General features: G+C 69.7%; 52 protein-coding genes (2 of these 52 cut by a window edge). 26 read left to right on the top strand and 26 right to left on the bottom strand.

The genetic code is table 11. From position 1 onward, the window contains the following. On the top strand, positions 1-493 hold the end of the coding sequence (locus ACQPY0_RS35710; protein ID WP_432970795.1) for an ABC transporter ATP-binding protein. Its footprint begins 1,223 nt before the window's first position; the window shows 493 of its 1,716 coding nt (coding positions 1,224-1,716); its start codon lies off the left edge, out of view; the stop codon is at positions 491-493. 86 nt (positions 494-579) lie between these two features. Here the strand turns inward: ACQPY0_RS35710 and ACQPY0_RS35705 are convergent, their stop codons facing one another. Then, on the bottom strand, positions 580-1,248 hold the full coding sequence (locus ACQPY0_RS35705) for a TetR/AcrR family transcriptional regulator (protein ID WP_432970792.1): 669 nt from the start codon (positions 1,246-1,248) through the stop codon (positions 580-582). Between the two features lie 289 nt (positions 1,249-1,537). Here ACQPY0_RS35705 and ACQPY0_RS35700 point away from each other — a divergent pair, with 289 nt between their 5' ends. Continuing rightward, positions 1,538-2,353: an SDR family NAD(P)-dependent oxidoreductase gene (locus tag ACQPY0_RS35700; protein WP_432970789.1), complete on the top strand. Its 816-nt coding sequence runs from the start codon at positions 1,538-1,540 to the stop codon at positions 2,351-2,353. Positions 2,354-2,363: 10 nt separating this feature from the next. Here ACQPY0_RS35700 and ACQPY0_RS35695 read toward each other — a convergent pair whose 3' ends face one another. The 5 genes from ACQPY0_RS35695 to ACQPY0_RS35675 all read right to left on the bottom strand — a co-directional run bounded on the left by ACQPY0_RS35695 (position 2,364) and on the right by ACQPY0_RS35675 (position 8,172). Further along, positions 2,364-4,466, bottom strand: coding sequence for a prolyl oligopeptidase family serine peptidase (locus tag ACQPY0_RS35695; protein ID WP_432970786.1), 2,103 nt, complete (start codon positions 4,464-4,466; stop codon positions 2,364-2,366). A gap of 5 nt (positions 4,467-4,471) precedes the next feature. Then, a complete protein-coding gene (locus ACQPY0_RS35690) occupies positions 4,472-4,927 on the bottom strand; it encodes a thioesterase family protein (RefSeq protein ID WP_432970784.1) in 456 nt (151 codons plus the stop codon). Continuing rightward, a complete protein-coding gene (locus tag ACQPY0_RS35685) occupies positions 4,920-6,542 on the bottom strand; it encodes an AMP-binding protein (protein ID WP_432970781.1) in 1,623 nt (540 codons plus the stop codon). Before ACQPY0_RS35685 ends, ACQPY0_RS35690 begins: the two co-directional genes overlap by 8 nt. Continuing rightward, positions 6,539-7,318, bottom strand: a complete 780-nt coding sequence (locus ACQPY0_RS35680) for an enoyl-CoA hydratase/isomerase family protein (RefSeq protein WP_432970778.1) — start codon at positions 7,316-7,318, stop codon at positions 6,539-6,541. The genes ACQPY0_RS35685 and ACQPY0_RS35680 overlap by 4 nt, the downstream gene beginning before the upstream one ends. Positions 7,319-7,521: 203 nt before the next feature. After that, positions 7,522-8,172, bottom strand: coding sequence for a TetR family transcriptional regulator (locus ACQPY0_RS35675; protein ID WP_432970775.1), 651 nt, complete (start codon positions 8,170-8,172; stop codon positions 7,522-7,524). Between the two features lie 397 nt (positions 8,173-8,569). On the opposite strand from ACQPY0_RS35675, the gene ACQPY0_RS35670 reads away from it, so the two are divergent. The 8 genes from ACQPY0_RS35670 to ACQPY0_RS35635 all read left to right on the top strand — a co-directional run bounded on the left by ACQPY0_RS35670 (position 8,570) and on the right by ACQPY0_RS35635 (position 18,918). Further along, on the top strand, positions 8,570-10,330 hold the full coding sequence (locus tag ACQPY0_RS35670; RefSeq protein ID WP_432970772.1) for an ABC transporter substrate-binding protein: 1,761 nt from the start codon (positions 8,570-8,572) through the stop codon (positions 10,328-10,330). Positions 10,331-10,392: 62 nt separating this feature from the next. Next, complete coding sequence (locus ACQPY0_RS35665) at positions 10,393-11,355, top strand: ABC transporter permease (protein ID WP_432970769.1); 963 nt, start codon at positions 10,393-10,395, stop codon at positions 11,353-11,355. Next, on the top strand, positions 11,352-12,266 hold the full coding sequence (locus ACQPY0_RS35660) for an ABC transporter permease (protein ID WP_432970766.1): 915 nt from the start codon (positions 11,352-11,354) through the stop codon (positions 12,264-12,266). Before ACQPY0_RS35665 ends, ACQPY0_RS35660 begins: the two co-directional genes overlap by 4 nt. Continuing rightward, complete coding sequence (locus ACQPY0_RS35655; protein ID WP_432970763.1) at positions 12,263-13,324, top strand: ABC transporter ATP-binding protein; 1,062 nt, start codon at positions 12,263-12,265, stop codon at positions 13,322-13,324. The genes ACQPY0_RS35660 and ACQPY0_RS35655 overlap by 4 nt, the downstream gene beginning before the upstream one ends. Next, positions 13,317-14,375, top strand: coding sequence for an oligopeptide/dipeptide ABC transporter ATP-binding protein (locus ACQPY0_RS35650; protein ID WP_432970760.1), 1,059 nt, complete (start codon positions 13,317-13,319; stop codon positions 14,373-14,375). The genes ACQPY0_RS35655 and ACQPY0_RS35650 overlap by 8 nt, the downstream gene beginning before the upstream one ends. Continuing rightward, positions 14,372-16,303 carry a CocE/NonD family hydrolase gene (locus ACQPY0_RS35645; protein WP_432970757.1) on the top strand — a complete coding sequence of 644 codons (1,932 nt, stop codon included), beginning with the start codon at positions 14,372-14,374 and terminating at the stop codon, positions 16,301-16,303. Before ACQPY0_RS35650 ends, ACQPY0_RS35645 begins: the two co-directional genes overlap by 4 nt. 154 nt (positions 16,304-16,457) lie before the next feature. Then, a complete protein-coding gene (locus ACQPY0_RS35640; RefSeq protein WP_432970754.1) occupies positions 16,458-17,423 on the top strand; it encodes a methyl-accepting chemotaxis protein in 966 nt (321 codons plus the stop codon). Positions 17,424-17,553: 130 nt separating this feature from the next. Next, positions 17,554-18,918 (top strand): glutamine synthetase, encoded by a 1,365-nt coding sequence (locus ACQPY0_RS35635; RefSeq protein ID WP_432970751.1) that lies wholly within the window; start codon positions 17,554-17,556, stop codon positions 18,916-18,918. An 88-nt stretch (positions 18,919-19,006) separates the two neighbouring features. On the opposite strand, the gene ACQPY0_RS35630 is transcribed toward ACQPY0_RS35635, so the two are convergent. Beyond that, positions 19,007-24,577, bottom strand: coding sequence for a GH92 family glycosyl hydrolase (locus ACQPY0_RS35630; RefSeq protein WP_432970748.1), 5,571 nt, complete (start codon positions 24,575-24,577; stop codon positions 19,007-19,009). Between the two features lie 303 nt (positions 24,578-24,880). Between ACQPY0_RS35630 and ACQPY0_RS35625 the strand changes: the two genes are divergently transcribed. Next, a complete protein-coding gene (locus ACQPY0_RS35625; RefSeq protein WP_432970745.1) occupies positions 24,881-25,120 on the top strand; it encodes a DUF6289 family protein in 240 nt (79 codons plus the stop codon). A gap of 11 nt (positions 25,121-25,131) precedes the next feature. Here the strand turns inward: ACQPY0_RS35625 and ACQPY0_RS35620 are convergent, their stop codons facing one another. After that, complete coding sequence (locus ACQPY0_RS35620) at positions 25,132-25,920, bottom strand: ABC transporter permease (RefSeq protein ID WP_432970742.1); 789 nt, start codon at positions 25,918-25,920, stop codon at positions 25,132-25,134. Then, on the bottom strand, positions 25,917-26,648 hold the full coding sequence (locus tag ACQPY0_RS35615) for an ABC transporter ATP-binding protein (protein WP_432970739.1): 732 nt from the start codon (positions 26,646-26,648) through the stop codon (positions 25,917-25,919). Before ACQPY0_RS35615 ends, ACQPY0_RS35620 begins: the two co-directional genes overlap by 4 nt. A 124-nt stretch (positions 26,649-26,772) precedes the next feature. Between ACQPY0_RS35615 and ACQPY0_RS35610 the strand changes: the two genes are divergently transcribed. Together ACQPY0_RS35610 and ACQPY0_RS35605 are read left to right on the top strand one after the other, a co-directional pair. Beyond that, entirely contained in the window at positions 26,773-27,906 is a 1,134-nt protein-coding gene (locus tag ACQPY0_RS35610) for a sensor histidine kinase (RefSeq protein ID WP_432970736.1), read from the top strand. Further along, the gene (locus tag ACQPY0_RS35605) at positions 27,903-28,568 is read left to right on the top strand and encodes a response regulator (RefSeq protein WP_432970733.1); all 666 of its coding nucleotides are present in this window, start codon (positions 27,903-27,905) and stop codon (positions 28,566-28,568) included. The genes ACQPY0_RS35610 and ACQPY0_RS35605 overlap by 4 nt, the downstream gene beginning before the upstream one ends. Before the next feature lie 59 nt (positions 28,569-28,627). On the opposite strand, the gene ACQPY0_RS35600 is transcribed toward ACQPY0_RS35605, so the two are convergent. From ACQPY0_RS35600 to ACQPY0_RS35580, 5 genes are all read right to left on the bottom strand, one after another. Then, positions 28,628-29,434, bottom strand: a complete 807-nt coding sequence (locus tag ACQPY0_RS35600; protein ID WP_432970730.1) for an alpha/beta fold hydrolase — start codon at positions 29,432-29,434, stop codon at positions 28,628-28,630. Beyond that, on the bottom strand, positions 29,431-29,763 hold the full coding sequence (locus ACQPY0_RS35595) for a DUF1048 domain-containing protein (RefSeq protein ID WP_432970727.1): 333 nt from the start codon (positions 29,761-29,763) through the stop codon (positions 29,431-29,433). The genes ACQPY0_RS35600 and ACQPY0_RS35595 overlap by 4 nt, the downstream gene beginning before the upstream one ends. A gap of 1 nt (position 29,764) precedes the next feature. Beyond that, complete coding sequence (locus ACQPY0_RS35590) at positions 29,765-30,121, bottom strand: DUF1048 domain-containing protein (RefSeq protein WP_432970724.1); 357 nt, start codon at positions 30,119-30,121, stop codon at positions 29,765-29,767. Beyond that, positions 30,118-30,444, bottom strand: coding sequence for a PadR family transcriptional regulator (locus tag ACQPY0_RS35585; protein WP_432970721.1), 327 nt, complete (start codon positions 30,442-30,444; stop codon positions 30,118-30,120). The genes ACQPY0_RS35590 and ACQPY0_RS35585 overlap by 4 nt, the downstream gene beginning before the upstream one ends. A gap of 130 nt (positions 30,445-30,574) precedes the next feature. Beyond that, entirely contained in the window at positions 30,575-31,789 is a 1,215-nt protein-coding gene (locus ACQPY0_RS35580; protein ID WP_432970718.1) for an SGNH/GDSL hydrolase family protein, read from the bottom strand. Positions 31,790-32,127: 338 nt separating this feature from the next. Here ACQPY0_RS35580 and ACQPY0_RS35575 point away from each other — a divergent pair, with 338 nt between their 5' ends. After that, positions 32,128-32,718, top strand: coding sequence for a TetR/AcrR family transcriptional regulator (locus ACQPY0_RS35575; RefSeq protein WP_432970715.1), 591 nt, complete (start codon positions 32,128-32,130; stop codon positions 32,716-32,718). A gap of 201 nt (positions 32,719-32,919) precedes the next feature. Here the strand turns inward: ACQPY0_RS35575 and ACQPY0_RS35570 are convergent, their stop codons facing one another. Both ACQPY0_RS35570 and ACQPY0_RS35565 read right to left on the bottom strand, forming a co-directional pair. Then, on the bottom strand, positions 32,920-34,443 hold the full coding sequence (locus ACQPY0_RS35570; protein ID WP_432970712.1) for an FAD-dependent monooxygenase: 1,524 nt from the start codon (positions 34,441-34,443) through the stop codon (positions 32,920-32,922). A 52-nt stretch (positions 34,444-34,495) separates the two neighbouring features. Next, the gene (locus ACQPY0_RS35565; protein WP_432970709.1) at positions 34,496-35,188 is read right to left on the bottom strand and encodes a TetR/AcrR family transcriptional regulator; all 693 of its coding nucleotides are present in this window, start codon (positions 35,186-35,188) and stop codon (positions 34,496-34,498) included. 191 nt (positions 35,189-35,379) lie between these two features. Between ACQPY0_RS35565 and ACQPY0_RS35560 the strand changes: the two genes are divergently transcribed. The 8 genes from ACQPY0_RS35560 (at position 35,380) to ACQPY0_RS35525 (ending at position 41,269) form a co-directional block, all read left to right on the top strand. After that, positions 35,380-35,931 (top strand): RNA polymerase sigma factor, encoded by a 552-nt coding sequence (locus tag ACQPY0_RS35560; RefSeq protein WP_432970706.1) that lies wholly within the window; start codon positions 35,380-35,382, stop codon positions 35,929-35,931. Further along, entirely contained in the window at positions 35,928-36,725 is a 798-nt protein-coding gene (locus ACQPY0_RS35555) for a zf-HC2 domain-containing protein (protein ID WP_432970703.1), read from the top strand. Before ACQPY0_RS35560 ends, ACQPY0_RS35555 begins: the two co-directional genes overlap by 4 nt. Then, entirely contained in the window at positions 36,725-37,528 is an 804-nt protein-coding gene (locus ACQPY0_RS35550; protein ID WP_432995510.1) for an ABC transporter ATP-binding protein, read from the top strand. The genes ACQPY0_RS35555 and ACQPY0_RS35550 overlap by 1 nt, the downstream gene beginning before the upstream one ends. Then, positions 37,525-38,895, top strand: a complete 1,371-nt coding sequence (locus ACQPY0_RS35545; protein WP_432970700.1) for a hypothetical protein — start codon at positions 37,525-37,527, stop codon at positions 38,893-38,895. Before ACQPY0_RS35550 ends, ACQPY0_RS35545 begins: the two co-directional genes overlap by 4 nt. Next, complete coding sequence (locus ACQPY0_RS35540) at positions 38,892-39,485, top strand: hypothetical protein (protein ID WP_432970698.1); 594 nt, start codon at positions 38,892-38,894, stop codon at positions 39,483-39,485. The genes ACQPY0_RS35545 and ACQPY0_RS35540 overlap by 4 nt, the downstream gene beginning before the upstream one ends. A gap of 24 nt (positions 39,486-39,509) precedes the next feature. Next, a complete protein-coding gene (locus ACQPY0_RS35535; RefSeq protein WP_432970695.1) occupies positions 39,510-39,938 on the top strand; it encodes a nuclear transport factor 2 family protein in 429 nt (142 codons plus the stop codon). 168 nt (positions 39,939-40,106) lie between these two features. Further along, on the top strand, positions 40,107-40,421 hold the full coding sequence (locus tag ACQPY0_RS35530; RefSeq protein WP_432970692.1) for a PadR family transcriptional regulator: 315 nt from the start codon (positions 40,107-40,109) through the stop codon (positions 40,419-40,421). Next, complete coding sequence (locus ACQPY0_RS35525; RefSeq protein ID WP_432970689.1) at positions 40,418-41,269, top strand: hypothetical protein; 852 nt, start codon at positions 40,418-40,420, stop codon at positions 41,267-41,269. Before ACQPY0_RS35530 ends, ACQPY0_RS35525 begins: the two co-directional genes overlap by 4 nt. A 65-nt stretch (positions 41,270-41,334) precedes the next feature. On the opposite strand, the gene ACQPY0_RS35520 is transcribed toward ACQPY0_RS35525, so the two are convergent. Next, positions 41,335-41,619, bottom strand: a complete 285-nt coding sequence (locus ACQPY0_RS35520) for a hypothetical protein (protein ID WP_432970686.1) — start codon at positions 41,617-41,619, stop codon at positions 41,335-41,337. Then, positions 41,616-42,494, bottom strand: a complete 879-nt coding sequence (locus ACQPY0_RS35515) for an alpha/beta fold hydrolase (RefSeq protein WP_432970683.1) — start codon at positions 42,492-42,494, stop codon at positions 41,616-41,618. The genes ACQPY0_RS35520 and ACQPY0_RS35515 overlap by 4 nt, the downstream gene beginning before the upstream one ends. 66 nt (positions 42,495-42,560) lie before the next feature. On the opposite strand from ACQPY0_RS35515, the gene ACQPY0_RS35510 reads away from it, so the two are divergent. Next, positions 42,561-43,061, top strand: coding sequence for a helix-turn-helix domain-containing protein (locus tag ACQPY0_RS35510; RefSeq protein WP_432970680.1), 501 nt, complete (start codon positions 42,561-42,563; stop codon positions 43,059-43,061). 52 nt (positions 43,062-43,113) lie between these two features. Here the strand turns inward: ACQPY0_RS35510 and ACQPY0_RS35505 are convergent, their stop codons facing one another. Next, complete coding sequence (locus tag ACQPY0_RS35505; RefSeq protein WP_432970677.1) at positions 43,114-43,566, bottom strand: hypothetical protein; 453 nt, start codon at positions 43,564-43,566, stop codon at positions 43,114-43,116. Positions 43,567-43,625: 59 nt separating this feature from the next. On the opposite strand from ACQPY0_RS35505, the gene ACQPY0_RS35500 reads away from it, so the two are divergent. Continuing rightward, positions 43,626-45,011 (top strand): IS1380 family transposase, encoded by a 1,386-nt coding sequence (locus ACQPY0_RS35500; RefSeq protein WP_432970674.1) that lies wholly within the window; start codon positions 43,626-43,628, stop codon positions 45,009-45,011. A 122-nt stretch (positions 45,012-45,133) separates the two neighbouring features. Here ACQPY0_RS35500 and ACQPY0_RS35495 read toward each other — a convergent pair whose 3' ends face one another. From ACQPY0_RS35495 to ACQPY0_RS35465, 7 genes are all read right to left on the bottom strand, one after another. After that, a complete protein-coding gene (locus tag ACQPY0_RS35495) occupies positions 45,134-45,757 on the bottom strand; it encodes an LLM class flavin-dependent oxidoreductase (protein WP_432970671.1) in 624 nt (207 codons plus the stop codon). Positions 45,758-45,810: 53 nt separating this feature from the next. Then, a complete protein-coding gene (locus ACQPY0_RS35490) occupies positions 45,811-46,464 on the bottom strand; it encodes an HAD family hydrolase (protein WP_432970668.1) in 654 nt (217 codons plus the stop codon). Beyond that, the gene (locus ACQPY0_RS35485; protein WP_432970665.1) at positions 46,461-47,216 is read right to left on the bottom strand and encodes a DeoR/GlpR family DNA-binding transcription regulator; all 756 of its coding nucleotides are present in this window, start codon (positions 47,214-47,216) and stop codon (positions 46,461-46,463) included. Before ACQPY0_RS35485 ends, ACQPY0_RS35490 begins: the two co-directional genes overlap by 4 nt. A gap of 362 nt (positions 47,217-47,578) precedes the next feature. After that, positions 47,579-48,574 carry a hypothetical protein gene (locus ACQPY0_RS35480; protein ID WP_432970662.1) on the bottom strand — a complete coding sequence of 332 codons (996 nt, stop codon included), beginning with the start codon at positions 48,572-48,574 and terminating at the stop codon, positions 47,579-47,581. Positions 48,575-48,725: 151 nt separating this feature from the next. Then, positions 48,726-50,636 carry a serine hydrolase domain-containing protein gene (locus tag ACQPY0_RS35475; protein ID WP_432970659.1) on the bottom strand — a complete coding sequence of 637 codons (1,911 nt, stop codon included), beginning with the start codon at positions 50,634-50,636 and terminating at the stop codon, positions 48,726-48,728. A gap of 156 nt (positions 50,637-50,792) precedes the next feature. After that, entirely contained in the window at positions 50,793-53,243 is a 2,451-nt protein-coding gene (locus ACQPY0_RS35470; RefSeq protein WP_432970656.1) for a hypothetical protein, read from the bottom strand. A 101-nt stretch (positions 53,244-53,344) separates the two neighbouring features. Next, entirely contained in the window at positions 53,345-54,136 is a 792-nt protein-coding gene (locus ACQPY0_RS35465; RefSeq protein WP_432970653.1) for a FadR/GntR family transcriptional regulator, read from the bottom strand. Between the two features lie 112 nt (positions 54,137-54,248). Here ACQPY0_RS35465 and ACQPY0_RS35460 point away from each other — a divergent pair, with 112 nt between their 5' ends. Continuing rightward, complete coding sequence (locus ACQPY0_RS35460) at positions 54,249-55,424, top strand: mandelate racemase/muconate lactonizing enzyme family protein (protein WP_432970650.1); 1,176 nt, start codon at positions 54,249-54,251, stop codon at positions 55,422-55,424. Next, a protein-coding gene (locus ACQPY0_RS35455) for an N-acyl-D-amino-acid deacylase family protein (protein WP_432970647.1) crosses the window boundary here: on the top strand, positions 55,421-56,820 show its 5' portion. 262 nt of this gene lie beyond the right edge of the window; 1,400 of the gene's 1,662 nt are visible here — the first part of the coding sequence; its start codon is at positions 55,421-55,423; its stop codon lies off the right edge, out of view. Before ACQPY0_RS35460 ends, ACQPY0_RS35455 begins: the two co-directional genes overlap by 4 nt.

Below are 56,820 nucleotides of genomic sequence, written 5' to 3'. Positions count from 1 at the left end.
GCGCGTCTCGGTAGTACCGCAGGAGTCCGTGCTGTTCGACGGCTCGATCTGGGACAACGTCACCTACGGCCAGCGGGACCTGACCGAGGAGACGGTCACGCAGGCCCTGCGGGACGCGAACGCGCTGGAGTTCGTCGAGCGGCTGCCGCACAGCTGGGACACCCTCGTCGGTGAGCGTGGCGCGCTGCTGTCCGGCGGCCAGCGGCAGCGGCTGGCGATCGCCCGGGCGCTCGTGCGCGACCCGAAGGTCCTACTGTTGGACGAGGCGACATCGGCGCTCGACAGCGAGTCGGAGGCCCTCGTCCAGCAGGCGCTCACCCGGTTGATGCGCGGCCGGACGACGTTCGTGGTCGCCCACCGGCTCGCCACCGTGCGCACTGCCGACCGGGTCGCGGTGCTCGCCGAGGGCCGGCTGGCGGAGCTGGGCACCTACGAGGAGCTGGTCGCCCTGGGCGGGCTGTTCGCACGGCTGCACAGCCTCCAGCGCGCCTGAGCCCGGCGTCACCTCGCTGGTTCAGAGCCGTGCGAGAACCGCCGCGAGTCGCCGCACTCCGAGTTCGATCGCCGACCGCTCACGTGTCAGGACAGGCCGTGGGCCGCGATGAGGAGGGCGTCGCGGATCATCTTGCGGAGGGCTGCCGGGTCGCCGGCGGTGGGGCTGGTGTGAAACGCGTAGTGTTCCATCGCGGCCTGCAGGGCGCTGTTCATGACGGCGGCGTGCACCCGGACGGTCAGATCCGGGGCGGTCAGGCCGGCGCGGCGGGCCAGTGCGTCGGCGAGCATCTGCTCGGCCTCGTCGCGGGAGCGGATCCACACCAGTCGCAGGCCTGGTTCGGTGCGGGTGAGTCGGACCAGGTCGAGCAGTGCGGGGATGTCGTTTCCCATCTTGTCGGCGGCGACTGCCTCCTCGGCGCCGTGCTCCATGGCGTCGACGAGTTCGGCGGCGTCGTGTCCGGGGTGCCACCGCAGCACGGCCTGGATGGTGACGCCGAGCGGTTCGTTGAGGAGTGGTAGCACGCAGTGTTCCTTGTTGGGGAAGTGCCGCCACAGGGTCCGTACGGAGATTCCGGCCGCGGCGGCGATCTCCTCGGCGGAGGTGGCTGCCACGCCCTTGGTGTTGAACAATCGCACCGCCTGGCGGGCGATCTCGCGCCGGATCTCCGCCTTGCGCCGTTCGGTCAGCGGTGGTCGGCCCGCCTGCCGGATGGTCCGAGGCGCGGCCCCGGCGTCGTCCTGTTCGCCGGACACCCGACCTCCTGTCTGTTTTTCTTCGATACTAGGTCGCGCGCTCGGCGGCTGCGTCCGGCAGGGGGCTCGACTGCGGTATGGGCGAGAGCAACCAAACTCCCAGGTTAGAATTAATGGCAAGTGGTTGCCAAATGTTGCGGCTTCGGGTTAGCTGGTGCCCTACCCGCCACCGTTCATCGCCGCCGAACGTGTTCGTGTTGTTTGACATCCGGCTCGCCTGCAACGGGAGCTGATTACCGTGCTGGACGGCGAGCTTTGCACGTCCTGACGACAACCGAAGGAGACCGACATGTCCACCGCCGATGTGGCGAACAAATCCCTGGCCGAGCTTGTCTCCCTGCGGGGCCGGCGTGCGGTCGTGACCGGAGGCGGTCGTGGACTGGGCAAGGCGATCGCGTCACGCCTGGCCGAGGCCGGCGCCGACGTCCTGATCGGTGACATCGACGAAGCGCTCGCCGTGAGCGCCGCCAAGCAACTCGCGGAACGCTACGAAGTGCGGGTGATCGGTGCCGCCATGGACGTCACCGACACGGCGTCCGTCGTCGCGGCGGCCGACCGTGCCGTCGCCGAGCTCGGCGGCCTGGAGATCTGGGTCAACAACGCCGGCATCTTCCCGAACGTTTCCCTGCTGGAGATGACCGATGACACCTGGGACAAGGTGTTCGACGTGAACGCGCGTGGCGTCTTCGTCGGTGCGCGTGAGGCGGCCCGGCGCATGGCGGCCGCGGGTTCGGGCGGTGTCGTCGTGAACATCGTCTCCACCGCCGGATTCCGCGGGAGCGCGCCCGGCCTTGCCGCCTACGTCGGCTCGAAGCACGCCGCCCGTGGGGTCACGCGGGAGATGGCCCTCGAGCTCGCTCCGCTGGGCATCCGCGTCCTCGGCGTCGCGCCGAGCTATGTCCCCACGGAAGGCAACATGATGGCGGCTGCGGCCGCGGCGGAGCTGTACGGCGACGTGCCGCCGACCGATCTCATGCGGCTCAGCCCGGTCGGCCGTGCCGGTGTACCCGACGACATCGCGCGGGTCGTACTGTTCTGCGCGTCGGACCTGTCGACCTTCATGACGGGCAGCACGCTGCTCGCTGATGGCGGCGACACCGCCTGAGCGCTTCGGTTCAGTGCCCCGTCGCCGGGTGGGCTGCAACGTGGAGCGCGTCGCGGAGGAACTCGAGCTCGATGCGCAACAGCGTCGCGATATCCCCGGGCTGGCGCAGCATGTGCGTCGCGCGCGGCAGCGTCACCAGCCGGGGCGGCGTGCCCGCCGATGTCAGGCGATGTGCGAGTTCGAAGGAGTGCGCCGGGTGTACGTTGTCGTCGGCGAGGCCGTGCACCAGCAGCAGGGGGCGGCGCAGTGGCCCGGCGAGCTCGAGCAGGGACGTCCGCGCGTAGGCTTCGGGTTGATCCGACGGCGCGCCGAGGTAGCGTTCGGCAACGACGGAGTCGTAGCGGCGCCAGTCACTGACCGGTGCGCCGGCGATTGCCGCGGCGAACAGGTCAGGGCGGCGCAGCACGGCCAGCGCGGACAGGTAGCCCCCGAAGGACCATCCGCGCATCGCCACCCGCTCGAGGTCGAGCTCGCCGGGCCAGTGCCGGGCCACCTCGTCGAGCACCGTGATCTGGTCCTCCAGCGCGGGGCTGGCGAGGTCCCGGTACATCTCGCGTTCCCACGCCGGCCCACGATTGGGCGAGCCACGGCCGTCCGCGACAATCACCGCGAACCCCTGGTCGGCGAACCACTGCGGCTCGTGGAAGAGCCGGCGCATCGCACGAACCCGCTGGCTCAGCGGACCGCCGTAGGGATCCATGAGGACTGGCAGTTTGCCCGGTGGGCGCACCTCGGGCCGCGGGAAGAGCACCGCTGTGCGTAGCCGCGTGGCACCAAGGGCGAGTAGTTCCACCGGCGCTGGTGTCCGGGATGCCACCTCGAGGCTGCGCAGCGCCGCGTCGCGCCGACCCGGTGCCTGCACCACGGCGCTCGCCGGGCCATCGAGAGTCTCGGAAACCAGCACCAGGCCGCGATCGTCGCCGGCGCACGAGTGCACGCCGGATCCGGTTGACAGCTGCCGCGGCGCGGCTTCGCCCCGATGCCAGGCGTACACGTGCTGCTCGGTGGGCTCGGTGGCCGCCGTGAAGAGCACCCTCGCGCCGGCCTGGGCTACCGCGCCGACCTGCAGCCCGGGTGGCGTGATCCGTTCGTCGCCGGCGAAGAGGCTGATCGTGTCGTCTGCCGAGCGGGCGTGCAACAGGCGTCCGTCGCTCAGCCAGGCCGGCGTGCCCGGCACCGGGTAGACCCACCGCTCGTCGGTGTCACTGTGCACGAGCCGGGTCGAACCGTCGCTGCTGACCGCGACGGTGTCGAGCCTGGTCTGCGCCCGGTTCATCAGCGTGAGCAGGGGCGGGTAGCCGGATTGCCACGACACCCCGACGAGGTAGGGCAGCCGGTCGCGTGCCCAACTCACGGTGGTGGTGGCGCCGTCGAGATCCAACCGTAGCAGCGTGACGTCGGCGTTGGCCGCTCCGGCCGCCGGGTAGCGCTGCGCCACCGGAGCGGTCTCGGGGCGATCCGGCTCGGCCCGCCACCAGGTGGCGACCGGGCGCTCGTCGACCAGCGTGACCAGCAGCGCGGTGCCGTCGGGGCTCCACCAATGGCCACGGTGCCGATTGAGCTCCTCGGCTGCCACGAACTCGGCGACGCCGTAGCGCTGCGCCGGCCCCGGGTTGTGCAGCGCGACGACGAGCGTGCCGGCGCGGTCGACGACCTGCAGGCCGTCGGGCGTGACGAACGCGATGTGCCGCCCCGCCGCGTCGAACTGCGGGTCCACCACCGGACCCGGGACGGGCAGTTCGAGCACCTCGCGCGTCACGCAGCGGAGCACGAACAACCGCCCGGCCAGCGCGAAGGTCACGTGCTCGCCTGCCGCATCGCACGAGTAGGCGACGATCCCCTCGGCTGCCTCGTGGAGCCGCTCGCGTCGCGACCGCTCGTCGGCGCAGACGCCGCCGGCCGGGTCGTCGACGAGGCCGGCCGGGTCGACCAGCAGTATCTCCTCGGACGTGTCCGGGTCGAGACGCCACAGGCAGCACACCGGGTCGGTGCCCGACCGGGTCCGCAGGAACAGCACACCCCCGGCGGCAAGGGCGATGTCGCGCGGCCGGCCCAGCTGGAACCGGCGGCTGCGGGCGATCAGCTGCAGGTCCGCACCCGCATCGGCACGCATCACCGTCATGGTGCCGGGATTCCGTCGGGATCGGTGGGCGCGTCCGCGCTGGCTCGTGGTGCCGCGAGATCGGCACGGCGCTGGTCGAGCCGTTGGTTGATGCGATCGGTGAGAACCGCGGCCCGGGTGTGCTCCACCTGCGCGCACTCGATGTCCCCGTCCATGACGGTGACGGTGAACGACAGCGTGCGGCGATCAACCTTGACAAGGCGGGCGTGCGCGGTCAGGACCGCGCCTACGGGCGAGGGCGCCAGGTGCCTGATCGTCGCCTCGATGCCGACGGTCGTCTCCTGGGCCTCGAGGTAGTCGCTGACGCTCTGGTGACAGGCGACCTCCGCGAGGCCGAGCACAAACGGTGTGGCTGCCGCGGGCGGGAACGCGTCGCCGAAGCGGGCCGCCACATCGAGGTCGGTGACCTCTCGGGACAGGGATGCCGAACGGTTCTCCGGCACATCACGCATTGCTGACCTCGCTCGGCTCGGTGGTCTGGGGCTGCGCCGGGTGCGCTTCGCGGTCCCAAACCCGGCCCGGGACCCGCTCCGCCGTTCGCAGCGCGACTTTGTCGATCTTTCCGGTAGGTGTCCTCGGCAGGGCATCGACGAGTTCGACGTACCGCGGGAGCTGGAACCGGCCGAGGTTGTGCGACGCGAAGGTCCACACATCGACCTCCGTGAGCGAGCTACCCGCCGCCCGGACGATCAGCACCTTCACGTCTTCCTCGGTGAGTTCGCTCGTGACGCCGATCGCGGCGCACTCCCGGATCTCGCTGTGGCGCATGAGAGCTTCCTCGACCTCGAACGCGCTGATGTTCTCGCCTCGGCGCCGGATGACGTCCTTCTTGCGGCCGACGAAGAAGTAGTTCCCCTGCGCGTCGCGGCGCACGAGGTCTCCGCTGTGGAACCACAGGTTCCGTGCGGCGCTCATGGTCGCTTCCGGGTCGGCGAAGTAGCCGTTGAACATCGTGAACGGGCGGCGCGGCCGGATGATGAGCTCGCCGACGGCTCCGTCCTGGACCGGCTCGTCATCCTCGTCGACGACGAGGGTCTCGAAGTCCTCGTTCTGCCGGCCGCATGAACCCGGCACGCGAGGCGCGCTCCAGTGCTGCGTGATCGGGAGATTCGCCTCGACCGAGCCGTAGAGTTCGAGAAGTTGAAGCCCGAAACGGCGTTCGAAGTCGGGGGCCCAGTCCGGAAGCGGCACACCCCATGCCAGGCGAACCGGATTGTCCGCATCGTCCGGCTTGGGGGCCGCCTTGTGCAGGATCGACAGGGTGGCGCCCATGAAGTCGAACACGGTGGCCTCGACCTGGCGAACCTCGGACCAGAATCGGGAGGCGCTGAAGCGCTGCCCGATGGCCGCGGTCGCACCGAGCATCAGCGCCGGAACGACGGTCAGCGCGGTGGCGTCGGCATGGAACAGTGGGTACGGGCAGTACAGAACATCGTCGCCGCGGAGGCCGAAGTCGCGGATCGCGATGGCTGCCTGACTGGAGAAGTAGCGGTTGGACAGCACACAGGCCTTTGACCGCCCCGTCGAACCGGACGTGTACAACATGCCGGCGGTGTCCGCCGGCCGGACGTCGAGCGGATCGAAGACCGGCGCGGCGCCGAGCAGGTGACGCAGGTCCGGTGCGTCACCATTGGCGCCGGCGCGCGGCTCGGCCACCAGGATGGGCACGGCCTCGCCGGTCTCGGTCGAGGGTGCGCCGGCCTCGTCGAGTGGCGCGAGCAGTGATCGATCGACGACGAGAAGCCTGGGATTGGCCAGAGCGATGGCGCGGGCGAGTACACCACCTCGCCATTCGGTGTTGACGGGAACCCAGACGGCGCCGAGACGGTTCGCGGCGAACCACGTCTGGACGCAGGCCAGCGAGTTCCTCATGAAGACCACGAGCCGGTCGCCGCGCCGGAGCCCCTGTTCGGCGAGCGCTCCGGCGAGGGCCGCGACCTGCCCGTCGAACTCCGAGTACGTCGTGTCACGGCCGTCGATGCGAAGGAACGTGCGTCGGGGCCACTGCCGGACCGCCTCGGCAAGAAGGCCGGACAGCGTCTCGGTTCCCGACAGTCTCGTCGTCACGATCGTGCACCTGCCACGTTTCCGCGCAGCTTGAAGTCCTCGAACGCGGCGTCCGCCTCGATCGAGGCGAAGCAGTACGTCGCGGCGTCGACCTCCATCCGCAGGTTCGCCTCCTGCATGGGAAAGGTGGCCGTCTCGATCGCGTGCTTGGCCGCCGCGAGGGAGCGCGGAGGCTGACCCGCGAGTTCGGCCGCCAGTTCGTGGGCTCGAGCCGAGGCGTCAGCCGTCTCCTCGATCGCCAGGCCCAAGGCCACCGCTTCGGTCGATTCGATCCACCGCCCGCGCAGCAGGAGCTCCTTCGCCCGCATCAGACCGACGATCTGCGGCAGGCGCAGGGTGATGCCACCGGTGTGGGCGTGGCCGATGGGGACTTCCGGGAAGCGAATGCGTGTGCCCTTCTGGAGTACAACGAGATCGGCGGCCAGCGCGATCTCGGCGCCGCCGCCCACCGCGTAACCGTGTACGGCCGCCACGACGGGTGCCTTGAGGCGGGTGATGGCGCGAGTCACCTCCTGCAGGAGCTCGAAGGAGCGGCGCAGCTCATCGGGCTTTCCGGACTGTGGAGCGAGCGTCTGCTTGAGATCCTCGCCGGTGCAGAAGGCTCGGCCCGTGCCGGTGAGGACCACCGCCCGGGCGTCCTGAGCTTCGTGCAGCGCTCGTACCAGCTGGCTCAGCAACGAGACATTGATCGCGTTGAGCGAATCCGGCCGATTGAGCGTAATGGTTCTTACGCCCTCGGTCTCAGTGGCTAGCACGTCCTGCTCCTGACGGTTCACGTACGCGTCCTCCTGATCCGGGCGCCGCTGAAGGGGCGCTGCTGCCCACCGTGCCCTGCGGACCCCTCGAGGCTCGCTCCGTGTGGAGGCACTCGAGGCTTCTCCGCGACCAGCGATCGCCACAGGGAAGCGATCGCAGAAGCACACTATAGAGCGAACGCCCGTTCCACAAAAGGCCCGGCTCGGATACGCCTGAGCGCGGATCACGCCTGCCGCGCGATCGGCGCCGGCCGGTTGGCCCGGCGGCGATTGGTGCCTTGCACCACGTCCAGTGCCGGTCGCGCCCGCAGGCCGTCAAGGAGTGCGTCCGCGAACGCGCGGGCTATCGCCGCCGGCCGCTCCGGCCCGTCGGCTCGGTACCACCGTGCGACGCCGGTGGCCGCGGTCATCAGCATGCGAACGACGACGCGGCTGTCCTCGACGACGAAAACGCCATCGCGGATGCCCTCGTCGATGATGTCGCGGAAGATCGCCTCTTCGCGGTCGCGCAGCGCGATCACGTCGCGCCGATACACCCCTTCGAGCCGTCGCAGCTCGGCGTCCGCGATGAACGCTTCCCGTTGCCGCGATGTGTGCCAGTCGACCTCGGCGCCCAGCGCGGCCCGCAGCTTCTCCTCGGCCCCGTTCATGCCGTGCAGACTGCGCAGGACAAAGCTCGTCGACTCTTCGATGGAGCGTCGCATGACCTCGTAGAGCAGGTCGTGCTTGTTCTTGTAGTGGTAGTACACCGAAGACATCTGTACTCCGGCCGCTTGCACGATCGAGCGCATCGACGCCGCGGCGTATCCGTGCTCGTAGAACATCGCGACCGCGGCATCGTAGATCCGCGCCTTGGTGTCTTCGGTGTTTCGCACTGAGTCTCCCTCGCCTGCATCGCTGGAAGGTGGAGCCTAAAGCCCGCGCGGCCGGAGCCGTTGGCAGCCGCGAGATCGCGTCCGGCGCCAGGCGCCCAGCGCAGATCGACGGTATCGCGCCGGGAGCGACACCGGGATCAACGCTGGCGACCGTCTGAGCCGCTGCGGCAGGGGGCGACCGTCGGACCGTGGCCCAACTAAAGGTAAACCACAGTGTTCTCAGGGTCGACGCGACCGTGGCAAGACGCTCTTGACAGCATCACACTGATCCCGCATCGTTCTGTGGAACGGGCGTTCGCTCTATACGCGGCGGGACCGCTGCCGGCCCGTGGCGATCCACCCATATGAGGCGGCACGCCGATCCAGGCGGCCAGGGTCCGATGCGAAGGAGATCGTTGTGCGATTCAAGCGCCCCTTGCTGACCACGCTGGGCTTAAGTGTGGCCCTCGTGCTCAGTGCGTGTTCAGGCGGAGGCAACCAGCCCGCCGGGGACGGCCAGAAACAGGCCGGCGGCACCGTGACGATCGGTGACCGCCAGATCAACTGGTTCAACCCGATCCTGTCCGCGGCCGCCTGTACGGGCCACAACCTGCGCACGGTGCAGTCCATGCTGTATCGGCCGGTGCTGGCGATCTCGCCGAAGTTGGACGTGAACTGGGCCGACAGCATCGCCTCGGCCGTGACGCCCTCGGATCAGGGGACGAAGTACTCGGTCACGCTCAAGCCGTTCAAGTGGTCCGACGGAACGCAGATCACCTCCGCGGACGTGGCCGCCTTCTACTACGTGCTCAAGTACGGCGCCAAGAGCAACTCATGCCTGTTCGGCCTCGGCGGGCTGCCGGATCAGACGTCCGAGTTCAAGATCACTGACGAGACGCATTTCGAGATCAACTATACCCCGCGCAGTGCGGGCTACAACCCGACGTGGGTTCAGTTGAGCGCGCTGACCTGGCTCACCCCACTACCCATCAAGCAGTGGGTCACCGCCTGCCCGGGCACCGGCTTCAGCCCGACCAACCCGAGCGAGACGGGTGCTGCCGCCTTGTGGCAGTGCCTCAACGAACAAGGCGCCAACTACAAGTGGGCCGGCTACGACACCGTCAGCGGCCCGTACAAGATCGACGCCGCGAACTGGAACAGCAGCAGTACGTACCCGTTCGTGAAGAACGCCGCATACTCGGGCCAGGCGCCGAGCCTGGACAAGATCATTTTGGTGAACCAGGCGTCGACGACCGACGTCTTCACGGGCCTCAAGTCCGGCACGCTCGACATCGGCGTGATCCCGGCGAATCTGGTCCCGCAGGTCAAGTCGCTTCGCGACTTCACAGCCGAGCCGGCGGCGATGTGGGCCGACTCCCGGATCGTGCTCAACCTGCAGGCGATGAACGCCGGTCTGCGTGAAGCGTTCAACGACAAGCAGGTTCGCATCGCGCTGCAGCGGGGCGTGGATACCGACACGATCGTCAACAACCTTTCGCACGGAGTCTGGTACCCCAGCTACGGGCCGGTGCCGTCCAACCCGCAGACCTACCTCAGCCCGGAGCTGAAGTCCGGGTCGCCCTACCCGTTCGACATCGAGAAGGCCAAGCAGGTGCTGGCGGCAGCCGGCTACACCCTGGTCGACGGAGTGCAGACCAAGAACGGCACACCGCTGGCGTTCACGTTGACGTACACCAGCGGCGACCCCATGATCGAGAGCGTCGTCCAGCTGCTGCAATCCGACTGGGCCAAGATCGGCGTGAAGGTCACGCTCACCGCGATGCCGGCCGCGGCGCTGGGTAACGCCCAGTTCGATCCCGCTCAGGCGAAGAAGCTGGAAGCGTCGACCGTCTTCCCGGGGGGATGGGTCTACCAGCCGAACTATTACCCGACCGGCGAGACGCTGTGGAACTGCAACGGAACCTCCACATCGTTCTTCGGGTTCGTGTGCGACGAGAAGCTCGACAGGCTCATCAGCAAGACCACCGAGAACCCGAGCAGCGGCACCTCGGCCCAGGACGCGCTGAACCAGTACCAGAACTACGTGGCTGACAACGCCTACAACATCTTTGTCCCGGCCGGCTGGGGCGACCTCGTGGTTTCGAACAGTGTCGGTGGCGTCCGGGACAGGTACGCCTCCCACATGTGGTATCCGGAGTACTGGTATCGGACTTCGTAACCAACGTCCAGGAATACAGCACCCCGGACCGACCTCGCCGGGCAGCACAGGAAGGGAGCGGTATGCTGAGGTTTCTCGTCAGACGGCTGGGCCAGGGGATCGGCGTCCTGCTCGGTCTCACGATCGTGACCTTCCTGTTTCTGCATATGCTGCCCGGCGGGCCGGCCCGTGCTCTGCTCGGTGCCAAAGCCACGCCGGAAACGGTCGCCGCGCTCAACCGCTCGCTCGGTCTTGACCGGCCACTGCCCGTGCAATACCTGCAGTGGCTCGGACGACTGCTGCACGGCGATCTCGGTGAGTCGTACCAGCAGGGGCAGTCGGTGGGGAGCCTGCTGGCCCAGCGGCTCCCGCCGACGCTCCTGCTCGTTGGAACCGCGGTCGTCCTGTCGCTGCTGATCGCGATCCCGCTGGGGGTCTACCAGGCGACCCACCGCAACCGGCTCGGCGACTACCTCGGCACGCTCGGGGGACTGCTGGGCTACTCCATGCCCGTCTTCTGGTTCGGACTCCTGCTCATCATGGTGTTCTCGCTGAACCTGGATTGGTTCCCCGCCGGAGGAATCGTGAGCCCGAGGCAGAGCATGGGCGACGTCACGGCACGTGTGCAGCACCTGGTGCTCCCGGTGGCAATGCTGAGCGTCGCCTACGTGGCGACCTGGAGCAGGTACGTCCGTGCCTCGATGCTCGACGTCCTCGGACAAGACTTCGTCCGCATGGCAGAAGCCAAAGGGGCCAAGCGTTCTCGTGTCTTGTACGCGCACGCACTGCCCAACGCCTTGATATCGACCGTCACGCTCGTCGGGACCTCACTGCCGTTCGTCCTGTCCGGCTCCCTCGTCGCGGAGGTCGTGTTCAACTACCAGGGCATGGGCCTGCTGTTCTGGAACGCCGCTCAAGTCAAGGACTTCCCGGTGCTGATGGGAACCGTGGTACTGCTCGGTTTCGCCACCGTGGCGGGAAGCATCCTCGCCGACGTCGTCAACGCCGTTCTCGATCCCCGCATCCGGCGAAGGAGCCTGGCATGATCCCCATCGCCGCCGACGCTGCCGCCGGCGCGGAAGACACCGCACGCGACGACGAGCCCCGCAAGCCCAAAGGGATCCGCGCCACCCTGCACACCTTCGCGCAGAACACGACCGGTGTCGCGGGGGTCCTCCTACTGCTGCTCATCGCGGCGGCCTGCTGGATCGGCCCGCTGTTCTACCACGCCGAACCCAACGCCATCGATCCCACCGCGTCGCTGACCGCGCCGAGTCACGACCATCCGCTCGGAACCGATCAGCTGGGCCGGGACGTCCTCGCCCGGCTTCTGCACGGCGGCCAGGTCTCGCTCCTCATCGGTCTGGCGGCCGCGGTCACCGCCACCGTGCTCGGTGTGGCCTGCGGGGTCGTCGCCGGCCTCTACGGTGGCTGGGTCGACTCGATGCTCATGCGGTTCGTCGACGTCATGATCGCCATCCCGACGATGTTCTTCGTACTCCTGCTCGCGACCATCTTCCGGCCGTCGGCACCGCTGTTGATCATTGTCGGGGCGATCGGGGCATGGCTGGTTCCCGCGCGTCTGATGCGCGCTGAAGCCCAGAGCATCATGGCCAGACCCTACGTCGAAGCCGCACGGGGAATGTCCGCCCGCAACGGCCGGCTCGTACGCCGCTACCTCGTGCCCAACTCGATCGGCACCATCGTGGTCAATCTGACGTTCCAGGTGGCCGACGCGATGCTGCTCATCGCCGGCCTCAGCTTTCTCGGCTTCGGTATCCCCGCACCCACCGCGTCCTGGGGTTCGATGCTCTCCAACGCTCAGGACTTCATCTTCCAAGGCGCCTGGTGGCTCGTGTACCCCGTCGGCGGCGCCATCCTGCTCACGGTCGTCGCCGTGAACCTCGTGGGGGATGCCCTCAGGGACGCTTTCGACGTAAGGCTTCGCGACCGATGAACAAGACCCCGATCTCCGGGCAGATCGCGCCCGAAACGACCGACGAGACAGTGCTCGACGTCCGGGAGCTCACCACCGAGCTGCAGACCCGCGACGGCGTCCTGCGCGCTGTCGACAACGTCTCCTTCACCGTCCGGGCCGGGGAGGTCGTCGGCGTCGTCGGAGAGTCAGGCTGCGGCAAATCGATGACCGCGCAGTCCGTCCTCGGTCTGCTGCCGCCGTCAGGAAAGATCGTCGCCGGGTCGGTGAAGCTCGCCGGCCGCGAACTGGTCGGGCTCAAGCCCGCGGAGCTGCGCAGGGCGCGGCTGCGTGGCCTCGCCGTGGTGTTCCAAGACCCGATGACCTCGCTGAACCCGGTCCACAAGGTCGGGGCCCAGGTCGCCGAGGCGGCCCGAATCCACCTTGGGCTGTCCCGCCAAGACGCCAAGCGGGCCGCGCTGGAGGCTCTCGAACGGGTCCACATCCCGTCGGCCGCCAGACGGTTCAACGACTACCCGCATCAGCTCTCCGGCGGCATGCGGCAGCGGGTCGTCATCGCCATGGCCATGGTGACCCAGCCGAAGGTCCTCATCGCCGACGAACCCACGACCGCGCTGGACGTGACGACCGAGGCGAAGATCCTCGACGGGCTCGAGGAACTCCGCTCGGCCACCAACATGGGCGTCCTGCTCGTCACCCACGACATCGGAATGATCAGCTCCCGCGCCGATCGGCTCGTCGTGATGTACGCCGGCCGGATAGTCGAACAGGGGGTCACCGCTGAAGTCATCGCCCGCCCGCGACACCCCTACACCGCGGCACTCATCGAATCCGTGCTCACGCCGGAGACTCCGCACCGGTCCATCCTGCCGGCGATCAGCGGCTCACCGCCCGATCTGCGCCGCCGCTTCACGGCCTGCCGCTTCGCCGAGCGCTGCGGGCGCGTCGAGGACCGCTGCCGCGACGGCGACCCCGCTCTGGTCCCGATCGAGAACGAGCAGCGGTGGGTGGCATGCGTGCGCCCGCTCAGCGGATCACAGAATCCGGCGACCGTGCTGAAGGACTCAACACATGCGTGAACCCCAGGCGCCACCCAGCACCGCCCCGTTGGTCACGGTTACCGATGTGGTCCGCGACTTCAGGCTCGGCGAACGGCTCTTCCCGGGAAGGTCGGCCGCCGTCAACCGCGCAGTCGACCACGTCAGCTTCTCCGTCCCGGCCGGCAGCACCTTCGGCCTGGTCGGCGAGACCGGATCCGGCAAGACCACCCTCGGCCGCATGATCGCCGGCCTTGAATCCGTCACGTCGGGCTCGATCGTCGTGGCCGGATCAGACCTGGCCCGGCTGCGCCGAGGGCGGCTTCGCGCGCACCGCCGGGGCGTGCAGATGGTCTTTCAAGACCCGTACGCGTCGCTGAACCCGCGGATGACCGTCGGCGACCTGATCCGCGAACCGCTCGACATCCACCACGTCGGTTCCCGCGCCGACCGCGATCGGCGCGTCGCCGTTCTGCTGAACATGGTCCACCTCAACCCGCGATCAGCGTCCCGCTACCCGCAGGAGTTCTCCGGGGGCCAGCGCCAGCGAATCGCGATCGCGCGAGGATTGGCACTGAACCCGAAGCTCGTCGTCCTCGACGAGCCGGTCGCCGCCCTGGACCTGTCCGTCCGAGCGCAGATCACGAATCTGCTCATCGAACTGCAAGACTCCACGGGCATCACCTACGTGCTGATATCCCACGACCTGCTCGGCGTCCGGCACATGGCCGACCGTGTCGCGGTCCTCTATCGAGGCAAGCTCGTCGAGCTGGGGCCCGCGCTCGAGGTGTACGCCCATCCGCAGCACCCGTACACCCGCCAGCTGATCGACGCGATCCCGGCTCTCGGACGACACCACACGACCGGCATCGTGCGCGATTCCCAAGCCGCGAGCACCCCGGACGCCGCCACCGAGACCGGTTGCCCGTTCGCCCCGCTGTGCCCGAACGCCCAGGAAGTATGCCGTCGCGAGTCGCCAGCCCTTGAGGAGTACCCGACCATGCACAACGTGGCCTGCCACTTTCCGCTCACGCCCCGCGACGGGGACGCATCGAACGCCCGCCCCGTCTCGTCGTCGCAGGACGCCCGGTGACCGGCCACCCCGCTCCCTCGCTACGCAACGTCGGACTCGCCATGCGCGACGGCTGCACCCTGGCCGCCGACGTCTACCTGCCCGACGGCCCGGGTCCCTGGCCCACTGTCGTCATGCTCACGCCCTACTCCAAGGACGCCTACCACGGCATCATCGACGCGAACTATCTCGCCTACTACGCACGCAACGGCTATGCCGCGGCGATCGTAGACTTTCGCGGCACAGGATCCTCCGAAGGCGTGAAGCCCGATGCGTTCCAGTCGGTCGAGTCCAGCGACGTCTACGACAGCATCGAGCAGCTCGCCGCGCAGGACTGGTGTGACGGCAACGTCGGCATCTGGGGCGTCTCCTACAGCGGCATCGCCGCGCTGCGGGCGGCCGCCGCGCACCCGCCGCACCTGCGCGCTGTCGTCGCCGTCGAAGGATCGACCGACCCCTACGAGTACGAGGTCATGCGCAGCGGAGCAACAGGGCTCGCGATGATCGTCGGCGAGTGGTCGGGGATGATGATGTGCTTCAACTCCCTCCCCGCCTTCGCCGGCACACCCGGCGACAACGCCGCGGAGGTCTGGGCCGCGCACCTCGACGCCCTGACACCCTGGCACTTCGCCTGGCGGGACCACCCGGTCCGGGACCACTACTGGCAGGGCCGCGACGTCGACCCCGCGAGCGTCGACGTGCCGACAATGATCATCACCGGCTGGCGGGACACCAACACCCTCGGCGCCTGGCGCGACTTCACCAGCTTGAAAGGGCCACGACGGCTCATCGCCGGTCCCTGGCAGCACGGCCAACCCGACCGGGACAGCAACCGCCCCATCCACTCCATCAATGAGATGATCCAGTGGTTCGACCGATGGATGCGAAGTGGGCCGGCGACGACCACCGACCCGCAGCCGGTCAACCTCTACGTCCTGGGCCGCGACGAGTGGGAGTCGTACCGGGACTGGCCGGTGGCGACCACGACACGGACGCTGTACCTCACCGGCGACAGCCGACTGAGCGACAGCCCCCCGGCGCATCGCCACGACGTCCCCGTGGTCTTCGACGCGACGGTCGGCATCCACGGCGGCCTGGGAACCAGCCACGTGCCGCAAGACCAGAGCGGCGACGACGAACGGTCCACCCTGTTCTCCAGCGAGGTGTTGGGCGAGCCGCTTGAGATCATCGGCCAGATCGAGGCCGAGCTGGAGCTCACCGGAGTACACCCCGATGCCGACGTCGCCGTCCGCGTTGTCGACGTCGGACCCGACGGATCCTCGACATTGGTCGCCAAGGGCTTCCTACGCCTGAGCAACCTCGCCCCGGACTACGTCGGCGAAACCGTCACGCAATCCGCCACGACCGTACGTGTCGCCTGCAACCCGACGCGGTACCACGTCGCCGCCGGACACCGGATCCGCCTGGCCGTCGCGGCAGCGGACTTCCCGGAGATCTGGCCGCCCGCCCGCGCAGCCGACTACGCGATCACCGTGGGCGGTGAACAGACCCGATCGAGCCGCGTGACCATCCCGCAACCGGCCGAGCCGCCGGCCGGTACTCCCGTCTTCGGTCCACCCGACGCGTCGCTGGTCCGGCAACCCGCCGCCCCGTCGCGGTCATCTCTGACGATCTCCTCGCCGGACGCGTCCGGCGCCGCATCGGTGGCCGCGACGGCCGGCCTTTCGCTGACCACCTTCGACGGCGACCGGGTCGACCTCACCGTGAACCACCGGGCATCGACGTTCGTGCGGCATCCGGACCGAACCCAGCTGACGACCGACAGCCGGCTGACGATCCAGCAGCCCCATCGCACCGTCACCATCGACGCCTGCTCCTACAGCAGCCATGACATGGCCTCGGCAACCGTCGACATCGCAATCGACGGCCGCACCATCCACCACAAGCACTTCCGGCATACCCCGAGCACCGCACGACCGCAGCCATGACACCGGCGGTCGCCAGGCTCGGACCGCCCGTCGCAAAACACTCAGGTCGGCGTTGGGCAGCCGATTGAGGAGCAGAGAGGTTCCGCGAGGCGGGGGAACGCGCATGGTCTGGCGACGGGGACGAGACGGCTCGGCCGCAATCCAACCTTCAACGGTGGAGATCACGCAACCGGTCGCGGCATCCTCCGAACGCGACGAGCTCAAGGCGGAGATCGAATCGCTACGTGAGCGGCATGCGGTAGCCCTCGAGCGGTTCGAACTGATGATCGATGCGGCCGGGATCGGTTTGTGGGACATGGACGTCGTGGCCGACGATCCCGTGAACCCGAACAACGTCTTCAACTGGTCTCAGGATTTTCGTCGTATGCTCGGCTTCACCGACGACCGGGACTTTCCGAACATCCTGTCGAGCTGGTCGTCCCGGCTGCACCCCGAGGACGTGGACCGGGTGGTCACAGCGTTCATGAACCACCTCAACGATCGAACCGGACGGATTCCATACGACATCGAGTACCGGTTGGCCCTGAAGGACGGCAGCTATCGCTGGTTTCGCGCGACCGGGGCGACGAAGCGCGACCGCGACGGTGTGCCGTTGCGTGTCGCCGGCGCGCTCTTCGACATTGATCGCGAAAAGAACCTCATGGCCACGGCCGAGAGCCAGCTTGACCAGTTGACCGCGTCCGCGGCGAAACTCGACCAGGTCAGTCACGACCTGGGGCAGGCCGTGACCGCAGCCGCCGCACGGGCGGACGAGGCCGCGGCGACGATCAGCAAGCTGGACGCCAGCAGCATCGAGATCGGAAACGTGGGCAAGCTGATCACGAGCATCGCGGCCCAGACGAATCTGCTGGCGCTCAACGCCACCATCGAGGCGGCGAGGGCCGGAAACGCGGGCAAGGGATTCGCCGTCGTCGCCGGTGAGGTCAAGGAGCTGTCGACCGAGACCGGTCAGGCTACCGAACAGATCGAGGTGCAGATCAAGGAGATCCGCATCCAGACCGGCGAGGCGGTCAAGAGCATTCAAGAGATCAACACTACGATGCAGGCACTTCGGTCGACGCGGGAGGCCGTGGACTCGTTGGTCCGGGAACAGCAGCTGTCAGCGCCGAGTCGCCGATGATCGATCGATCGAAGCACCAGGTCGCCGCGGACTGAACCCGGCGCTGCCAGCGCGCCAGCGGGTGAGAAGGCCGGTGAAGCGGGGCGCGGACCCGCACCGCGCCCGCCGCGGTCCGGCGAGAATCACGGGCATGAACCGGCGGGCGACGGCCGAGCAGGACCACGCACAGGCGCGCGACGCGGCCGGCGTGCTCGCCGCCGAGGGGGTCCACGCGGTCGCGATGACCTGGGTGGACAACGCCGGCATCACGAGGGTCAAGTCCGTGCCGGTGAGCCGGCTGCCCGACGCCGCCGTCGAGGGGGTCGGGATGTCGCCGGTGTTCGACGTGTTCCTCGTCGACGACTCGGTGACCACCAGCGCGCACATCGGCGGCCCCACCGGCGACCTGCGCCTCTTCCCCGACCTGGAGCGCCTGACGGTGCTGGCCGCCCAGCCGGGGTGGGCGTGGGCGCCGGTCGACCGCTGGACCCAGGAGGGCGAGCCGTACCGCCCGTGCCAGCGCCTGTTCGCGCGGGCGATGGCCGAGCGGGCCGCCGCGGCGGGGCTGACGCTGCGGATGGCGTTCGAGGTGGAGTGGTTCGCCGGGGCCGCCGACCCGGCTCCGCGGCCGGCGTCCACGGGCCCGGCGTACGGCATGACCCGCCTCGTGGAGCTGTCGTCGTACGCCGTCGACGTGCTCGACGCGCTCGCCGCCCAGGGCGTCACGGTGGAGCAGTTCCACCCGGAGTACTCGCCCGGCCAGCTGGAGCTCTCGGTCGCCGCCGCCGACCCGGTCGCCGCCGCCGATCTCAACGTCCTGGTGCGCCAGACGATCCGCGCCGTCTCGGCCCGCCACGGGCTGCGGGTGTCGTTCGCCCCGGTCGTCTCCGCCGGCCAGGTCGGCAACGGCTCGCACCTGCACTTCTCGGTCCACGACGGGCAGGGCAACCTGTTCGCGGGCGGCCCCGGCCCCTACGGCATGACGGAGCGCGGCGAGTCGGTCCTCGCCGGGGTGCTCGACCGGCTGCCGGCGTTGTGTGCCGTCGGCGCCCCGAGCGTGGCCAGCTACCTGCGGCTGGTGCCCCAGCGCTGGGCCGGGGCGTTCCAGTGCTGGGGCCACGAGAACCGCGAGGCCGCGCTGCGGTTCGTCGCCGGCCCGTCGGGCGCCGGCGAGCGGTGCGCCAACGCCGAGCTCAAGGCCTGCGACGGCGCCGCCAACCCGTACCTCGTGGCCGGCGCGGTCTGTGCGATCGCCGCGGACTCGGCCGGTGCCGGCCTGCGGCTGCCGCCCGAGGTGCGGGGCGACCCGGCGTCGCTCGACCCCGGCGACCAGCCGCCCCGCCTGCCGGCCACGCTGCCGGAGGCGATCGACCGGCTCCGCGCCGACGCCGGGCTCCGCGCCGCCATGGGCGATGCGCTGTTCGAGGCGTTTCTCGCGGTGCGCCGCGGCGAGGCCGAGCTGTTCGCCGACCGTGAGCCGGACGACGTCGTCGCCGCGACCCGGTGGCGGTACTGAGCGGATCGCCGGACCGGAGAATCGCGAAAGCCGCCGGTGGGTGAGCCGTGATCACGGCCCGCCCACCGGCGGCTTCGACTATCTCGGGTCAGTCGTGGCTGGTGACCGTGAAGGGCAGCGCAACCTTGGCCCCCGAGTCCGCGCCCGCCAGCGTGAGGCTGGTCGAGCCCGGTACCGCCGCCCCCGGAACGCTGATGACCGCGCCGGAGATGACGCCGTCGCCGTTCGCGTGGACGGTCATCGTGTGCAGGCCGTCACCGAAGGTGATGGTGACCGCCTCGTTGCGGGCGAACCCGGAACCGTCGACGGTGATCGCCGTACCGCGCGGGCCCGCGGTGTCCGACAGGGTCACCTCCGGCTGGTAAGCCGGCTTCGCCGGCCCGGTCAGCTCGACCGTGGCCGTCGCCGGGGCCTGCGAGGATGCGCCCTCGGCGGTGACGGCGTACAGGCCGGGCTCCGCGCCACGCGGTGCCGCGAGCGACGCGTGCACCGAGCCCGCCGCGGAGGCCATGACCGTCACGTTGCTCACCGCGTCGAGCGTGACGCTCACCTGCTCGCCGGCGGTGAACCCGGTGCCGTTGACGGTGATCGTGTCACCGGCGCCGACGGACGGCGAAGCCGAGATCGCCGGCTGCGCCCCGGGCCCGCCCACCGTCACGGTGAACGTCACGGTGCTGCTCGACAGCGTGTCCCACACGGTTACGTGCACCGTGTAGGTGCCGGTCCGCGGGTAGGTGTGCTGTCCGCTGATCGCACCGGACGCGTTGACCGCGGCGTCCTGCGGAACCGTGCCGTCACCCCACTGGACGCTGGCGTGGTAGCCGGTCGAGTCGGTGACGCCACCGGTCACCGAACCGAGCGCGGCATTGAGCGCCTGCCCGGCGGTGGCCGTCTGGTCCTTCGGGGCCGTGGTCGCCAGGGCCGCGGCCGGCGTGCCGTCGTTGGCGATGGCGAACACGTGGATCCGGCCCGTCGAGCCGGGGTCGCCGGTCTGCGCGGGCAGCGTCACCGAGACGAGCGTCTTGCCCGCCGGGATCTGGTACGGCGCGGTGGAGAACAGGAACGGCTGGGCGCCGTCCCGGTTCGTGCCGAGCAGCCGGTACCCGGCCTTGGCGACGATGATGTTGCCGTACGACGGCGTGCCGTTGGCGTTGCCGCCGAGCGTCCAGTCGCTCAGCTGGATCGGGATGCCGGCGGTGCTGCCGTCGCTGAACGTCGCCGTGCCGGTCGTGCTCTGGTTGCCCTGCGTACCGGCGCCGATGAACGAGATGCTCCTGGCGTCGGACGGCAGGTTGAGCACGATCGTGTTGGCGTTGCCGGTCGCGTTGTCCAGCGACCCGGCCGGGACCGCGGGCAGCGTGAAGTTCAGCGCCGTGCCGGGCACCCCGTGCGACTGGCCCTGGGTGACGCCCGCTGCCGTGAGTGCGGCCCGGTCGTACGCCCAGTTCTTGGCGTCGCAGTTGGCGGCCCGGACGCCCTCGTCACCGATGCAGACGGTGTCGAACGCGGCGGTGAGGCTGGAGTTCGGCGTGTAGGCCACGTCGACGGCGACCGTCGCCGAGTCCTGGCTGCTGCCATCGGTCACCGTGACGGAGGCCTGGTAGTAGCCGGGCTTGGCATAGGTGTGCGAGCCGCTGACGTCGTACACGGCCCGCGAGCTCAGGCTGGTCGTGCCGGTGGTGACCGGCGAGCCGTCACCCCAGTCGATCGTGGCCTGGTAGCCGCTCTCGGTGCCGCCGGTGACGCTGGCCAGCGGTACCGAAACCGCGGCCCCGGACAGCGCGTGCACGGTGCCCACCGAGCTGACGGTGACGTCGCCGCCGCCGAGGTCGACGTCGCCGCCTGCGAGCAGTTCGATCTCGGCGAGATTCGCTTGCGCGGCGCCCACGGTCTTCGTCACGACCAGGCGGTACTGCGTGAACTTCCCGGGGTGGTCGATCCGGAACGGCCGGGTCTGATTGCGCCACGGGAACACTTCGCTCCGGCGGGAGTCGACGGTGGTCCAGCTGATCCCGTCCTTGGAGCCCTGCAGCTTCCAGTCCGCCGGGTCGCCCGCCTTCGCACCCGAGGTGAGGGTGTAGTACGTCGGCTTCTGCTTGCCGCCGCGGTACACCCAGTTGATCTGCGGTGTATCGGAGGCGAACGTCATCTGCGTGGCCGACGAGTCGTCGAACAGCTTCGACGCGTCCTGCCCGCCGGTCGCGGTCGCGGTGCCCAGACCGGGGCCGGTGGTGTCCTGCAACGGCTTGGGCACCGCGTTGCCCTTGGTCAGCGAAGGCGGTGCGTCGTTCTTGCCGGTGCCCCACGACGACGGGCTCGGCCCCATCTGGAAGTCGATCGTGCCGCCCTTGGCCAGGACGGACGAGTCGATGGAAACCTCCTTCTGCTTCTTGCCGTTGACCTTGACGCTCTGCACGTACACGTTCCTGGTGCTGTTGTTCGCGGCGTTGACGACGATGTCGCCGCTCTTGCGGTGGACGGTCATCCGGCTGAACTGCGGCGAACCGATGGCCCAGTTCGACGAGCCGGCCTGCAGCGGGTACAGGCCCAGCGAGCTCAGGACGTACCACGACGACATCTCGCCGTTGTCCTCGTCACCCAGGTAGCCCTGGCCGATCTCGCTGCCGACGTAGAGACGCTGCAGGATCTCCCGCACGATCGCCTGCGTCTTCTGCGGCGCACCCACGTAGTCGTACATGTAGGGGATGTGGTGCGACGGCTGGTTGCTCATGCCGAGCTGGCCCATGCGGACCGCACGCGCCTCCAGCATCTCGTGGATCGTGCCGCCGTACCCACCGGGGTGGTCGGCGTTCTCCGGTGTGGCGAAGAACTGGTCGAGCTTCTGCTCCAACGCCTTCGTCCCGCCGTACAGGTTGGCCAGCCCCTGGCCGTCCTGCTGCGCGGTGAACGCGAAGTTCCAGCCGTTGGTCTCGGTGTAGACGCCACCCCAGTCCAGCGGGTTGCCGTCCCGGAACTTGCCGGAGGCGTCACGACCCTGGAAGAACTTCGTGCTCGGGTCGAAGAGGTTGACGTAGTTGCGGGCCCGCTGCAGGAAGTACTTCGACTCCTCCTTGAGGCGGTCGCGCTCCTGCTTCGGCGTGGCCGGGTCCTTGGCCAGGGCGGCGGCCATGTTGCCGATGCCGTAGTCGTTGATGAACCCTTCCAGCGCCCACGACACCGACTCGCCGGTGGAGGTCGGCGTGTAGCCGAGGAACAGCGACGTCTCGATACCCTTGCGGCCGACCCCGCTTCGCCCGGACGCGACGGTCGCGTCCTTGACCGCCGCGTTGTAGGCGGCCATCGGGTCGGGCAGCGCCACGCCGTTGAGGTACGTCTCGGCGAGCGCGACGTCCGCGCTGGTGCCGGTCATCAGGTCGGCGTAGCCGGGTGACGACCAGCGGGCGATCCACCCGCCGTCGCGGTACTGCTGGACGAAGCCGTCGGCGATCTTCGCCGCGACGTCCGGGTACAGCAGTGCGTACGCCGGCCAGACGGTCCGGTAGGTGTCCCAGAACCCGTTGTTGACGTAGATCTGCCCGTCGACGATCTTCGCGCCGGTGGTGGTGGCGCTCGACGTGCCGGTCGCCGCCGAGACCGGGCTCGCGTACTGCCAGTGCGGCGCGTTCGCGGTGCCGGTGTTCTCCGACTGCGAGTTCGGGTACAGGTTCAGGCGATACAGGTTCGAGTACAGCGAAACCAGCTGCGTCTCGGTCGCGCCGCGGACGTCGATCCGGCCGAGCCGGTCGTTCCACGCCGCCTTCGCGGCGGCGCGGATCTCCTCGAAGCTACGGCCGGTGACCTCCAGGTCGAGGTTCTTGCGGGCCTGGTCGACGGAGATGAACGACGTCGCGAGCTTCAGCGTCACCTGCTGGTTCGCCGAGGTGTCGAACGTGGCGGACGTGGCCGAGGTCGTCGTCGGCGCCCGGTCGAACGTGCCGGACACGAACATCCGGCTGCGACCGACGGACAGGCCACTGCCGTTGTCGACCCAGCCGGTGAAGGTGCCGTCCGTGCCGATGGTGAACGTGCCGTTGTAGAAGACGAGGCTTGCGGTGCTCCCCGTGGGGAAGGTGAACTGCATGATGCCGCCGTGGTCGGTGGGCGACATCTGCGCGATCAGGCCGTTGGTCGTCTTGACCCGGTAGAAGTCGGGTTGCGCGGTCTCGTCGCTGTGGCTGAACGCGAGGGCCCGGCTGCTCGGCGTCCCGGTGAGGGAGCCGCCGGCCGGCACCGGCATGACCGACATCTGGTTACGGTCGCCCATCCACGGGCTGGGCTCGTGCGAGATCGCGAGGCCCTGCAACGTGGGCAGGTTGGCCGAGTTGTTGGCCTTCTGGTACTCGTACTCCCACGAGTTCGAGGTGGCGTTGGTGACCGGCGTGAAGAAGTTGAAGCCGTTCGGCAGCGCCGAGAGCGGCAGGTTGTTGCCGCGCGAGAACGAGCCCGAGGCGTTGGTCCCCCGCCGGGTGTCGACGTAGTTCGTCAGGCTGGAGCCGTCGATCGAGGCCGGCGTGCCCGCGACGGTGACGTCGTCGAGCCAGCCCTGGAACCGGGTCGCGGCGGTGGCCCGCGGGTCGTCGTAGGCCAGCAGGATACGGTCGATCGTCTTGCCCTTGGCGACCGCGCCGATGTCGGACTGCACCGCGTTCCACTGGTCGGCGTAGAGCACCTTCGAGGCGCCTTGCCCGGCGGCGGTGAGTGCGTACCCGTGCTGGTCGAGCGCCGGGAGCCCGCTGAGGTAGCTGCCGTCGGTGAAGTGCAGGTCGACGGCGGCGTACGTGGAGGGGTACTGGGCGTCCTGCCCGGTGTACTCGGGGAAGATCTTGTAGGACAGCCGGCTCTTCGGCCCGACGGGGATGTTCACGTCGAAGAGCTTGTTGGTCGCGTATGAGCGGCCGTCGGCCTCGGCGCCGCCTGCGTACCGCAGCGAAGCCACCCCGGTGAACCCGGCGCTCGGCTTCATGTTGTAGCCGCTGACCGGGCCGGAGCCCACGACGCTGACCATCGGGGTGGCCGGCGGCTTGGTGTTCGAGCCGTCGCTGATGTCCCAGTCGGCGAGCTGGACCAGCGAGTCACCGGAGTTCGCGGTGATGTTCAGCCGGTAGTAGCTGTACGCGGTGGTGTTGGTGAAGCTGTAGGTGTTGGTGGCCAACCGCCCGCTGAACGACTGGCCCGTCCGCCGGTCGAGGTCGGCCCACTGGCTGCCGTCGTTCGACCCCTGCACGGTGAAGTCCTTGGGATCGCGGGTCGCCGCGTCGTTCGCGGAGGTCAGCGAGTACTTCACGACCGCCGCGGGATTGGCGAGCCGGTAGGCGACCCAGCCGGTCGGATTGAACGCCAGCCACTTGGTGGACGGATTGCCGTCCTTGAGCATGACCGCGGTTTCGTTCGGCGGGTTCTCCGCGCTCGCGGTCACCGCGCTGACCTGGTTGAGCAGGCTGCCGGGCAGCCCGGTGGGGCTCGATCCGCTCAGGTTGCCCAGGACCGGTTCGCCGTTCGCGCCGACCTCGACGGTGCTCGCCGGCGGTCGCGGGTCGTTGGCCTCGAACGAGGAGCTGAAGTCGCCGGCCGCCGGCGCGGCGCTCGCGGTGGTCGCGGCAACGAGCAGCCCGATCGGCAGCAGGAGTGCGGTTGCTCCGGCTAACCGTCGGCGGGACAAGGGGGGACCTACTGGGGCGCCGGTGGGCACCTTCATACGGAACTCCAGGGGGTGATCGCGGGCGCACGGAGCGCGCCCGTTGGAGATCGCCAGCCTTTCGCCGCCTGACAGCGTTGTCAAGATACATCCGCGTAACCATCTGGAAATGGAAATGTCTGCCGCCGCTCGTCGCCCCGGGGCGCTGAGCGTCGGCCCGGTCGCCTTGCGCACCCGCGCGCCGTAGTGGCGGGGACGGATGGATTGTTTCCCCGGCCGTGAGCGACGACAATGACCAATACATTGGTCGCTGTCGAAGGGGTGCATATGCTTCGCCGAACACTGCTTGCGCTGCTGGTCACCGGCGCCGTCATCGTCGGCGCCGAGGCCCCCGCGGGCGCGATCCCGGTGCCGCCGCCCGGCGGGGACCTGCTCATCGTCTTCGCCTACTACGCCGACTCGGCGAAGACCCAGCTCATCGGGCAGTCGTGGACCGGCTGCGGCCAGCCCGCCGGGAGTTGGGGCGTGACCTCGGGCATCCGTCAGGTCTTCTTCACGCCCTGCTGAACGCCCGCCGGTCAGGCGTCGCGGCGTGCCCGCCAGGCGCCGAGCCCGAGCGCAACCGCGACGTACCCGGCCAGGTCGAGGTAGGCGAGCCGGAGTGAGGGCAGGCGCGGCTTGGCGGCGACGGCGTGGACCTGTGCGACCACGTCCCCGGCGTTGGACAGCAGCAGACGTGACGGCAGGTAGGACCAGCCTTCCAGGGCGCGCGCCACCCCGTACGCGAGGAAGACCACGCCGATGAGGGCGGCGACCGCGGCGGCGGGGTGGCGGGTAAGGGCGCCGAGGCCGAAGCCGACCATGGCGATGACGGCCAGACACAGCCCGGCACCGGTCACCGCGCGCAGCACACCGGGGTCGGTGAGGCCGACGTCGAGATGCCGATCGGCGAGGACGGCCTGCCCGAGCAGGAAGAGGCCGAACGCGAGGAGCTGGCCGCACACCAGCGTGGTGGCCGCCACGACGGTGCCCTTGGCGACGTACACGACGCCACGGCGTGGGACCGCGGTGAGCGTCGGGACGATGGAGCCGGTGGCGTTGTCGCCGGTCGCGACGAGCACGCCGAGGACGCCGAACGCGAGCTGGCCGAAGGTCAGCCCGGCGAAAGCGCTGCCGACGGCGTCGAAGGACGCCCGGTCCGCCGCCGTGAGGGTGTCCCACGATCGCGTGGTGCTCAGCGTGTCAGCCAGGCCGAGCCCGACCCCCAGCACTGCGGCCGTGGCGAGGGCGAGCCAGGTGGACAGGACGGACCACAGCTTGATCCACTCGGCGTGGAATGCGCGGCGCAGCGCCAGGGGTGTCGTCATCGGATACCCCCTTCAACGCTGCGGTACCGGGTGGTGCCGGCGGTCAGGGCGAAGTACGCGGCTTCGAGGGAGGCGTGGCCGCGGGTGAACTCGTCGACACCGGTGTCGGCGAGGAGCCGGCCGGCGCCGATGACGAGCAGGTGGTCGGCGGTGAGCGCCATCTCGCTGATCAGGTGGCTGGAGACCAGGACGGTGCGGCCTTCGGCGGCGAGGTCGCGCAGCAGCGTGCGGATCCAGTGCACGCCTTCCGGGTCGAGGCCGTTGACCGGCTCGTCGAGGATCAACGTCGACGGGTCGCCGAGCAGTGCCGCGGCGATGCCGAGCCGCTGGCGCATGCCGAGGGAGAAGCTGCGTATCCGCCGGCCGGCGACGGAGGCCAGGCCGGTGCGTTCCAAGGCCGCCACGGCGCGGTGGCGGGGCAGGCCGTTGCTGGCGGCGAGCCAGCACAGGTGCCGGTAGGCGGTACGGCCACCGTGGAAGCCGGCCGCGTCGACCAGCGCGCCGACCTCGCGCAGCGGGGCGGGCAATGACCTGTACGGCCGGCCGTTCACCGTCGCCCGCCCGGACGTGGGTGTGGTCAACGCGAGCATCATCCGGATCGTGGTGGACTTGCCGGCGCCGTTCGGGCCGAGGAAGCCGGTGACCCGGCCCGGCTCGACGGCGAACGTCACCCGGTCGACGGCGGCGTTCCCGCCGTACCGTTTGGTCAGCTGTTGTACTTCGATCATGCCGTCGACGATGGCAGCGGTACGGGTGCGGCGTCGTCAGCCTGCGGGCAGGCACCGTATCTGCCATGCGGCATACGCCGGCCGGACGACGACGACCGCGCACGGGCGGCCGTAGGCTCGCGGCATGGAATCCGCACCTCGGCCGCCGTTGCGGCACCGGCTGCGGCCGGTGCACTGGCTGGTGCTTGACGTGGTCGCGGCCGCAGGATACGGCATCGTCGGCTGGGGTGTGCTTGGCGTCCGGATCGACCAGCGGCTTCTCGCGCTGGCGGGACTTGCGGTGGTGTGCGCGGCGCTCGTGGCCGCGCGCCGGTGGCCCGTGCCGGCGATGAGTGGCGCCCTGGCCGTCTTCTGGCTGACCCCGATCTCGGCCCGGCTCGGCTGGCTCGCGGCCGCACCGCTGGCCTACGCGCTGTATCGGGTGGCTGAGCGCTGTCCCATCCGGCTCGCGGCGGGAGCGTTGGCGGTCGCGCTCACCGGTCCGGTGGCGACAGCTCTGCCGTCGTTCCGGCATGCGGGCGGGGTGCTGCCGTTCGGCCTGCTGCTGGCGACGGCGTGGGCCGTCGGCGTCGCGGTCCACCAGCACCGCCGCTACACCGACGAACTGCTGCGCCATCAGCGCGCCCACGCCGAACGGCAGGCCACCGACGAAAGGATGCGCATCGCCCGGGAACTGCACGACGTCGTGGCGCACAGCATGGGCCTCATCACCGTCCAGGCCGCCTACGGCCGCCTCGTCGCCGACCGGCAACCGGCCACGGCGGCGGAGGCACTCACCGTGATCGAGACGACCGGCCGGGAGTCCCTTGCCGAGCTTCGCCGCGTCCTCGGCGTCCTGCGCGCACAGGAGCCCGCCGGAAGCGAGCCGGCGCCCGGCCTGGCCGACCTGCCCCGCTTGGCCGAGCAGACCGCCGCCGCCGGCGTCCGCGTCAACCTCACCATCGAGGGCGAGCCCGGCCCGCTCCCCACCGGGCTGGAGCTGTCCGCGTACCGCATCGTGCAGGAGGCGCTCACCAACGTCGTCAAGCACGCCGGCACCGGCCACGCCCGGGTCACCGTCGAGCACCGGCCCGGCACCGTGGTTCTCGAGGTGACCGACCACGGTCGCGGCGGCCCGGCCAGACCGGACGGACACGGCCTGGCCGGCATGCGCGAACGGGTCGCCCTCTACGGCGGGACGCTGCACGCCGGGCCGATGTCCGGCCACGGGTTCCGCGTGACCGCCCACCTCCCGCTGCCCGAGCGGCAGACCACATGACCGCCCGCGTCGTCGTGGCCGACGATCAGGCCCTGGTCCGCGTCGGCCTGTGCGGGATCGTCGAGGCCGCCGACGATCTCACCGTCGTCGGCCAGGCCGGCACCGGACTCGAGGCCGTCGACGCCGCCCACCGCCTCGCACCGGACGTCGTGCTCATGGACGTCCGCATGCCGGACCTCGACGGCATCGAAGCCACCCGGCGGATCACCGCGTCGACCAGCAGCCGCGTGCTGATCCTCACCACCTTCGACCTCGACGAGTACATCTACGGAGCACTGCGGGCGGGCGCCAGCGGCTTCCTGCTCAAAGACGCCCCGCCGCTCGACCTGCACGCGGCGATCCGGATCGTCGCCGGCGGCGAGGCGTTACTGGCGCCGACCGTGACCCGCCGGCTGATCGCCACGTTCGCGACCCAGCATCGACCGCCGGCTCCGCCTGCGGCTGGGCCGTCGAGCGGGCTGACCGGACTCACCGACCGAGAGCGGCAGGTCCTGTCGCTGGTGGCCGACGGGCTCACCAACGCCGAGATCGGCGCCCGCCTGCACATCACCGCCGGCACCGCCAAAACCCATGTCGCCCGGCTGCTGCACAAGCTCGCGGCTCGCGACCGGGTCCAGCTGGTGATCCTGGCCCACCGCGCGGGCCTGACGTCGGGCAGCTGACGCCGCCATCTGCCTTCTTGCTGGATGACCGTGTGCGGGTGGTCAGGGTCAGTCGTGTTTCAGCGCACGTGGTCGAGGGTGGCGACCTCGCGTACGGCCTCGGCGATGGCCCGGAAGTCCTTACGCAGGATCGCACCATGGTTGCTGGGGACCTTTACGCTGATCTTGATGTTCGGGTTGCGTTCGACGACCTGATTGAGACTGGCGCGAATGCGTTCCTGCCCATCGCCCTTGCTTCCGAAGGACGACCCCGACGCGACCACATACCGGGTCGGGACGGTGATGCGGTCCAGCACGGGGCCCAGTTCGCGCTCGCGGGCGAGCCTGCCGAGCTCGATGTTGGTGTTCGCCATCTGTTCGGCGTTCATCCGCGGGGTCAGCCCCGTCGGGCGCAGCAGCGGCATGAACCAGCTCATCCGCCGAAACAGCTTCCGGATGTGCTGCTCCATGGCCTCGTCGAGCCAGTCGTACGGCTGCGCGCCGTCGACCAGGACCGCGCCGACGGCACGGTGCGGGTTCCGGCTGGCCCAGTGCGCCGCGGCGAATGCTCCGTAGGACCAGCCCACCACGAGGGCGCGGTCGACACCCCGGGCCGCGAGAACAACATCGACATCCCGGACGACGGCCTCGAAGGAATAGTCCGCCGAGCGCTTCGATCTGCCGCGGGCCCGCTCGTCGTAGGTGATGTGCCGCCGCTGCGACCCCAGTTCGGCGATGACTCGCCGCCAGTACCGCTGATTGGCGAACTGGCCGTTGAGAAAGACCACGGGAACTCCGGGACCGCCGGTGTCGGTCACGGCCAGGGCCGTATCGTCGACCGGTACCATGCCGGTCCAGGCCGAGTTCGTCGGCTTCGAGGTAGTCATAGTTGTTTGTCGTCCGTGCCGGGTTTCCCGCTGATGGACTCCTGGTATATCTCGGCGTAGGTGCGCGAGTCCTTGATCAGGTCGTCGCAGAAGGCGGCCACGTCGTTGCCGGTGAGTTCCAGGACTCCTCTGCCGGCCGCGGCGCCTTCTTCGAAGAAGTCGACAATCCCTGAGAGCAGGCCCCCGTCAAACAGGTCGATCGGTCCGACCTTGAACAGGTACCGTTGCAGTTCCTCGTAGACGATCTGATAGTCCGGGGGAAGCGCCTTGACCCGCGCCATGTGTGCCCGCCACTGCTTCTTTCCCTCGATGATGTCTCGGATGCCCATGTCAGCCTCCCAGCCGGCCCAGTTTCCTTGCGACGTTCCTGTTCAACTGCTCGCGCCACCGGTCGCGGAAGGTCCGCGCCCCTTCTCCGCCGGCCAGCGCCGCACAGAAGCCTGGGATGTCGTCGCCCAGCACCTCGTGAATGCTCAGCCCGTCCGCGGATGATGCTTCGAGCAGCCCCAGGGCGGCGTCGAGGATCGGCGTCAGGTTGCGACCGGTGAAGTCTCCGTAGGGGAAGAGGTGAACCGTGATCTGTCCCCACGCCGCCTGGTAGTCCGCCGGCAATGCCCCGGCCCGGGCTGTGAACGCCTTCCATTCCCTGGTGAGGTCGTTGCCGGTGATGGTCTCCCAGAGGTTCATCTCCCACCCTCCTTGAGCTTGTCGATGCGTGACGAGAGGTACTCCCACTTCGCCCAGAACGTCGCCAGCTCTTTGCGTCCAGCGTCGTTGAGCACGTAGAACTTGCGCGGCGGACCCACCTCGGATGGTCGTTTCGTGACCTGGACGAGCCCGTTCCTCTCCAATCGCAGCAAGATGGTGTACACCGTCCCCTCGATGACGTCGGTGAAGCCGAGCTCGTTCAGCCGACGCGTGATGGCGTACCCGTAGGTCTCCTCGCTGCCGATGATGTGCAGCACGCAGCCCTCCAGCGTGCCCTTCAGCATCTCCGTCAGGTCGTCCATCGCGGCTCCTCTTCGGTCCCTGTGGTACCTCGTACCACCGAGTACCGCTATACCGTAGCACCGAGTACCGCTATGCGGTAGTGCCGAGTAGCGCGACCTGTGCGCCCAGAGACAGCTCCTGGGTCGGGGATCAGTCGAAGAGGGATAGGTCGATGGATTCCGCGAGGGCCGCGTAGCCTGCGTCGTTGCCGTGGAGGTAGTCGCCCATGTGCAGGTCGCTGTGGATGCGGGTGGGGTCGGACGGGTCGCGCCAGACGGCGTCGAAGTCGAGTACGCCGTCGAAGGCGCCGCTCGTGCGGATCCACGAGTTGACCTGCTCGCGCGCCTTGTCCCCCTCGGGTGAGTACATGTCCGAGCCGCCGTAGGGTGCGAGGGTCGCGGCGTAAGCCTTCGAGCCGTGCGCGCGGGCTCGAGCCACGAGTTGGAGGTGGGCTGCGATGATGTCGTCCACGGTGACGGGTGGGCCGGGGAACATCGCCAGGAACCCGGCTGTCTCCTCGGTGCGCGGGGCGAAGGAGAAGACGAGGTCGTTGCCCACTGCGATCACCACGTGACCGAGGCCCGGCGTGGCGAGGATGTCGCGGTCGAAGCGGGCGAGGGCGGCGGTGCCGATGCCGTCGGCGAGCATGCGGTTGCCGCCGATACCCTGGTTGACCACGCAGAGCGTCGGTCCGCCCCGGGCGGCCAGGCGCTCGGCGAGCAGGTCGGTCCAGCGTCGATCCGCGCCGGGGGTGGAGCCGATTCCATCGACGCGAGAGTCACCGATGACGGCGATGGCCTTTGCCGGTGTGTCGCGCTGCACTTCCACGGCCGTGATCAGGGCTTGGGCCGGCAAGACAGCTGCGTCCGTGGGCGGGGATGCGAGTGCGGTCGCGTCGCCGGGGATGATCCAGCCGAGTGTATGGAAGGTTCCGTGGCAGGTGGAGGCGTCGACTCGGCCGGGTAGGAAGAGGCTGATAGTCAGCCGCGACAGCGCGGGGGTACGGAGATCGATGGGGTCGCTGAGGATCGGTGCGCCCGCCGGTACGGTGGCGGTCGGCCTGCCGCTGAAGGTTACTGCTCGATCGCTTCCGTTCTCGATCGAGCCGTCGGAGTCCGCGATTCCGACACGGGCGGCGCCGACGGTGAGTGGTGCGGTTCCGTACTCGTTGCTGATGCGGATGCGGATGCTGTGTCCGCCACCGCTGACGCGGACGACTTGCCGCAGCGTCGAGTTCTCGAAGGGTTCGATGAAGGTCACGGAGTTGCCCGGTGCCTGTGGCGAGGCGCCCCAGGTACGAACCCATCCGAACGCGTCCGTGGTCGACCCCTCGGAGTTGGTGGGGTGGGTGATGCCGGCTGTCATGGTCGTTGTCCTTCCGTTGTCGGTGCCACGGCTGGCGTTCAGTGCGGTGGTGCGCGCAGCGTTCGGCGTCAGGCGGCTTGGCTTGTGGTGATGGAGCGTGCAGTTGGCGCGTTCACGGTCTGGCGCTTCCAGATCGATGCTCCGGCGCGAGGGTTGCCGGAGACGGGCGTGGGCTCGGTCGTGCCGGCGGCGTCGTTCTCCCGGTTGGCGATAGCAGCGGCCGGAGCGATGGGGGAGACATGTACGTGGACGAGGCCACCTTGCTTCACTCGCACACTTAGTATACCGAGACTACTTTCACTGTCAACGTAGGTAGTGCTCGGGGGTAGAGTGAAGACATGTTGGATGGAGTGGCGGTCGGGCGACGCGAGCGCAAGAAGGCGGCAACGCGGGCGGCGATCCTGGAGGCGGCTACGACGCTCTTCCTCGCACGCGGCTTCGACGCGGTAACTGTGCGGGAGATCGCGGACGAGGCCGACGTGTCACCCAAGACGGTCTTCACGCACTTCCCCCACAAGGAGGCACTTGTCTTCAGCGACGAGGATGAACGGCATGAACGCCTCATCGCCGCGGTGCGTGACCGCTTGGCGGGGACGTCGATTTCCGACGCGCTGAAGGCCCACTACCTCGCCGAGATCGTCGCGCTCCAATCCGAGCCCCAGCGCCAGATCCTCGCCCTCATGGAGGACACGCCGGCCCTGATCGACTACGCGGAGAAGATGTGGTTGCGCCACGAGGATGCTCTAGTCGCGACGATCACCGAGGAGTTCGGGCTCGCCGAGCCAAGTGACGAGATCCGCTTCTACGCCCGGTTTGCTCTGCACATCCAGCTCATCGCCACCCGCGAGGCCGATCCTGAGCCGGCCATCGATGCGGGATTCCGGCTCCTCGACAAGGGCTGGACGCCCTACTGCGAGACCGGAGGATAGAGCGCGGCCGTGACGGTTCGCGGAGCAACGTCATCACGTACGGCCTGTCCGGCCGATCACGAGACGAATTGATGTGGCTTCCTGGCTCACGCGGCTGGGATGGCGGGTCCGTGAGCGACCCGGACGCGACGCCGGACCCGCCCGGCCGTGCGAAAGTGGCTGCTCAAGTTGTGCGCTGGTCGCGGGGGAGGCGACCCTTAATCAGTTCTCCGGGTTGCCGAACCAGTGGACGGCGACCTTCTCGAAAGCGTCGCGATCGGGGGTGTGCTCACTCGCCCAGGCCACGACGCCGTCAGGTCGGATCAGCACGGCACCCAGCCCGAGGTCGTTGCGCACCGAACCGGACGCGTACCGGATCCGGCCCTCCCACCACTGGGCCGCGCCCTGCAGCGCGCGGTCGGTGCTGAAGTCGAGTACAACACCCTGGCCCTGGTGCATAAGGTCACCGAGGCGGGTCCCGTCGCCGAAGCGGAAGTCCGGGGCGCTCCGACCGACGAGCGGCTGCTGGCTCCCCAGGTCGTACCGGTTGAACAGTCCCGATGTCTTGCGGTAGACGTGGGTCGTTCCGTCGGGGGTGCTCATCAGGTCGCGGACCAGTTGCCGCAGCGCGGGGGCGTTGGGGCCGGGCTTCATGGTCGCTACCTGGGCTCGTGACCAGTCCAGCACCGATGCGCCGACGGGGTGGCGCTCGCTGGTGTAGCTGTCGAGCAGACCGTCAGGTGCGTAGCCGTGCACGGTGGCGGCTAGCTTCCACCCCAGGTTCACGGCGTCGCCGATGCCGAGGTTGAGCCCTTGGCCGCCAAGGGGAGAGTGGATGTGTGCGGCGTCGCCGGCGAGCAGGACGCGGCCCTGCCGGTAGGTTGTCACCTGCATCGCGCGGTCGGTGAAGCTTGAGGCGAGATGGACCTCGTTCAGCGTCACGTCGGTGCCGCAGATGCGGCGCAGGACCGTCTGGAGGTGGTCGCGGGTCAGCGGCTGCGAGCGGTCGAAGGTGCCGCCGTCGAAGTCCATCATGCCCAGGTGTCCTTCGAGGGGCGTGCGCAGGTACATGCCGGTCAGCGTCAAGTTGAACCCGAGGGGCAGTTGCCGCGGGTCGGCGAAGGTGACTTGTGCGACGTAGCCGGTGAACAGCGGATCGGTGCCGACGAAGTCGAAGCCCGCGAGCTCGCGTACCGCGCTGCGGCCGCCGTCGCATCCGACGAGCCAGTGCGCCCGGTACTCCTTCCCGCCCGCGGTGACGCCCACGGCCTCGTCGTCCTGCGTCACGGCCGTGACGGGAGCGCCCCGAACGATCTGCACACCGAGCGCGGCGGCCCGCTCCGACAGCACCGACCCGACCGCTTCGAGGCTCGTCATGAAGCCCTCCATCGCCGGGCTGGGCAGCCGGAACGGGAGAGCGGCCGCGTCGATGTCGGCCGCGTCGAGCGTGATGCCCGCGAAGTGGCTCAGGCCACGAGGGGCGGGCGGCTCGATCGCCTCGGGATCCGCGCCGACGTTCTGCGGGTCGACGCCGGAGGCCTTTGCCATTGCTTCCAGCAGGCCGCGGCGGTAGAACGCCTCGGCCGAACCGGCGGTCAGGCCCCGCAGGCCGAGCGGGAGCGCCTTCCACGAGGAGCTCGATTCCTGGTCTCGCTCGAGTATCAGGACAGAACAGCCGGACAGGGCGAGTTCGTTGGCCAGGAACAGGCCGACCGGGCCGGCGCCCGCGATGATGACGTCGTGCACGAGAGGTTTCCCTTCTTGAACGATCACTGATAGACCCGATCGGGTCCGTGGGTCATCGGAGCTTGCTGATGCCGTCGAGGACGATGGCGATGCCGGTGAGGAACTGCTCGCGGTCGTCGTGCTCTCGTATCTGGCCGACAATGGCGTGCATGAACGGGTAGTCATCGGGGTCGAGTTCCTGCCACGCCATTGACGCTGCGCCGAGGAACTCTTCGCGGTCGACTTCGACGTCTGAGGTGTCCCCGTCGATGCGGGCGTTCTGGCTGACGGCGCCGAGGATGTAGTGCACGAGCGTCGAGGTCGCGTCGAACCAGGCCGCTTGCGGCACGCCCAGGGCGCCCACCTGCCGGCCGATCCGCTCGAAAATCCCCACCGTTACCGGGCCGACCGGGTTGCGGACGATCTGGAGGGTGAGTCGCGTGGCGAGCCACTGGTGTTCGGCGATGGCGTCGAACAGGGCCAGCGCAACGACGCGGATCTCGTCCTCGGGCGTGGCCGAAGCCCCGGCGGGCTTGGTCGCCAAAGCAGCGGTGATGACGGTTTCGGTCGCCGCGTCCAGGAGCTCGTCCCGGGTGCCTACGTGGTAGTAGATCGCCCCGGCCCCGGTGGCCAGGCGCTCGGTCATCGCCCGGACGGTCAACGCGCGCTCGCTGCCCGTGTCGAGCAGCTCGATAGCGGTATCGATGATCTGCTCCCGGGAGAGCACCTGATTGCGCCGCTGTGCCTGGCGTGCCCGCGTTGCCATACCTCGATCGTGCCACGTTTGGTACGCTGAACCAAATTAGTTCGCTGTACTAATTTGGCGTGCTAGAACAGCGCACCAAAGGTGCGAACTGGCCCATACCCTGCCGCCCGCAGCAGGGTATGGGATTCTGCTGTTATCTGGATCACATGGCACGGAGAACCGCGGGGCGGTCGGGCGACGTCTGGCCTGGTGTGAAACGAAGCCTGGCCGAGCTCGACGAGGGTGAGCTGCTCAAGCGCACCGCCCGCGGGGATCGGCGCGCGTTCGACGAGCTGTACCGGCGGACGGCGCCGTGGCTGACCGTGCGGCTGCGGCGGCGCTGTGCCGATGAGGAGCTCGTCGCCGATGTACTGCAGGAAACCTACCTGGCCGTGTGGCGCGCCGCCGAGAGTCAGGCGCGGTCCGGGGCCGAGGGTAGCGCCCTGGGGTGGCTGTGGACGATCGCGGCGCACCGGCTGGTCGACGCGTTCCGGCGGCGGGCGCGGCAGGAGCGCGTGCCCGTGGTCGACGCGGCGGGAACCGTCGTGCCGGCGGCGGAGGAGCAGGCACTGGCCGGCGGGCTCGAGGGCAACCTCGAGCGGGCGCTGCTGGAGCTGCCGCCCGAGCTGCGGCAGGTGCTGCGGGCGATGGTGCTCGACGGGCTGAGCGTCCGCGAGACGTCGCTGCTGCTCGGCGTGCCCGAAGGTACCGTCAAGACCCGCGCGCGGCGGGCCCGGAACGCGCTGCGGGAGGCGCTGTCGTGAGCATCCACCCCGAATTTACGCTCATCGAGCGGTACGGCGCCGGCGCCGGCGGGCTCGACGACGCCTCGGTCTGGGCGATCGAGGCACACCTGGAGGGCTGCGACGGCTGCCGGCGGATCCTCGCCGGCGCGATCGACGACAGGACCCGGGCGCTGCTCGACCGGGTCGCCCTCGGGGTCGCCGCCGGGCTGGACCGTGGCCCTGCGCCGGCCCCGCGGCGGCGGGCGCGGCGCAGCGGCATCGCCGCCCGGGTGCTGCCGTGGCTCGCGACCGCGACCGCGCTCATGCTCGCCGCGGTGCTGTTCGAGCGGACCTTCGAGTGGCTGCCATCGCTGGTGCTGCTGCTCGCCCCGGTCGCGCCGCTGCTGCCGGTCGCCGCGGCTTGGAGCCGGCGCACCGACCCGGCCTGGGAGCTCATCGCGGCCACGCCCCGCGCCGGGGCCGGGCTGCTGCTACGGCGCACCCTGGCCGCGCTCGCCGCGGTCATCCCGGTCCTGGCCCTGGCCGGCTGGTGGACCGGGCACGCCCCGGCGCTGTGGCTGCTGCCCTGTCTCGCCTTCACCGCGGGGACCCTGGCGCTGGGCGGGCCGGGCCGGGTCGACCGGGCCGCGGTGGCGCTGGCGGCCGGGTGGGCCGCGGCCGTCGTCGCGCCCAGCCTGGCGACCGCGCGGCTGCCGGTCGTGCTGTCCGCGGGCAGCTGGCCCGGCTGGGCCGCGGCGATCGCGGTGCTGGCCGCCGTCGTCGGCGTCCGGGCCCTGCGAAACGAATCCAACCACGGAATGGGAGCACGATGATGCGCACGGTCACGTCGGCCGAGACGGCCCCGGCCCGGCACGCCTGGGCCGTGCACGCCGAGCGGCTGCGGGTGAAGGCCGGGCGGCACCTGGCCGTCGACGGGCTGGACCTGGCCCTCGACACGGGTGTCCACGGCCTGCTGGGGCCCAACGGCGCCGGGAAGTCCACGCTGATGCGGGCGTTGGCGACAGTACTGCGACCAGCCGCCGGCCGCCTCCGGTTGCTCGGTGACGACGTCACGGGCCGGGCCGGCCTGCGCCGCATCCGCCGCGAGCTCGGCTATCTGCCGCAGCACTTCGGCTACTACCCGCGGTTCACCGTGCGGGAGTTCGTCGAGTACATGGCGTGGCTCAAGGAGATGCCCCGCGCCGACATCCCCGGCGCGGTCCAGCGGGCGGTCGACCGGGTCGGGCTCACCGCCAAGGCCGACGCGCGGATGAAGACGCTCTCCGGCGGCATGCTGCGCCGCGCCGGGATCGCGCAGGCGATCGTCAACGACCCGCGGGTGCTGCTGCTCGACGAGCCCACCGTCGGGCTCGACCCCGAGCAGCGCCTGGACTTCCGTACCTTGCTGCGCGAGCTCGGTACCGACGCGTGCGTGCTGGTCTCCACCCACCTCGTCGAGGACGTCGCCGCCGCCTGCAATGACGTGGTGCTGCTCGACGCCGGCCGGCTGGTCTGGCAGGGTGGCGCGGCGCGGCTGGCCGAGCACGGCGCGGATGCCGGGGCGCCCGGCGACAGCGCGACCGAGCGCGGGTACTCTGCCCTGCTGCGCGAACACCGCGGGCCGGGTGCGCGATGAGCCGCATCCTCGGCCTCGAGCTGCGCCGCTCCGCCGCCGCCGGGGCCGGGCTGCTCGCCCTCGCCACCGGGGCCCTGCTGCTCACCTTCCCGCAGGCGTTCGCCGGCCGCTGGCTGCAGCTGGCCGTCACCGGGCGGCTGCTGCTCATGGTGCTCGTCCCGGTCGCCCTCGCCGCCGGGGCGTGGCTGGGCCGGCGGGAGGGCCGCAGCCGGGTCGGCGAGCTGTTCGCCAGCACCGCCCGGCCGCGCTGGCAGCGGGTCCTGCCACCGGCGGCCGCGCTCGCCGCGACCCTCGTCGCCGCGTACGCGCTCATCCACGTCATCGGCGCGGCCTGGGTCGTGCCCACGTCCGGGTACTTCCCGGCCGCCGCGCCCGCCGTCGCCGCCGTCGGGGCGCTGTCCCTGGTCGCCGCGGCCTGGCTCGGCATGGCCGCCGGGCGCGCGTTCCCGCGCCTGATCACCGCGCCCGCCCTCGCCGTGGCCGGCTTCGGCCTCGCCGGTGTGCTGCCTCAGTGGCTGGCCAGCCGCGGCGGGATCGGTGCCCCCGAGCCGACCGTCGTGCTGCTCTCGCCGATCCTCGACGGCAACATCGACGACTACCAGACCGTCACCTGGCGGGTCACCGCGTTGCAGGCGCTGTGGATCGCCATGCTCGCGGCCACCGGGCTGCTGCTGCTCGGCGCGTCCAGCCGCCGCACCACGGCGCTCGCCCTCGTCCCCGCGCTCGCGGCCGGCGCCGTGACCATGCCGCTGCTGCCCCGGGGCGGGTACGCGGCGCTGCCGGAGGCGGACCCCGCCGCCGTACGGCTGGTCTGCGACACGACCGGCGCGCCGGTCTGCGTCACCCGCGTCCACGCCGGGCTGCTCGCCGGCGTCACCCCGCCCGCCCGGCAGGCCCTCGAGCTGGTCGCGGCCAGGTTCCCCGGCGGCCCCACCCGCGCGGTCGAGACGGTCCGCCCGGGCCGGGGCCCGCACTCGGTCCTTCCGCCGCCGGTCCGCCACGCCGCCGACACGGTGGTCTTCGACTCCCCGTCCTTCACCGCCGACGGCCGGGCCGACCTCTCCGACGGGTTGTTCCTGCCGCTGTTGCTCATGTCGATCTGGGACCAGGACTGCGGTGAGGACACCGTCGACGCCGACGAGGTCTGGGCGGCCCGGGGCGCCGCCGCGGCCTGGCTGCGCGGCACCCCGCCGCAGCCGCGGACCGGCCTGTCGGACGAGAACGTGGCGGTGGCGACGGCGCTGTACCAGACGCTGACCGCCCAACCCCAGGACGAGCAGCGCCGCCGCATCCTGGCCGCGCGGGAGGCTGCCCTCGCCTGCGATGCGGCGGCGATGCCCGCCATCCTCGAGGAGGGCTCGTCGTGAGGTGGGTTTGGCTGTACCTGCGCGCCCGCCGCGTCCCCGCCGCCCTCGCCACCTCGACGGCGCTGCTGGCCGCGGCGTGGGCGGGCCATCTGCTCTGGTCCGACAGCCGGCTCGTCAACGCAAACCTGGTCGCGCTGACGGTGCTGCTGGGGGTGAGCGCGCTCGCCGCCACCCTCGGCGGGCCGGACGAGGACCTGGAGCGCACCGCGCCGGTACGGTGGCCGCTGCGCCGAGTCGTGCACCTGCTCGCCGCCGCCCTGGCCGTGGGCGTGCCGCTGGCGCTGACGGCGCTCACCGCGGCCCGCTTCGGCCCGCTCGGGCTCGTGGTGCGCGACCTCGCCGGGTTGCTGGGGCTCACGGCGCTCGGGGCGGCGGTGGGCGGGGCCGGACGGTCCTGGATCGCGCCGCTGGGCTGGACGCTGGTCGCCGTGGCACCGTTCCTCGACCCGTCCCACAGCGTGCGCCTGCAGGTGCTGTGCTGGCCGGTGCAGCCGGCGGGAAACACGGCGGCGTGGATTTGCGCGGCCGTACTCGCCGCAGGTGGCACGATCGCCTACGCCTGGCGGGGCGGCCGGGCCGCAGCGCGCTGAGGACCGTGCGCAGTAGACTGGAGAGTGGCTCTGACGCATAAGGAAGTCTTCGAACGGTACATGTACGCCGGTGCGGTCACCCGGAACCCGGACGCGATGGCCGCACTGTTCACCGATGACGGCGTGTACGACGCCCCACTCGCTCCCGACGGCCATCCGCTGCACCGACGCCTGGTGGGCCGCGACGCGATCCGGTCCGGCATCAGCGTGTACCACCAGCAACCGACCTACCAGGGCGCGGTGAACCTGGAACGATCCGCCTTCGTCCTGCACGACACCGCCGACCCCGACGTGTTCATTGCCGAGATCGACGTCGCCTTCGACGAAGCCGACGGGCGGCGGACGACGATGGCGCTCGTACAGATCTTCCGCCTCCGCGAAGGGAAGATCGCCATGCTTCGCGACTACTTCTCGGAGCTGCCATCCGTCGCCGCTGACGACGACTCGAGCTGATCCCGTCGCTCCGGCGGCCAGTCTTCACGCTGATCGGGGAGACTGGCCGCCGGAGTCTCCCAGCGCACGGTCGTCGGCCACGAGCGCGTGTCGGTTCGCGACGACCGTGGAATTGACGAGCGGTACTACGTCCTGCGATGCTACGTTCCACGTAATAGTGGAGGTGGCATGTCCGGGCTCACCGAGTTCGGCCGGTTCTCGGAGCCGGCGTTGCTCGTTCTCGTCAGCCTTGCCGAGGGCCCCAAGCACGGGTACGCGATGCAGGACGACATCGCCGCCCTCACCGGGGAGCGCCCCGGCCCCGGCACGCTGTACGGGGCGATCCGCCGTTTGGAGGAGCTGGGGCTCATCGAGGCCCTGCAGGAGCAGGAGCGCCGCAAGCCCTACCAGCTCACCGCCAGCGGCCGGGCCGCGCTGCAGGCGGAGCTGTCGCGCATGCGGGCCGTCGCCGGGACCGGCCTGCGCCGGTTGGCCCTGTCATGAGCCGCGCGGTCCGGCTGGTCATCGCGCTGTACCCGCGCCACGTCCGGGACCAGTACGGCCCGGAGATCGCCGACCTGCTCAGCCACTCGCGGCGGCCGCTGCGTGACCTGGCCGACGTGGCACGTTGCGCGCTCGTCGAACGAATGCAGGCGCTCACGTACGCGCGGCTGCGTCCCTACCTGAACGCGACCACCGGCCTGGTCGCCGCACCCGTGGCCTTCGCCGGCGCCTATCTCATGCTGTACACCCTCTGCGCGTGGATATTCGCCGCCGTCGCCGCCGTTGCCGGCGCATCGGTCACCGCCGAGTCCGCGCGCATCGTGCCGGCGGCAGCGGCCCTGCCGGTCGCCGCCGGGGCGATCTGGCTGGCGGGACACGCGCGGCTGCCGTTCACCTCGGCGCTCGCGCCGGCCGGGCTCACCCTCGGCGCCCTGCCGGTGATGCTGCTCATCACCGCTATCGGCCGATGGCCCATGGTCGCCGCCGTCGGCGGCTGGGGGGTGACGACCGGGGCACTGTCCACAGTGGCCGCCGCACTGGTTCGCCGGGGACATCGGCGCCGCGCGGTGCTCACGATGGCGTTCGGTGGCATCCTGGCGTGCGAGCTGGCAATCGCCGTGTACAGCCTGTCGGTTTTCGACTCGGTGAGCGTGGCCGTCGCCGCCTACCCGGTAACCTCGCTCGGCATCGATCCGCAGTTGATGGGCGACCCGACCAGCCGGGTGGCCGACGCGATGACGATCCTGCCCGCGTTGCTCACCAGCTGCACCGCCTACGCCCTCGGGCTGGCGACCACCACGCAAACCGGTGGCCCGACGACCGTTCCCACGCGGCGGGGAGCGGCATGAGGCGCACCGCGTCCGTACTCGCGCTCGATCGTCCGCACCGACGCCATGGCCGGCGTGAGAGCCCATTACCTTGCGCCGTCGGCTTCTTCGGTCTCTTCGGCAAGTTCGGCCAGGATGTCGGCGGCGTCCTGGTTGCCGCCGGCCGCCAGGCGACGTAGCTCGTCAAGGTCATCGCGTTCCTGCGCGAGCTCGACGAGCTGGTCGACGGCGTCCGTGCTTCCGGCTGCTGCGAGGCGGCGCAGCTCGTCCATGTCGCCCCGTTCGGCTGCGCGTTCGACGAGCTCGCCGACGGTGTCCTGATCACTGTCTCCGCCGATGCCTGCCAAAGCGAGAAGGTCCTCCTTGTTCATACCCGCTTCCTTTCCTCATCACCGCTGCCGGAGACGAGGTCGGCGAGAGCATCTGCGACGGCTTGTTCGCCGCGGAGGTGGATCGTGACGTGCCCGGCCGCGACCGGGTGCACCTCGCCTCGGGGTACGGACCTGGCGAATGCAGTGTAGAGCCGGAACTTGGCTTCGATCTCCTCGTGCAAGAGGGACTCGGGGATGCCCTGGGAGACAACAGTTTTGAACGGGTCGACCTGGGTGGAGGACAGGATCCGCAGCGGTACGTCGGGCAGTGGGCCGGCGGCGCGGATCTCGGCGTTGAGCTGCTCGACGTTGCTCGCCTCCTGGAAGCCGACCTTGAGTCCGCGTGGGCTGACGTGGTAGGCGATGAGCGGCTCGCGGATCTGCGGTGGCCAGCCGGCCATCTCCTGCCGGAAGAGGCCGCTGTAGAGCTGGATCATCTCGTCGGGCAGGTTGTCGAAGGCCGCTGCGGCCTCGGCGGGGTCGAAGCTCTCCCAGATCTCGCGCAGCTGTGCGGGCATGGCGGAGTTGTAGTCCTCGTGCGCTGGGTCCAGCAGTAGCAAGGCGGCCACCTCGTCGGGGAACCTGGTCGCGTAGTGGCGCGCGTACAGGCCGCCCAGCGAGTGCCCGACGAGCACGTAGGGGCCTTGGAGAGCGGCGTCGTGCAGCAGTGCGCGCAGTTCGTCGGTCACCTGGGTCGACGTGCGGGGCAGGTCGGCGGGCACGCCGTCTCCCGTTCCGGCGCGGTCGTAGATCACGCTGGTGGTCAGCTCCGCGGCTCTGCGGTGCACATTCCAGTAGTCGCGGCCGATGGCTCCGCCGCCGGATAGGAACACGACCGGTGGCCGGCCGTTGTCGGTCGCGTTGAGCGTTTCCATATTTGGGAATGGTACCAGATGTGGAAAAGTGGAGGCGTGGACATCGTTGACCTGCTCCTGCACCCGGTGCGGATCCGCATCGTGCACGCCTTCGCCGGTGGCCGGACCCTCACCACCGCCGAACTCGGCGAGCGACTCCCTGACGTGCCCAAGACCACCCTGTACCGGCACGTCGGCACGCTTGCGGCAGCCGGGCTGCTGGAGGTCACCGCGGAGCAGCGGGTACACGGCGCCGTGGAACGGACCTACCGGCTCGATCGGGCACGCACACGTATCAGCCCGCAAGATGCGGCGGCCATGACGCTGGACGATCACCGGCACGGGTTCGCCGCCGCCATGGCCGCCCTGCTCGCCGACTTCAACGCCTACCTCGACCGGCAGAACGCCGATCCCACCGCCGACATGGTCGGGTACGTGCAGGTCCCGCTCTGGCTCAGCAAGGAGGAAGTGGCATCGATGGCTGAGCAGGTGCGCGAGATGCTTGCAGCCAAGATGGACAACGCGCCGAAATCGGGGCGTCAGCTCTACCTGCTCAGCCCCATCCTCTTCCCGATCGACCAGAGCTGAACCCGTCGTTCGTCAGCCGACGCGCATCGCCCTTCGGTGACCAGCTGATGCCCTAGCGTTGCTGTTGGAGCACCTGTGCCAGTCTCGGCAGTGCGTCGAGGGGGTCGGGTTCGGCGGGGACCATCACGACGCTGGTGGCGCCGGCGGCGTGCCGGGCCGCGATCTGCGTGCGCACTTCGTCGGGTGTCCCGGCCAGCGACAGTTCCCGCAGCCAGGCGTCGGGCATCGTTGCCGCGAACTCCTCGGGACTGCAGGACGCCTGGCGGTGCCGCGCCAGATCGGCCGCGAAGGGCAGCGGGGCGAGGTGCGGCGCCCAGTCTGGCTCGCCGATCCAGGTCAGGCCGGGTCGTACCAGGCCGCGGGCCCGGTGTCCGTCGGGGCCGACGACCGCGGCGTCGTAGGTGATGACCTCTGACCCGGATCCGTGGATAGGGATACAACACGGCGTGGCATAGATGAACGGATGCCTTGTCAGCAGGGATGATTGGACTTGTCTAGGGACCAATCCGTCGCTGTGAGAAGGACACCCGTTCGGTGCAGAGGATACCTGGTTTGGCAGGTCGGGTGCGTGTCGGTGCACCGGACGCGTCGTTGACGCCGGTGTCGGGTGTGGTCGCGGTGGCCGAGTTGGTCGGCCGGTTGGGCGTGACCGCCGCGTTGGACGACGCAGTCGGTGCGATCAAGCAGCGGGACCGGGGCCTGTCCGCGGGGCAATTCCTGGTCGCGGTGGCGCAGGCGCAGATGTGCGGTGCGCAGTTCTGGACCGGGCTGGACCGCCGCCGTGCCGATCCGGCCGGGGAGGCGCTGTCGGCGGTGGCCACACCGGCCTCGACCACCGCGGTGCAGCTTGCTGACCGGTTCGGCCCGGCCCAGGTGGCCGGGGTAGAGGAAGGCATCGGGGAGATCGTGGGCCGGGTGGTGGGACTGCTGCCGGCCAGACGGCGCGCGGTGCTGCGTACGGGTGGGGCCACCATCGACCTGGACGGCACCGATGTGGAGTGCTACGGGGCCAAGAAGGAAGGGATCGCCTACAGCTACAAGGGTGCCCGGGCCGGGCGTCCGCACGTGGCCACGTGGGCGGAGGCCGGCCTGGTCACCGCGGCGGACCTGCTCGCAGGGGACGAGGACCCGCGCCCGGGGGCGGGATCGCTGATCGAACGCAGCGTGGCCACCCTGCGCGTGGCCGGGGTCAGCGTGCGGCCGAAGGTGCGCGGCGATGTGGGCTACTTCGCCAAGGACATCGCGGCCGCCGCAGTGGCGGCTGGTTGCGACTTCTCCCTGGGGGTGACCCGCAACCCGGCGGTCTGGCGGGCCGCCGCCGCGGTCCCGGACACGGCGTGGCACACGGCAAAGCGGATGAAGGGTGCCCAGGTTGCCGTCTGCGACTACGCGCCGGCCGGGTGGCCACCGGGCACCACGTGCGTGGTGCGGCGGGTCAAGGTCCGCGCCGCCGACGTCTCGACCGATCCACGGGCCCGTCGCCGGCGCACCATCCCCAAGGACCAACTCGCCCTGGCTCTGGACGGCCTCGTCGGCCACGTGTACGCGTACTCGTTCATCGCCACCAACCTGGACGTGTCCACCCCAGCCAGGGCGGTCGCGGTCGAGGCGTGGCACCGGATGCGCACCGACATCGAAGACCGCATCCGCGACGCCAAGCACGGCGCCGCGCTGCGGCACCTGCCCTCAGCCAGCCGGGCAGCGAACACGGTGTGGATGTGGGGTGCGCTGCTGGCCGTGAACCTGTCCGCCTGGCTGCAGGAACTGGCCGGTCTGGACGGCGGTGACGGACGCGGCCGGGCCCATCTGGGCACCCTGCGGCATCGGCTGCTGACAGTCCCGGCCCGGCTGGTCCGCCACGCCGGGCAGCTCACCCTGCGACTACCCCCAGACCAACAACGCCTCGCCGAAGTTCTGCCCCGACTGCGCCGACTACCGATCTGGACCTGACCACCAGGCCCGACCGGCCCGAACACCCCACCGAGACCAGCGAACCCGGCGCCACCGGGCCACAACCATACCCACCGGCAGAAACACCGCATCACCCATCGCCCATCAGTGATATGCGTCAATCACGCCGCCGCTATCCACGGATCCGGGTCTGATGCGGTTGAGGCGAGGCGCTCGATCGAGTCTCGGATGTAGGGCGGTGCGGCGGGCTCGGCCAGGAGTAGCCCGTCGGAGACCTGTCCGGCGATGGCGATCGACTTCGGGCCACGGACGCCGAGCACGATCGGTGGTACCACCTGCGGCGTTTCGCCGATGATCACGCCCTCGACGTTGACGTAGTGCCCGGCTGCGGGGCCGGGTTCGCCGCGGATCAGCGTGCGGAGGGCGACCGTGTATTCGCGCAGTAGCGTGAGGGGGCTGGCCGGGCGGGCGCCGACCTGGCGCATCCAGTCGGGCATGCCGTGCCCGATGCCGGCGATGAGCCGGCCGGGGAACAGCTGGGCGAGGGTTGCGAGCTCCATCGCGGCGAAGGCGGCGTTGCGGGCGCCGGCGGGCAGGATGCCGATGCCGACCACGATCTGTGAGGTCGCTGCCAGGACGGCACCGGCTTGGGCCACGCCGCCGCGGAATCCCAGGTCTTCCACGACCCACAGCTCGTCGAACCCGAGTTGCTCGGCTCTGCGGGCGTAGGTCAGGACCTGGTTTGCGGGAAGGTCCCGCGGCAGCATCACCCCGACACGGGTCATGGCGACAACCTCCGGTTTGCTGGTCAGGAACGGATTGACGGTGCGATGACGACTCAGGCCGTGGCGAACGTCGTTTCGCCGTGGCGGCCGGGCCCCGTGGCGGCGTCGATCGCCTGGGCGGTCGCGGCGGCGCCGGTGAACAGGTGGGTGTGCAGGCCGGCGCGCTCGGCGGCGTGGATGTTCTCGGCGCGGTCGTCGATGAACAGCACGCGGTCGGGGGTCAGGCCGAGCTTGCGGCAGCACCACAGGTAGGCGTCGGCGTCCGGCTTGGCCCGGCCGATGCGGCAGGAGAAGGCGGCGAGGTCGAAGTGGCGCAGCCACCGGGCGTGGTGCCGTTCGTAGTGGCTCGCGAGTTCTTCGGGGATGTTCGACAGCAAGGCCAGGCGTACCCCCGCCGCTGCGGCGCGTTCGATCAGGGTGACCATGTCGTCGTCGACGGCGCTCCAGCTGGCGACGTCGGCGGCGATGAGGGCGGTGACGCGGTCTTCGTCGAAGGTGGTGCCGAGGGCGGTGGCGACCCATCGCCAGTACTCGGCGCCGGTGATCTGGCCCAGGTCGTAGGGGGCGCGCAGCCGCCAGTACGCGTCCCAGAACGCGGTGGCCGGAGCATCCGCCGTCGCGGCGAGTGCTCGTTTGGCCGCTGGGGATTGATTGCGGGCGATGACCCCGAACAGGTCGAACAGGATGACGTCGGGCACGTCGATCACGCCTTGTGGACGATGGTGCCGGCGGCGGTGAGCGCGTTCGTGTCGTCTTCGGCGGCGTCGTCGGTGGTGACGACCATGCTGAAGGCGGACACGGGCGCCACGTAGGCCAGGGCCGTGCGGGAGAACTTGGCCGGTTCCGCGGCCACGATCACGCGGTGGGCGGAGGCGATGATCGCCCGTTTGATCGCGGCGTCGGCGAGGTCGTAGGCGGTCATCCCGTCCGGGGTCAGTCCGCAGCAGCCGAGGATTGCGGTGTCGAAGCGCAGCGCGGCCAGGGACGCCTCCGCGAGGGGGCCGGTGAGCGCGAGCTCGTCGGGGCGGGGTTCGCCGCCGGGCAGCAGCAGCCGCAGCTGCGGGGCGCCGACCAGGGCGTTGGCCGCGTGCATCGACAGCGGCATAACCGTGAGCCGACGCGGCGCGAGCAGGCGGGCGACCTCCAGGCAGGTGGTGCCGCTGTCGAGCACGATGGCCTCGCCGTCGACGATCAGGTCGGCGATCGCCTCGGCGATGCGCCGCTTGGCGTCTTGGCCCTCGTGCGTGCGCACGGCGAACGGCGGCTCCTCGCCGCGCAGCGTGAGGCTGCGCGCGCCGCCGCGGTAGCGCTCCAGCATCCCCTGGTCGGCCAGCTGCTCCAGGTCGCGGCGCACGGTCATCTCGGAGGTCCCGGTCAGCTCCGCCAGCTGGGTCACGCCGACCTGGCCGGCCTGCTGCACGGCGTCGAGGATCCGCCGGTGGCGGTCGCTGATCGTCATGCCGCTATTGAACACCACCGGGAATGATCAAAGCAACATTTCAAACGCGGATTATGTTAGTGGTGTTTGAAAGTGTGTTCATTGCTCCGTGGGTGGCCCGGGCTGTCACCTTCGCCTGCTTCCTGCTGTGCGGCGTCGTGGAGGGAGTGCCAGCACGACCATGACGGCGGTCGCGGCCGCCGGGGTGATCCTGGCCCTGGCATCCATCGCCGGCCTGCCCTGCGCCGAGCCCGCGACCGCCGTCCGGCCCGCCACCAAGCCCGGCCGGCGCTCCACCTCACCGCGGATCCGGGCACATCGCCCCCGCGGCCGCCGCCACCACGCCCCTTTGCGGATGTTGTATCCCTATCCGCGGATCCGAGTCAGATGGCGCGGGCGACGGCGATCGTCGAGTGCAGCCGCGGACCGGCCTCATAGAACATGTACTGCACGCCGTCCTGGGTGCCGAACGAGGCGGCGGCGCTGCGCCCGTTGTCGGGGGCGCCGGTCATCGCGTAGTGGAAGACGCCGAGATGGATCTCGCGGTCGAGGTTCAGGCCGACCTCGGTGATGAACATGTTGCCGCCGTTGCCGTGGTAGATGACGTAGGCGGTGCCGTTGCGGGTCACGAACGTCGGCGCCGCGATGTCGACCTGCCCGTCCGGCCCCGGCGTGACCAGCGGGGTCGGGTCGAACTGGAACGTCTTACCCGTCGATGACCAGCCCCAGAAGATCTTCCGGGTACCGTTCGTGACGCCCATGAACAGCATGATGTACTTGTTGCCCAGCCCCGCCACGCTGTGCTCGAAGACGCGGGCGTACGACGTCTCCGTCGAGCCGGGGATGACGCCGGTGTGCAGAACCCGGCCGTGATAGGTGAAGTGGATGCCGTCGTTGGACCAGGCCATCCGGGTCGTCGTGTTCTCGCCGTGGAAGTACAGGTAGAACTGGCGCGCGGCGGCGTCCCAGATCACGTGGGGCGAGGACACGTGGCTCACGCTGTAGTGCGGCGACCAGACGTTGGCGATGATCGGGTTGTTCGGGTACTCCGTGAACTGGCCCCCGAGCGAGTTACCGTAGGCGAGGCAGATCCCGCCCGGCGCGTCGTGCGGCGCGTAGTACAGGTAGTAGCGGGCGAGCGCGGTGCTGACCTTGTCGGAGACCCCGCGGATGCAGGGGAAGATCAGCTCGTTGGTGGGGTTGTAGCGCAGGTTCGCCTTGGTGAACGGCGTGCCGATGTACCGGTAGCTCGGGAACCCGGCCGGTGCCGCGAAGGCCGGGGTCGCACTCGTCGCGGCGCCGAGGCCACCGGCGGCGGCCGCTCCGCCGAGCAGCACCGCGCCGCGCAGCACCTGCCGGCGATCCATGGGGACGCTCATGGTCACACCTCCGTCTCATCGATCGATTGATCGATGAGTCTCGCGGTTCCGATCAGACGGCGTCAAGACGCTAATACGAATTATCAAACTGTTCACCACTGCCACTATTCGCGCCGAGCGTAGGAACGCATCACTCAGCCGACGCCGGGTGTCAGGCGATGGCCAGGTGGTAGCTCGTGGCGATGCCGAGAAAGGTGCCGGCGGCCAGTGTCACGAGGGTGTAGTGCAGCCGGCCGGGCAGGGTCCACCAGTGCCGGCGCCACGCGACGACCGCGCACACGAGGGCGACGGCGGTGCACCCGACCGCCGTGGTCGACAGTGCGAGCGCCGTGACCAGCAGCGGTGACGTGCCGACCACGATGCTCTCGTTGAGTTTGTTGGCGTCGGCGAAGGCCGCCGCGAATACTGCGGTGAACGCGGTCACCAGAGCGGCGGTGGTCCAGGCGGCCAGCCGCGCGGCGCGGGCCCAGCGGGAGGGCGCGGCGTGGTGGCGGAGCCGACGGACCAGGGCGGCAATGGGCCAGTACACCACCGATGCGACGAGCACGAGCAGGCTCACCGCCAGCAGTGCCTGGTGCAGGGCCGGTGATTGCCACCAGGCGAGGCGTTCGTAGGCGACGGTGGGGTTGGCCGTGGTGTACAGCGCGGTGACGTGCCCGTCGTCGTCGAGCCGGAACCCGAGCTGATCCTGGCCGTCGCGCTCCTGGAAGAGGTCGTCGTCCACGCGTACCCAATGCTGGGTGGTCTTGTCCGGGTCGGCGGACAGCGGGCCGGTGGTGGTCAGAGCGCCATCGGGTCCCGGCTCGACCGACACTGACGACACCAGCACGGCGGCCTTGGTGAGGTCGTCGCCGGTGCGGGTGACACGGTAGTTGCCGGTGTACTTCGCGACGCTGCCGGTCGCTTCGGCGCGCGGCGCACCGGCAGCGGGGCGGAAGAAGCGGTCGACGAACCGTTCGACGAGTTCCTTGGTGGCGTACGAGCCCGTGCCGTCGACACCGTCGCCGTTGCAGACGACGAAGACGCCGATGCCCTTGTCCGGCAGGATGGCCAGGTTGCTGTGGAACCCCGGCACGTCACCGTCCTTGCTGAGGATCCGCTGTCCGTTGCGGGGGTGTTCCTCCCAGCCGTAGGCCATGCCCGGCAGGCGAGGGTCGTGGGTGAACTGCCGGGTCTGCATCTGTGTGATCGAGGCCGGATTGAGCAGTCCCGCGCCGGCGGACAGCTGAGCGTTGAGGAAGCGGCCCATGTCGGTAGCTGTGGCCACGACACCGGCCCCGGTCGGGGCGAGGGGGCCGTACTGGCCGCGGGCCGGCACCTGCCCGTCGCCGTCGGGCCGGTAGCCGTGCGCCATGGTGGTCTCGATGGCGGCCGGGTGCGGCTGCGCGGCCGTCGTGCCGGACATGCCCAGCGGCTGTGTGATGTGAGTTGCCACGTACTGCTCGAACGGCTGGCCGGACACGACCTGCACCACGTATCCGGCCAGGGTGTAGCCGTAGTTGTCGTAGGAGGCGAGTTCTCCGGGCGGCCGGACCCGCTCGGGCCGGTGCTTGGCCACGTACTCGGCGAGCGGTCCCACGTCGGCCGGATCTCGAACGGCCACGCCCAGGATCTTGTCCTCGAAGCCGGAGGTGTGGGTGAGTAGATGGGCCAGGGTGATCGGCCGGCCCGGGAACGTGTCCGGGATCTTGAAGGTGTCGAGGTAGGTGTTCACGTCGGCGTGCAGGTCGAGCCGGCCCTGCTCGACCAGTTGCATGACCGCGGTGGCGGTGAACATCTTCGCGGACGAGCCGATGAAGAAGCCGGTGCGGTCCGGCACGACCGGGACGCCGGCGGAGACATCGGCCTGCCCGTACCCTTTGACGGCCACCTGCTGCCCGCCGGAGACGACGACCACCGCCGCGCCGGGAATTCGGTACTTCGCCAGTTGCGCCGGTACGGTCTCGTCGAGGAAGGCCGCATAGTCGGCGGCGGGCTCGGCGTGCCCGGTGCCCGGTGCCACCAGCAGCGCTGTCAGCGCCACCGTCGAGGCGAGCGCGGCGCGAATGACATGCTTGCTCATGGCTCAGATGCTATGGATGATCATCGCTGAGGACGATCCGGCTGGCGACCCGATGCATACTGCAGCCAGCCCCACCATCGGGATCCGGTCGGGGTCGGGTTCGCGAGCCACCTCGCAGACCAAGGGCATACGGACTGCGAGGTGGTCCTTGGTAGATCAGCAGGCGACCCGGTGCAGCATGCCGTCGGAGGTTCCGACGACGAGTTCGCAGAATCCGTCGCTGGTCTCGGCGACGGCGAGATACTCGACGGCCGCCTCGAAAACGAGCGGCCAAGGCCTGGCGGCGCCATTGTTCGGATCTACGGTTACCAGCCGTCCGTCCGCGGTTCCGACCACGAACGACGGGTCGCGGTCCGGGGCGAGGGCCATGGCGACGACCGGCGGGCGTCCGGCAACGGCCCCGACCTCGGTGCTCGCGGTCACTGCTCCTGTGCGGACGTCGAGCAGGTCGAGGACGCCGTCGCGACCGCAGGATCCGATCACCGGCCCCCCGGCCGTGTAAGCGACCGCGGCCTCGCCCGGGTAGTACCGCATCAGCTCGGTCGTCAGCCGCCATCGTTCTCGCAGCTCGAGATCGACGGCTTCGACGCCGTGTACTCCTCCGAGTCGAAGCAGCAGCTGTTCGCCATCTACATCGACGATTGCCGGTGTGGTGTACGCCGCCGTCCAGTCCCGCCGGGCAAGCTCGACGCCGGTGTGCCCATCGCGCAACAGCAGCACCCCGTGGTCGTCGTAACTGACCAGCCGGCGACCTTGCCGGTCAACGGCGGCCAATGGAAAGTTGGGGTGCGCCCCCCATCGTTCGTCGCGCCAAACCGGGGTCCCGTCGAGCTGATAACAGCCGACGGCCGCAGTGTGCACGCCAGTGTGCTCGCTCACCACGACACGCCACGGATCGTCGATGAACAGGGCGTGGTCGGGCGCGCCATCGCTGATGATCTCGCCTAGCAGTGCGAAACCGGACGGTCCCGAGCGCCACACGCGCACGCTGCCGGCGGCATCGACGATCGTTGCCACCAGCAGGGCCGCGCCGTCGACGGCCAGAGCACCGGGCCGCCCAGCCAGCTCGTAGCAGGCAGTCCCGGACCGTGCTTGGCTCGTGCCGTCCCCCCGCGAACTGATCAGCCACGCCGACGGGCCGGCAACGGCCGCGACAGCGTGCGGGCGTCGACCGACGGGATGCAGCCCGGCTGACAGCGACAAGTCACGATCGACCCGATACACCGTTGAGTCTTGGCCCACGAGCAGGACCGCGCCGTCGAGGCCGGGATATCCGGCGACCACGCCGACACGACCCAGTTCGACGCACTCGTCAGCCGCCGGATCCCACCAGACCAATCGGTCGCCGTCGGCGGTGAGCAGACCGACAGTGCCGTCGGCGCGCGCCAGCGGCAGCAGCGAGCGGCGCGCCGCGTGGAATGACACATCCGGTGGCAGCTCGCCCTCGTCGCAGGTGACTGGGGCCAGCGAGCGAATCGTGGAGAGCCGTCCGGAGCCGTCTAGTCGGAACGTGCGCAGCCCCTCGGTGCCGTCAAGACGCCGTCGGCCGGCCGGGCTGACGATAGCCAGCGCGGCGCCATCGGGCATCTGCAGCGTGCCCCAGTAGTAGTGTCCGGGCAGCGACTCGATGATCTCCCCGGTCGCCACCGAGCGGACCAGCGTCCTCCACTCGGTGCCGTCGAAGTGCCCGACGATGAGCCTCGGGTCCGGCCCTGGCACGACCGACGAGATTTGCGGACGCAGTTCCTGCTCGTCGATCGGCGCGTCCTTCTCGACGAACTCTCCCCAAGCTCGCTCGAGGTGGTGCCCGTCGGCGCGGGTGACGGCGTAGTACTCCTCGACCTGGCAACTGACCTGCACCACGTAGCGATCATCGCCGGAGGCGACGACCTGGAGTAGCCCATAGGGCCGCGCACACGGATAATCGCCGGGATCTGGACGATAGGCCACGTCAGTCACCGTGGACCCATCGCGCAAGTCGATGACAGCCTGATAGAGGTGCCCGTCGGCCCTCCCCAAGACCACTTTCTCGGTGGGAACGTCGTGGCCTTCGGTGCGCTCTTCATCACCGTAGGCGGACCCTGTCCGTGTGGAGATGAGCAGCTGGTCGCGGCCTGAGCCGGTTATGTCGTCGACGATGAGGACCGGGCCGAAGCCGCGGTCGTAGCGTCCAGCGAAGTCGCGCTCCCACCGCAGACGAACGGCACCCGACGCGTCGATGTCGAAGCAGCTGATCGTCTCGGCGTAGCCGGGCGCGACCAACCAGCACAATCCGTCGCCGTACGCCATCAGCTTGGAAGAACCGGGACCCGAGAGCAGGGTGCCCTCCGGCGCCGTGTAACTCCACAGTCTGGTGCCCTGGTTCAGATCGAGCAGCACGACCTCTCGTTCGCGAACGAGAACGAGAGCGACCGCGCCGCGGACGATCTCGGCCACGTGCAGCACTCTGGTCACGACGAGGTCGCCGAGCCGGAACAGCGTCCGACCGTCCTCGGTGATCGCTTGCAGGCAGGTGCCAGCCAGGATCAATGTGGCCCGTCGTCCGGGCTCATGGCGGAACTCGGCCGCCTGACGCACTTCGGCGCCAGTCGACCACTGTTCGACCACGTGGGCATCGACGCCGCGAGCGGGCGCCTGCGACGCGCCTCGGTTACCTGCGCCGCGGGGACTCGTCCAACTCATGAGCCGCAGCCTAGCAATGGTAGGACCTAGGTCGAAAGAGTCCATTCGCGTCGGTCCGAGCGCTGCGAGTCATTGAAGTAGTGGCGGGCCCGGGTAACGATCTCGATCGCGTGCTTCTCGGCCAGCTCGCCCTCGCCGTTCGCGATCGCGTCAACCAAGGCTGCGTGCTGGGCGTTGGTTTCGAGGTGGCCGATACCGACGGACCGGTTGATCTCGGCGCCCCAACGCCGCTCCTCGGCCAGGATCTCGGCCATGGCCGCGAGTACGCCTTGGATGAACCGGTTGCCGCACACCCGTGCGATCAGGTCGTGCAGGCCCAGGTCGGCCGGCACGCGGACGTCAAGGTCGTCGTCGGCTTCCGCGATGGTGCGAATGGCGCGGCGCATCGCGGCGATCTGTGGCGGCGTTGCCCGCTCGGCGGCGAGCCGAGCGGCCCGCCCCTCAAGCAGGGCCCGCAGGTCCATCAATTCGTCGATTGCGCTGGCGTCGGCGTCCAGCAGGAACCTCATGTAGTTGCCCACTGCTACGGGCTGCAGGTCGCGCACGACGGCACGTTTGCCCTGCTGTGTCGCGATGATGCCCTCGCTGTGGAGCGCGCGCAGCGCATCGCGGACAACCCGCTGGCTGACGCCGAACCGCTCTGCCAGCTGAGCCTCTGTGGGCAGCTCGTCGCCGGCGCGAAGCTCGCCAGCCGATATGCGTTCGCGGATCGACGTCGCGATCCTCGCTCCGAGCGGGATCCGTCTGCTCCCGCCTGGGCGATCGAGCCTTGCGTGGTTGTCGGTGCCCTCGGGCCCCTCGGACAGCGTCTCGGCCATCCCATGCCTCCTTCTCAACCGGCCGGACCGGTGGCCGGCCCCCGGCCATGATATCGGCTGTTGCTATCTACTAACTTATGTCCTAGGTTCTTAGTAGACCAATGGAGGATATATGAGAATCGCGCGCGTGCGCCGATGGCCCGTTGAGTTTGGTCTCTACAACGCCATCTACGTCCAGATCGAGACCGAGGACGGCTTGGTCGGTGAGGCTGAGGTGGCGATGCGTCGCCGGACGCGTTCGGTCGTCGCGTTGATCGATGAGATGGCTGACAACCTGGTCGGTGTGGACGCGACCCGCATTGAGCGGATTCAGGAGCGCCTTTATCGTGACGCCTTCCTCGGGGGCACGCTGCTGACGATTGCTATCAGTGCCATCGATCAGGCGCTGTGGGACCTCAATGCCCGTGCTCTGGGGGTTCCGGTGCACCGGCTGCTGGGCGGCGCGTTCCGGGATGAGGTGCTGTTGTATACCCATGCTGCTGCGAGTGGGTCGCCCGAGGGTCTCGCCGCCGGTGTCCGTGATCGGGTGGAGCGTGGGTTTCGTGCTGTCAAGACCACGCTGCCGGGCTTCTATGAGAAGGTCACGAGTGTCCGGCATGACCGGGCCCCGCTCGTCGCACCGCATCACACCGAGACCGAGATCCTGAGCCCGTGGGTGTTCGGCTACATTGCCGAGTACTTTGCCGCGGCCCGGGAGGCAGCTGGCCGCGATGTGCATCTGATGCTCGACTGTCACGGTCGGCTCAATGTGGCGAACGCGATCCGGTTGGCTGAGGCGCTCGAGCCGTACGGCCTCACGTTTATCGAGGAGCCGGTTCCGTTCGAGCGCCTTGACTGGCTGCGTGAGGTGTCCGGTCGGGTCAGTACGCCGATCGCCGCGGGGGAGCGGTGGGGTAACCATCTGACCAGCGCGCCGTTCATCGAGTCGCATGCGGTGGCTGTCGCGCAGCCTGACGTCGGTCTGTGTGGCGGGATCACCGCTGCCCGCCGGATCGCCAATCTGGCGGAGGCTCATGCGATCTCGATCGCCTTCCACAATCCGCTTGGGCCGCTGCAGAGCGCTGCGACCTGGCATCTGGCGGCGACGCTGCCCAATTTCATGATCAGTGAGTCGTTGTTCATCCCCGAGCAGGCGGCCTACTGGGAACGTTATGTCGTCGGCGCGCCGGTCGTGGAGGGCGGTGTGTGGCATCCGACCGAAGGTCCCGGTCTCGGCCCGACGCTGAACGTGCGTGAACTCGATCGCAGTGAGCCGAACCTCGTCCTCGATCTCGGTGGTACTCGATGAGCTATCCGGCGGACTTCCTCATCGAACACGGGCTGGTCATCGACGGTGGCGGGAATCCTGGGTTCCACGCGAGTGTCGCGGTGCGGGACGGGGTGGTCGAGATCCTGCGCGGCGACACGTCCGAGGTCTCGGCGAGGGAACGGATTGACGCTACCGGCAAGATTGTCGCGCCGGGCTTCATCGATATCCATAGCCATTCGGATCTCGTGCTGCTCCAGGACCGGCATCTTGAAATGAAGGTCCGGCAGGGCGTTACCACCGAGGTCATCGGGGTCGACGGTCTGTCTTACGCGCCATTCTCAGACCCCGCCGACCTCGCCGCGTTCGCACGGCAGAACGCTGGAATCGCCGGGCTGCCCGGCGAGGCGTTGCCGTGGCGCACGCTGGGCGAGCAGCTTGAGGCCTATGAGGGCCGCACGACCGTCAACGTCGCGAGCTATGTGGGCAATACACCGGTACGGATCAATGCCCTGGGCTGGGGCGATGCGCCGGCGGACCGACCTGCGCTGGTCGCCATGCGGGCGATGGTGCGCGAAGCGATGTACGACGGCGCATTCGGCCTCTCGACCGGTCTCGACTATCCGCCCGGCAGCCACGCCACAACGGATGAGGTGGTGACGCTTGCCGCGGAGTCGGCCAAGCTCGGCGGGAGCTACCACACCCACGTACGCTACGGACTGGGCGACACCTACCTCGACCCGTTTGCGGAGGCGATCGACATTGCGCGCCGGGCCGCCTCGCCGTTGCAGGTCACGCATTTCTCGCGCAATGCTCGTGCGACGCATCCCGGGGGCGCTCAGCGCATGCTCGATCTGCTGACTGACGCGAACGAGAGCGGAGTCGATGTCACCTTCGACATCTACACATACGAGTGGGGCGGCACGCGACTCTCGCGACTGCTGCCGATTTGGGCACAGGTCGACGGTCCGGACGCGATGGCCGCAAGGCTGACCGACCAAGACGCCATGACCCGCATCGCCGACGAAATCGAGGACAGCGCCGCGGCGCGTCAGTACGTCGCGAACGCGCCCTTCTCCGATCTCCGGCTCGGCAACTTGACGGACGCGGAACATCGTCACTTCGAGGGCCGCTTCCTGAGCGAGGTCGTGGTGACCCTGGACGCCCCGCTCGGCCGCGTGCTCTGCACGTTGGTGCGCGCCAACCCTGCGGCGACCTTCACTCGGCCCAGCCCGCACGCTATGACCCTGTGGAAGTTCGTCTGTCATCCGTTGGGAATGATCGCCAGCGACTCCATCTTCATCGGTGCCGCCCCGAGCCCGCGGGCATACGGGTGCTTCACGCGAGTACTGAGCGAATTTGTGCGCGAGGAGCAGTTGCTGTCCCTGCCGGAAGCCGTACGCAAGATGACCTCGTTGCCGGCCCAGCGACTGGGCCT

It is taken from the genome of Dactylosporangium sp. CA-233914, assembly GCF_050942935.1.
Lineage (GTDB): Bacteria > Actinomycetota > Actinomycetes > Mycobacteriales > Micromonosporaceae > Dactylosporangium.
This window is presented reverse-complemented; position numbering and strand designations above follow the sequence as displayed.

Excerpts from the sequence above, each read along its gene's own strand:
- ACQPY0_RS35655 (WP_432970763.1), top strand. The coding sequence starts at position 12,263 with ATGAACAAGACCCCGATCTCCGGGCAGATCGCGCCCGAAACGACCGAC.
- ACQPY0_RS35515 (WP_432970683.1), bottom strand. The coding sequence starts at position 42,494 with ATGGAAACGCTCAACGCGACCGACAACGGCCGGCCACCGGTCGTGTTC.
- ACQPY0_RS35595 (WP_432970727.1), bottom strand. The coding sequence starts at position 29,763 with ATGGGCATCCGAGACATCATCGAGGGAAAGAAGCAGTGGCGGGCACAC.
- ACQPY0_RS35625 (WP_432970745.1), top strand. The coding sequence starts at position 24,881 with ATGCTTCGCCGAACACTGCTTGCGCTGCTGGTCACCGGCGCCGTCATC.
- ACQPY0_RS35590 (WP_432970724.1), bottom strand. The coding sequence starts at position 30,121 with ATGAACCTCTGGGAGACCATCACCGGCAACGACCTCACCAGGGAATGG.
- ACQPY0_RS35475 (WP_432970659.1), bottom strand. The coding sequence starts at position 50,636 with ATGAGCAAGCATGTCATTCGCGCCGCGCTCGCCTCGACGGTGGCGCTG.
- ACQPY0_RS35545 (WP_432970700.1), top strand. The coding sequence starts at position 37,525 with ATGAGCCGCATCCTCGGCCTCGAGCTGCGCCGCTCCGCCGCCGCCGGG.
- ACQPY0_RS35525 (WP_432970689.1), top strand. The coding sequence starts at position 40,418 with ATGAGCCGCGCGGTCCGGCTGGTCATCGCGCTGTACCCGCGCCACGTC.
- ACQPY0_RS35550 (WP_432995510.1), top strand. The coding sequence starts at position 36,725 with ATGCGCACGGTCACGTCGGCCGAGACGGCCCCGGCCCGGCACGCCTGG.
- ACQPY0_RS35495 (WP_432970671.1), bottom strand. The coding sequence starts at position 45,757 with ATGACCCGTGTCGGGGTGATGCTGCCGCGGGACCTTCCCGCAAACCAG.
- ACQPY0_RS35520 (WP_432970686.1), bottom strand. The coding sequence starts at position 41,619 with ATGAACAAGGAGGACCTTCTCGCTTTGGCAGGCATCGGCGGAGACAGT.
- ACQPY0_RS35465 (WP_432970653.1), bottom strand. The coding sequence starts at position 54,136 with ATGGCCGAGACGCTGTCCGAGGGGCCCGAGGGCACCGACAACCACGCA.
- ACQPY0_RS35600 (WP_432970730.1), bottom strand. The coding sequence starts at position 29,434 with ATGACTACCTCGAAGCCGACGAACTCGGCCTGGACCGGCATGGTACCG.
- ACQPY0_RS35690 (WP_432970784.1), bottom strand. The coding sequence starts at position 4,927 with ATGCGTGATGTGCCGGAGAACCGTTCGGCATCCCTGTCCCGAGAGGTC.
- ACQPY0_RS35695 (WP_432970786.1), bottom strand. The coding sequence starts at position 4,466 with ATGCGTGCCGATGCGGGTGCGGACCTGCAGCTGATCGCCCGCAGCCGC.
- ACQPY0_RS35480 (WP_432970662.1), bottom strand. The coding sequence starts at position 48,574 with ATGAGCGTCCCCATGGATCGCCGGCAGGTGCTGCGCGGCGCGGTGCTG.
- ACQPY0_RS35565 (WP_432970709.1), bottom strand. The coding sequence starts at position 35,188 with ATGGCAACGCGGGCACGCCAGGCACAGCGGCGCAATCAGGTGCTCTCC.
- ACQPY0_RS35665 (WP_432970769.1), top strand. The coding sequence starts at position 10,393 with ATGCTGAGGTTTCTCGTCAGACGGCTGGGCCAGGGGATCGGCGTCCTG.
- ACQPY0_RS35580 (WP_432970718.1), bottom strand. The coding sequence starts at position 31,789 with ATGACAGCCGGCATCACCCACCCCACCAACTCCGAGGGGTCGACCACG.
- ACQPY0_RS35620 (WP_432970742.1), bottom strand. The coding sequence starts at position 25,920 with ATGACGACACCCCTGGCGCTGCGCCGCGCATTCCACGCCGAGTGGATC.
- ACQPY0_RS35615 (WP_432970739.1), bottom strand. The coding sequence starts at position 26,648 with ATGATCGAAGTACAACAGCTGACCAAACGGTACGGCGGGAACGCCGCC.
- ACQPY0_RS35575 (WP_432970715.1), top strand. The coding sequence starts at position 32,128 with ATGTTGGATGGAGTGGCGGTCGGGCGACGCGAGCGCAAGAAGGCGGCA.
- ACQPY0_RS35610 (WP_432970736.1), top strand. The coding sequence starts at position 26,773 with ATGGAATCCGCACCTCGGCCGCCGTTGCGGCACCGGCTGCGGCCGGTG.
- ACQPY0_RS35700 (WP_432970789.1), top strand. The coding sequence starts at position 1,538 with ATGTCCACCGCCGATGTGGCGAACAAATCCCTGGCCGAGCTTGTCTCC.
- ACQPY0_RS35585 (WP_432970721.1), bottom strand. The coding sequence starts at position 30,444 with ATGGACGACCTGACGGAGATGCTGAAGGGCACGCTGGAGGGCTGCGTG.
- ACQPY0_RS35650 (WP_432970760.1), top strand. The coding sequence starts at position 13,317 with ATGCGTGAACCCCAGGCGCCACCCAGCACCGCCCCGTTGGTCACGGTT.
- ACQPY0_RS35605 (WP_432970733.1), top strand. The coding sequence starts at position 27,903 with ATGACCGCCCGCGTCGTCGTGGCCGACGATCAGGCCCTGGTCCGCGTC.
- ACQPY0_RS35485 (WP_432970665.1), bottom strand. The coding sequence starts at position 47,216 with ATGACGATCAGCGACCGCCACCGGCGGATCCTCGACGCCGTGCAGCAG.
- ACQPY0_RS35530 (WP_432970692.1), top strand. The coding sequence starts at position 40,107 with ATGTCCGGGCTCACCGAGTTCGGCCGGTTCTCGGAGCCGGCGTTGCTC.
- ACQPY0_RS35460 (WP_432970650.1), top strand. The coding sequence starts at position 54,249 with ATGAGAATCGCGCGCGTGCGCCGATGGCCCGTTGAGTTTGGTCTCTAC.
- ACQPY0_RS35635 (WP_432970751.1), top strand. The coding sequence starts at position 17,554 with ATGAACCGGCGGGCGACGGCCGAGCAGGACCACGCACAGGCGCGCGAC.
- ACQPY0_RS35660 (WP_432970766.1), top strand. The coding sequence starts at position 11,352 with ATGATCCCCATCGCCGCCGACGCTGCCGCCGGCGCGGAAGACACCGCA.